This window comes from Aliarcobacter skirrowii CCUG 10374 (assembly GCF_003544835.1).
In the GTDB taxonomy this organism is placed as follows: Bacteria; Campylobacterota; Campylobacteria; order Campylobacterales; family Arcobacteraceae; genus Aliarcobacter; species Aliarcobacter skirrowii.
In genome coordinates this window covers 863,938-921,608 of record NZ_CP032099.1, presented here as the reverse complement: position 1 = coordinate 921,608, position 57,671 = coordinate 863,938, and the positions used below count along the sequence as shown (strand labels likewise).

Here is a 57,671-nt window from a genome sequence, read left to right as displayed (position 1 = left end):
ACTTTAATTAAACTATTTAAAGATTTAGCAGACAAAAATATTTTAATAAAAATTGCTCACAAAACTTATCAATTTGATGAAAAGAGTTTAAATGATTGACAAAGTAAAAGCTTTTTATAAAATATTTGGTCCAGGTATCTTAATGGCAACTGCTGCTATTGGAGGTTCTCATTTAGTCTCTTCAACTCAAGCTGGAGCACTGTTTGGTTGGAGTTTAGCTATATTTATACTTTTAATAAATTTTTTTAAATATCCATTCTTTTTAGCAAATGTGCAATATACAATGGCAACAAAAAAGAGCTTAATTGAGGGATATGCCTCTTTAGGAAATGGTTGGTTGTGGCTTTTTACAGTTTTAGCTGTAATTGCTGCTGTTGTAAATACTGCTGCTGTTTCAATGTTTGCAGCAAGTTTGTTGGGATATTTTATTCCTATAAAACTAACTATTTCTCTTCTTAGTTTTATAATTATTTTTGCTTGTCTACTTATTTTAATTGCTGGGAAATATAATCTTTTAAATAATGTTGCAAAAATAATCATGATAACTCTTAGTATTGCAACTGTAGTTGCTGTTGTGATGGCTGTAACAAAAGATGTTGATTCAGCTTTAGCTGATGATTTTATATCTCCATCTGCTTGGACAATTGCTAGTTTAGGATTTATTGTTATTCTAACAGGTTGGATGCCAGCACCTATTGAAATATCAAGCATTAGTTCTATTTGGTTAAAAAATCAAATAAAACAGACAAATATAAACGCAAAAAATGCTTTGATTGATTTTAATGTAGGATTTATAGTAACTGCTATTTTAGCTCTATTTTTTCTAGCTTTAGGAGCTTTAGTTTTACATGGAAGTGCTTATGAGTTTAAAGATGGAATAGCATTTTCTCATCAACTAGTATCTATGTACACATCTGTAATTGGTGATTGGTCAAGACTTCTAATAGCTTTTATAGCATTTGCTTGTATGTTTGGAACTTCTATTACTGTTATTGATGGTTATGGAAGAGCTGTTGCAGAAGCTTTTTCATTAATTAGAAAAAATAGATCTGCATCAAATAGAAGCGTTGCTGTTTGGACAATTTTTATATCTATTATTGGATTTTTAATTATAATTTATTTTGCAAGCTCTATGAGAACTATGCTTGATTTTGCAATGATATTATCATTTACAACAACACCAATATTTGCATTTTTAAACTATAAACTTGTAAGAAGTACAAAACTTCCTAAAGAGCTTCAAAATGGGATGTTTTTAAATATTTTGTCTATTTGTGGATTAATATTTCTTTTTGGATTTTTAATTTTATTTATAGTTTATAGATGGTTTCCATTTTTAATTGGTTTGTAAAATTTATCTATTTTTTTAGTCTTCATTCGATTTTGTAGATATTTCTACACCTTCGTATGAAGTTGTTTTTATAGCTTTTAAAATATCTTTTACTTTTACTTTTTCATTATAAACAACTGTTACCTCTTTGGTATTAAGTCTAGCACTAACTTTTTGCACTCCATCAAGCTCTTTTATAGCTTGTTTAACAGCTGTTGTACAAAGTGGACAATGCATCCCTTCAACTTTAAAAACTGATATTTGTGAAGATATAGCAAAGCTAAAAAACATAAAAAATAGAACTAAAACTCTCATAATCTACTCCATAAAAAGTGGTAAAATCTCTGGATAAAAAAGCAATAACAAAATTAATACAAAAAATATTAAAACAAAAATATAAGTTTTAAATCTAACTTTTTTATCACAACTACATGATATTTTTTTATTAAAATTATAAATTGATATTAAAAAAAATATAATTGCTAAAATAGCAAGTGGAACTCTAGTATATTCTAAAGTAGTAAAATAGCTTAAAACTCCACTTGATACTCCAAAAAATATAAACAATAGTGCTGGAAGACAACAAAGCGTCGATAAAAGTGCAGTAAAAACTGCACCAATTATCGCTAAGCTATTTTGTTTCATAAAATCTCTTGAGATGTGTAGCTATATGCAAAAGTTTTTGGTTTATAGTAATCTTTTGCATCCTCTCCAACCTCAGCATAAGGATAACCCAACATATTTAAAGGATATTGAGTTGGTTTTGGATTTAATATAAAATCTCTAGCGCTATTAAATGCTACCCAATTCATCTCCCAAGAACCAAAGAAATAATCTTTTACCTCTTTTAGTTTTTTACTATCGTTTGGTAATTTTTCAGCCAATTTCACCTTTGTAACATCTGCTGGATCAGCTGGAACCCAACCAAGTCCATCTATATAAAACTCAGCTCTACAGTGTTGAGCTCCTGTAATATTTGCAAATCCTTTATCATCTGCTTTTCCACAAGCATTTGAAATTTTTGATTGCCCTACTCTAATTCCAAAAGTCTCACGTGCTGGAATTTTTGCATTTCTTAGTAAACATACAAATACAGAGCTTATATCTGTACATTTTCCACCATAAATTTTCTCTTCAATTGATTTTTGTGCATCACCAATTCCACAACCAACAACACTCTCATCTCTATACATAGTTGAAACTGTCCAGTCATAAATAGCTTGAGCTTTTTGAAGTGGTGTTTTAGAACCTTTTGTAATATCATTTACATATGCTGTTAAACCTTTTGTTACTGGGATATGTTTTGTACCTTCAAGATATACTTTTACATCTTTTGGATAATTAGTTTTTGATGTAGCTTTTTCAAAATTTGTTGTTCGCTCTTGCATAATAACTGAAAAATTTAAATCAAGCTCTGGTTTTATATCTTTATTATCCCATTTAGCATATAAAACATCTGTATCATAAGGATTTTTTACAATTTTAGCATCTGTATAATTTCCTTTATAATCAATATCTAATACCTCATGATAACTCTCATTTTTTGGAAGTGGTATCCAAACTTGAGTTATCTCATTACTTTTTTCAAACTCATATTTATTTGTTACACTAAATTTTCTAGGAGTTTTTGTAATACCAAATGGATTTGTCTGCTCTTTTGCGAAAACTAAATTTGGAGTTATAGCCATTGCACCTGAAACTAATGCTGTTGTTTTTAAAAATGTTCTTCTTTGCATAATATTTTCTTTGTAGTGTTTGTTCTATTAAGAGATAAAAGAGAGGTAAAAGCTCTTTTTATGTCCAACCATAACCTATGGTCTATGAACTAATTAGATTTTTATAATATTAAATTATTTATAAACTTACTCTTAAAAAGTAAAATATTTTTTACTATTGTTTAACTAAAAATTTAAAATTGCTTATGTATAATGTATAGTTTTTTAAAAAATTTGAAAGATATTATATGAATAATGAATACAAATTAACAAAATTTGTTCAAGCTGCTGGTTGTGCTGCGAAGATGGGTCCGGGGGATCTAAAACAAACTCTTTGTAATCTCAACAACAAAAATGAACAAGTTTTAGTAGGTTTTGATACAAGTGATGATGCTGGAGTTTTTCAAATTGATGAAAATCTAGCTTTGGTTCAAACTGTTGATTTTATAACTCCAGTTGTTGATGATCCATATGTTTATGGACAAATTGCTGCTGCAAATTCACTTAGTGACATTTTTGCTATGGGAGCTGAAGTTAAAACAGCTTTAAATATAGTTGGTTTTGACAAAACAAATATTGCAAAAGATGCTTTAGCTTTAATCTTAAAAGGTGGAAATGATAAGATTAAAGAGTGTGGTGGAGTTCTTTTAGGAGGTCATACTATTGAAACTCCTGAGATGTACTATGGACTAAGTGTTACAGGAGTTATAAATCCAAAAGAGATTATTAGAAACAATAGTGCAAAAGCTGGTGATGTAATAGTGCTTACAAAACCTCTTGGTATGGGAATTTTAACAACAGCTATAAAAAGAGATTTAATAGATTTAAATCTAACAAAACATTGTGCACAGATTATGGCTAGTTTAAACTATATTGCTTCAAAAATTATGAGAAAATATAAAGTAAGCTCTTGTACAGATATAACAGGATTTGGACTTTTAGGTCACGCTTTTGAGTGCATAAATGAGAATATCTCTTTTTGTATATCTTCAAATGAAGTTCCTTTTGTAAAAGAGGCTTATGATTTAGCAAAAAATGGTGTTCTTCCAGGTGGTTCAAAAAGAAACTTAAAGTTTATGGAAGATAAAGTTTTATATAAAGATGGCTTAGATGATACTATTAAAGCAATTCTTTGTGATGCTCAAACATCAGGTGGTCTTTTAATAGCAATAAATAAAGATGATGCAAAAGAGTTTGTAAAAGAGCTAGAAGATTTTAGTTTTGGATATGCAAAAATTATTGGAGAGGTTGTTTCTAGAGGAAAAAAAGAGATTATTATTAGTTAATAACTCTCTTTTTTTCTTAACTTTTCATAAAGTTTAGTAGCTTTAGATATCTCTTCTTCTGAAGCTTTTCTTCTACAAGAGAGATAACCTTTTAAACCATCGCAACTCTCAAAAGGGTAAACAGTTGCAAAAACCCAATAGTATCCACCATCTTTTCTTGCATTTTTTACATATCCAGTCCAAATTTCCCCTCTTTTAACCGTATCCCACAAATCTTTAAAAGCAGCCTTTGGCATATCTTTATGTCTTACTATACTATGTGGTTTTCCTAACATCTCTTCAAGAGTAAATCCAGCAACATCACAAAAATCTTTATTTGCAAATCTTATTACTCCTTTAGAGTCTGTTTCGCTTACTAAAAAAGCATTTTTATCCAATATTGTCTCTTTTGACATTTAAACCTCTTTTCTAAACTTTTTACTTTTTGCATCACTTAATAGCTTTTGAGCAAGTTTGGATACAGTTTTTGAAATAGAGCTTACTTGCTCAGATTCAATAGCATTTTGTTTTGTAACACTATCTAATAAAACTACAGCTTGATTTATCTGTTCAATTCCAAAAATCTGCTCTTTTGAAGCTTTTGAAACATCTTCGATAATATCTATAGTTTGACCTATATTGTTATTTAACTCTTCATAACCTTTTATCATATTTGAAGATATAAGCTTTCCATCATCTGCTTTAAGTGTTGCCTCTTCAACCAAAGTTTTTATTTTTTTAGCAGCTTCTGCACTTCTATTTGCTAAGTTTCTAACCTCTCCAGCAACAACTGCAAAACCTTTTCCAGCCTCTCCTGCTGTTGCAGATTCAACTGCTGCGTTTAAACTTAAAATATTTGTTTGAAATGCTATTTGATCAATTACAGTAATTGATTCATTTATAGCTCTTATTTTAGTATTTATATCATCCATAGAGTTAGCAGTTTTTTTTGCCAAATCTTCTCCAACAAAAACTGATTTTTTAACAATTTGTCCCAAATTTGCCATTTTTGTAGCATTTTTTGTATTTTCTCTAGTTATATTTGTAATCTGTTCTAATGCTCTTGTAGTTTGCTCTAATGAACTTGCTTGTTCACCTGTTTTTAATGCTAAATTATTCATTGAAGATGACATAAGCAAAGAGTTCTCTTCTAAAATCTCTCCATTTTCAAAATTGTTTCTTGCACTATTTTCTAAAGTTTTACCAAGTAAATTGATACTTTCCATCAATAATCGCATCTGATCTTTATATTTATCTATAGAGTCTATACTATCTGTGAAATCATTTTTTGTATAACTATCTACAACTTTTAAAATATTTGAAGTAGCTTCATCTATACTAGCTAACATATTATTAATAGTATTTTTTAATGTAAAAATAGTTGGATTAGAGCTACTTGCTTTTATTCTACAGTTATAAATTCCTTGTTCTACTTTATCTGCTGTTAATACAAGTTCACCTAAAACTCTCATATCATCTTTTACACTTTTATCAACTCTTTTTATCTCTTTATTCCATGATTGAAACATTAAATCTAACTTTTTATTTCCAGTTGATTCAATATAATCAAACTGATTTTTTTCGTGAGATATAAATTTAATAAATTGATTAAAATAGTTATTTATCGTCTCTAAATCTCTATTTGAAACTGCACTAAACATAAAACTCCTTTATGGATCTATATTTTGAAATCTTATTGCAATAAAGATTTGTTTAGTAGCCTTATAATGTTATTTGATATTTAATTTGATATTTGAAATGTAGAAGTTTGTAGTGTAAAATAAGGAAGAGTTTTTACTCCTCCTTTTTAATATATTTTTTGAATTATGAAAGTATCTCTTCTAAAGTTATATAATCTCCAACTCTTCCTGTCATTTGTTCAACATCAGTGTTTACTGGAAGTGTTTTTTTACCTGGTCTCCATCCTGCTGGACAAACTTCACCTGTTTTACTTGCATGTTGCCAAGCTCTAACTTGTCTTAAAAACTCATTTACATTTCTTCCAACGCTATCTGCTTGAACCTCTTGAGCTACACAAATACCATCTGGATTAAATAAAAATCTTCCTCTTAACGCAACTCCCTCTTCTTCTAAAAGTACACCAAAATCAGAAGCTACACTTTTTGTAGTATCAGCACCAATTGTAAGTTTTAATCCTTTTAAAATTGGTTCAGTTTCAACAAATCTTTTGTGTGAAAATTTTGTATCTGTTGAAATAGGTAAAATTTCAACTCCAAGCTCTTGAAACTCATCATATTTTGCATTCATTGCTGCAATCTCTGTTGGACAAACAAATGTAAAATCTGCTGGATAAAAACAAATTACTGTCCATTTTCCTTTATAATCTTCACTTGATACAGTTGTATAGTGTCCTGTTTTTGCATCATATGCACTCATTTTAAATTCTGGCATTTGTCTTAAAACCATTGTTGAACTCATTTTTTTCTCCTTAATTATTTCTGTTGTATTCTCATTAATAGTAACTTTTTTTTCTTTTCTAGCTTTTATAGATGTATCACACGCCATAAAATCTCCTTAAATTTTACAAAGGATAATTTTTTTCCTTTGATTGAAGAAATTATATATGAATGAAAATTAAATTATACTTAAAATATTAATAATTCTTATCAAGATTTCATAATTTTATATTATAATTGAATGATAATTGACATTTATATATTAAAAAGATTATAATCCAAAAAATTGAATAATTTAGGAGTTTTTTATGGCAAGTAAAATATACATAGGTTTTATAGTGGCATTTATTTTATTTTTAACTTATGGAGTTTTAAATCAAAAAAAAGATGATCCAAAAGCAAAAAGAGTTGCTTGTCAAAAGAGTGTTACAACATTTGAAAAAATTTATAAGAAAGATATTCAAAAAGCAAAAGAGCTATTAAAAAGTTCAAATTATATTATAAATTCATATATAGAGTATTCTCAAAATATGAAAAGTAATTTAAAAAATAGCTTCTCAAATAAAGATAGTGATAAGATTTTAGTGGATGTTTTAAAGAGTTTTGAAACAGAAGAGAAACAACAAAATGAGAAACTACTTATCTCTTATTATATTTACGAAAATGATAAAAAAGATGAAGGAAAAAAGAATAAAGATGCCTTTTTATATGCTGGGTATTTAGTTTTTGAGTTTAAATTAAAAGATGAGTTGCTTTATAAAATACAAATTGATTATATGAATATTGATACAAGTGATATAAAAAGTAGAATGAGTTGTGTTATTGAATCATTTTTGACTATTTAATAGACTATATTAACTTATTCCAATATATAAAAGATATATCATCAAAAATATAGTCCAAGCCAAAATTCCAATTACTGCTATCCCTTTTACTTTGTTCATTTTATCTTCCCTGTGATAATTTAAAGATGATTGTACTAAAAATTTCTTAAATATCTATTTTTTATTCTTGTAAGTAAAAGGGAAAAATAGTTTATGTGGTTTTTTACAAATCTCAATGATTAAGTTTTTAATAAAAGAGAAAAAGTTACCAAACTTGGTATCTCTTGACAATAAAGATACTTTTAATGCTAAAGTAAAACTTACAATTAAATTTACAAAACCTATTAGTAAAACACAAACTAGATAGTATATAAAAAGAGTTACAGATATATCAAAATGCATTGATGTATATCCTAAATATGCGCTTGAAAATGCAACATGCGAAATATCAAGTGGAAGATTTAATAAATATCCAATAAAAGGTGTTATTCCCAAAAGAATACCAAAAAAGAAGTTCCCTAATATTGAACCATAATGCTCATGTAAATATGTTGCAAATTTTTCTCTATACTTATCGCTTATTAGTTTTTTTAGTAAAGGTTGATGATAGTATCTATCTTTTAACTCCAATAAATCAGCTCTATTGTCAAAATAACCTGAGATTAATCCAGATAAAAAGAGCCATACTCCAGCAATTGCTGCATAAAATAGTGCTATGTTTGGTTCAAGATTTTTTAAATAGTATTTTATGTCCTCATCATCTAAGATTATATAACCATTTTTTATAGCTAAATAAGATATCAAAAATGCTACACTTATTGCTAATATTACATTTCCAGCAATTGCTGAAAATTGAGAACGACTAACTTGAAATATTAAATCAATAATCTTTTTTTGATTTGCCTTATTGTTTTCATCTTGCTCTATCTCTTGTGCTAGTTTTGATGCTGTCATAGCTGGTTGTTTTGTAGCAACAGTAAAACCTAAAATATGTATAAATACAAATCCTAAACCATAATTTAAACTACTTAAAAATGTTTGAGTTCCTATTAAAAATCCAGCTTGAGTGATATTGATTTTTATAAGCGCCATAATAGCTATTATAATTCCAGCTCCAGCTGCACTAAGAAACATTTTAAAATAAGCTTTTAAATCAGTTGCTATATAATGTTCACCATGTTCACTTGTATAGTTTGTAACACTTCTTGCTACAATTTTTATTCCCTGTTTATATAAATCTATTAATGAATTTTTTTTACTATTTTGTGCAACTGATTCTTTAAAAAAATTTACAAAAATTTCATTTGAATCTTTTGTATCAAAATATTTTATTAATTCTAAGATATATTCAACTCTTTTTATCATCTGAGTTAATCTTTCAAGTTGATATGTTAAATCTATTGAAATACCATTATGAAGAGATTTTCTTTTTAAAGCACTCACTTGCTCATAAGATTGTTGTATTAAAACATCCAACTCCTCTAATTTTGATTTTGTAATTTCAATATTTACAAAATCTGATTGAATATTTTCTATATATGATGCTATATTTCTTTGTAATGCTATAAAAGCTGAATCTTTATTTAATAATTTTTTATCAAGCCTAATAAAATTTGAATCAAACTCTTCAGCTGCTATCCAAATAGATAAAATTTCAAGTGCATCTAAAAGTTCATTAAAAAGATGATTTTTTGTTTTTGTTATATTTTTTGAGTTATTAAATAGAGCTTTAAAAAACTCTACCCATATACTATTTTCAATAGAGCAAACCCACTTAAAATCATCTTTTTTATTAAATATAGTTCCAAAAATATAGTTTAAATCACCTTTTTTTGGTGGATTTGGTAGAAATTTATTATAAAACCTCTCTCTTGCCTCATAAGAGAAGTAGTTGTTTGATAAAATCCCAAAATGAACAATATTTGTAGATATTTTTGATTCTATAAAAATTTGATTTATAGAGCTAGATATGTTTTGTGCCAACTCATCTTGTGAGTTAAAAAAATCAATAATCTTATTTATTGAATTTACACTCAAATCAATATTATCTTTACTTTTTGGTCTAATAAAAGCAATAATATATTTTAACTTGTCAATAATATCAATATCTTCACTACAAATACTCTCTAATAACTTTTTAAAATTTTCATCTATATTCAAACTAAACCTTAATATTTTTATCTAAAACATTATAATTTAAAGTTTATTAGCTTTGGCTATAAATGAGTTTATATAATTTATTAAGTAAAATACGAAATTATAAAAAAAGGAAATAAGTGATTAATATAAAATTAGAGTTAAAAAATGTTGTTGAGCAAACAATGATTCCAGAATCTAAAGCTTTTTTAGATGAGTTAAATGAGCTAATATCAAGCAATAATGCTTGCAATGATGATATTGAAGCAAAAAAAGATATGGAGTCATTTTTACAAGAGTTGAATACTATTTTAAATGCTATTGAAAAAGATGAAATTACAGATGAACAAGCAGCTGATATTTATGAAAAAATCATTATTATGCTACAAGAGCATGAAGATGAGGAGTAAATACTTTTTATAAAGATTAATTTTATGATTTTTTATACTATATTAGACTTTATGGCGAGAGAGTAGAGGAATCGAACCTCTCACGGCGTTTACACAAAAACCGTCAATCAGGGTTGAAGCCTGTGGTGCTCACCAGATACACAAACTCTCCATAAGATTAAAATAGTATAATAATACTCTTTAAAATAGTATAAAAGGTCTATAATGTTACTAAAATCCATTCCAAAGGTTGATAAGTTTATCACAAACAAAGCTTTTGAAGGATTATCAAAAACTTTAATAACAAAAATCACAAAAGAAGTTTTAGAAAATCTGAGAGTTGAAATATTAAATAAAAAGATAGATAGTTTTGATGAACAAACTCTTATTTCAAATGTTTTAAGAAAGTACGAAAATCTTACACAATCTTCACTAAAACCAGTTATAAACGCAACTGGAATTATTGTACATACAAACTTAGGAAGAAGTTTGCTTGATGAGAGCCTATTTAAAAATGCAATAACAATAGCAACATCTTATAACAATCTTGAATATAGTTTAGAAGAGGGGAAAAGAGGAGAGAGATACGAACATATAACAAAATCTCTACAAGCACTCACTTCTTGTGAAGATGCTTTGGTTGTAAACAACAATGCAAGTGCTGTTTTTCTAATCCTTAACACATTTTGCAAAAATAAAGAGGCAGTTCTTAGCCGTGGAGAGCTTGTTGAAATTGGTGGAAGTTTTAGAGTTCCTGAAGTTATGACTCAAAGTGGAGCTATATTAAAAGAGATTGGAACGACAAATAAGACTCACCTAAGAGATTATGAAAATGCCATAAATGAAAATACAGCTATGCTTATGAAAGTTCATAAATCAAACTATAGTATTGAAGGGTTTTTTAGTGAAGTTAGCTTTGAAGATATATCAAAACTAGCACAAAAAAATGGCTTAATAGACTATTTTGATATGGGAAGTGGACATATTTTTGATTTACCTTTTAATTTAAGCAAAGATGAGCCTTCTATTCTTGAACTTATGAAATCAAATCCAAGTTTGCTTAGCTTCTCAGGAGATAAACTTTTAGGTAGTGTTCAAGCTGGAATTATAGTTGGGAAAAAAGAGTTAATAGCAAAATTGAAAAAAAATCAACTCTTAAGAATGCTAAGAGTTGATAAAATTACTTTGGCACTTTTAGAAGAGAGTTTAAATATCTATTTAAAAAATGAGTTAGATAAAATTCCAACTTTAAAAATGCTAAATACAAAGCTTGAAGTTTTAGAACAAAGAGCAAATATTTTAAAAAATAGTATAGATAACTTTATAAAATGTGAAGTAATCAAAAGCTCTACAATGGTTGGTGGTGGAACAACTCCAAATAAAAAAATCCCTACTATTGCTTTAAGCCTTGAGTATAAAAACCTAAAAGCAAATGAGATAGAAAAAATTTTAAGAAAAAATCTAATCATAAGTAGAATTGAAAATGACAAAGTACTACTTGATTTTAGAACAATATTAGAAAAAGATATAGCTAAAATTGAAGAGATACTAAAAAAAGAGTTTAAAAATGTCTAATATTATAATAGGAACGGCTGGTCATATTGACCATGGAAAAACTGCACTAATTCGTGCTTTAAATGGTTTTGAAGGTGATAGCACAAACGAAGAGAAACAAAGAGGAATAACAATAGATTTAAGCTTCTCAAATCTAAATAGAGCTGAGAGAAATATTGCATTTATTGATGTTCCAGGTCATGAAAAACTTATAAAAAATATGATTGCTGGAGCTTTTGGATTTGATTATGTAATGCTTGTTGTAAGTTCCAAAGAGGGACTTATGCCACAAACTATTGAGCATATTGAGATTTTATCACTTTTGGGAATAAAAAATCTTATTTTAGTAATTACAAAAAAAGATTTAGTAGATGAAAAAACATTAAAAGAGCAAGAAGATAAAATTGTAGAGTTTTTAAATGAGTTTGAATTTAATATCAAATTTATAAAAGCTGTATCTATTTATGATGAAAAATCTATTGAAGATTTAAAAAACACTCTATTTACAATATCAAATAGCACAAAAAATGAAGAGAACTTTTTTAGATTTTATGTTGATAGAGTTTTTAGTGTAAAAGGTAGTGGAACAGTTGTAACAGGAACTGTTTTAGGTAAAAAAATTGAGCTTGAAGAGAAGGTATTTATTCCTCATTTGCAAAAAGAGACAAAAATAAAAAATATTCAAGTACATAATCAAAACGCAATAGAAGCAAATATCTCTTCTAGAGCTGCACTAAATCTATCTTCAGTTGATATAAACTCACTTCAAAGAGGAGATATTATTACAAAAAAGGGGTTTTTAAGAGGTTTTGATACTATTGATATCTCTTTTAAGTGTTTAAAAAACAAAAAACTAAACCATAATCAAACATATACTTTGTTTATTGGAGCTAAAAAAATAGATGTAAAAGTTCTACTTTTTGACTCTTTAACATCACTTGAAGATGGTTTTGCAACACTAAAAATGGATGAAAAGATATTTACTGTTTTTGGAGAAAAAGTTATTTTAAGAAGTGCAAATGATACTATTTGTGGTGGGGTTATTTTAAATCCAATATATGACCCAATGAATAAAAATCAAAAAAGAGATCTTTTGAAAAATCTTTATAAAAGAGATTTTAAAAATGCTTTTAAAATACTTTTAGAAGCTCATAAAAGAGGTTTAGGAGTAGTATCTTCAACTCAAAGATTTGCTCTAAGCCATGATGAGTCTTTAGAGTTTGCAAACTCTTTAGAAGATGTTTTTGTAGATAAAAAAGAGTTAGTTATCTATCCAATTAAAACAAAAGATGAGATAGTTGAATTTATAAAAAATATCTATATAAAAAACTCTTATGCCCTACTTTCAAGCTCATCAATAAATTTAAGAGTTCCTTGGGCTAGTATTGAGTTTATAAATAGTGCTTTAGATGATTTGGTACAAAATGGCTTTTTAGTAAAAGAGGGACAACTTTATAAAAACGCAAATATAAAAGAGGATATTACAAAAGAGCTTGAAAATATATTTTTAGAACGATTAAAAAGTGAAGATATAACTCCAACAGCACCTTATAATATCTATGATGATTTAGATATTGATAGAAAACTTGGAGATGATATTTTAAAATCACTTACAGCAAAAAAAGATGTAATAAGGCTTCAACACAATCTTTTTATTCATAGCCAAAGTTTAAATAAGATTATAAAATCTATGAGAGAGATTATAAAAGAGGATGGTTTTATAGAGATTTTTAACTTTAAACAGAGATTTGATTTAAGTAGAAAATATCTTGTTTGTTATTTGGACTATTTAGATAATTTTAGTGATATCAAAAAAGTTGAAAATAGAAGAGTTTTTGCATAGGTATAAAATAAACTATTAACAATATTACTATATAATGTAAGCTTTAAATTTTAAAGGTAGATTATGAGTGATACAATAAAAATATTTAATGCAAAAGAGAATAATTTAAAAAATATAAACCTAGAGATACCAAAAAATAAGCTAATAGTATTTACAGGATTAAGTGGAAGTGGAAAATCAACTTTAGCTTTTGATACACTTTATGCTGAAGGTCAAAGAAGATATATAGAGTCTTTATCTTCTTATGCTAGACAATTTTTAGATAGAGTTGGAAAACCTGATGTTGAAAGAATTGAGGGTTTAACTCCAGCAATTGCAATAGATCAAAAAACTACTTCAAAAAACCCAAGATCTACTGTTGGTACTATCACAGAGGTTTATGATTATCTTAGACTTTTATATGCAAGAGTTGGAACACAACACTGTCATTTATGTGGAAAACCAATATCTCAAATGAGTGCAAGTGATATTATAGAACAAGTTCTATCTTTGCCAAATGATGCCAAGCTCATAATATTAGCACCTTTAATAAATAGAAAAAAAGGAAGCTTTGCAGATCTGTTTGAATCTCTTAGAACAAAAGGTTATGTAAGAGCAATGGTTGATGGTGTTATGGTTAGACTTGATGAAGATATTGAGTTAGAAAAAACAAAAATGCACACAATCAAAGTTGTAATAGATAGAGTTACAGCAAACCTTGAAAACAAAGAGAGAATCGCACAAGATGTTGAAAAAGGTCTAAAAGAGAGTTTTGGAGAGCTTGAAATTGAGATTATGAATCACGAAGAGTTAGGAGTTGAAAAAAGTATTCACTACTCTGAACATATGGCATGTTTTGATTGTAAAATCTCTTTTGAAGCGCTTGAGCCTTTAAGTTTCTCTTTTAACTCTCCAAAAGGGGCTTGTAGCTCTTGTGATGGTTTGGGAATAAGATATGCACTTGATATGAAAAAGATTATTGATGAGGATTTGGCAATTGAAGATGGGGCTATTAAAATAATCTATGGATTTAACAAAGGCTTCTATTTTAAAATGCTTATTGCTTATTGTGAGAGTCAAAATATAGATACAAAAAAACCTTTCTCATTGCTTGATGAACATCATAAAAAAGCAATTTTACACGGAACTGTAGATGAGTTTGAGTTTTTTTGGAAAAGACACAAACTAAAAAGAAAGTGGGATGGAATTGTAAAATTAGCCTACGATATGATAAAAGATGAAAAAGAGATCTCTGAGTATATGACAGAGAAAAAATGTGACTCTTGTGGTGGAAACAGATTAAAACCATCTAGTCAAGCTGTTTATGTGGCTAAAAAAAGAATACCAGATATTTTAAATGTTCCTATTGAAGAGGCTCATAATTTTTTCAAAGATGATAAAAATTTCAAATATTTTAGTGAGCAACAAAAGATGATTGCAGCTCCAATTTTAAAAGAGATAAAAGAGAGAATATTTTTCTTACATGATGTTGGTCTTGGATATATAACTTTAGGAAGAGATGCAAGAACAATTAGTGGTGGAGAGGCTCAAAGAATTAGAATTGCTTCACAAATTGGAAGTGGTTTAACAGGAGTTATGTATGTACTTGATGAGCCATCTATTGGACTTCATGAAAGAGATACAAGCAAACTTATAAAAACTCTAAGAGCTTTACAAGAAAAAGGAAATACTGTAATTGTTGTTGAGCATGATAAAGAGACAATTATGGCTAGTGATTTTATTGTTGATATTGGTCCAAATGCTGGAAAATTTGGTGGAGAGGTTGTATTTGCTGGAACACTAAAAGAGCTTTTAAAAGCAAAAACTCAAACAGCTCTTTATTTAAACAATAAAAAAAGAGTGGAATATCCACACAATCGACCTCAAGAAGAGTTTATAGAAATTAAAAATGTAAATATAAACAATATAAAAAATCTAAATGTAAAAATTCCACTTAGAAATCTAGTAAGTATTACAGGAGTAAGTGGAAGTGGTAAATCTTCACTTATTCTTCAAACTCTACTTCCAGTTGCACAAGAGCTTTTAAATCGTGCTAGAAAGGTTAAAAAAGTAGATGGTGTAGAAATAGATGGTTTAGAAAAACTTGATAAAGTAATCTATCTTGACCAAAGCCCAATAGGAAGAACTCCAAGATCTAATCCAGCAACATATACAGGACTTATGGATGATGTAAGAGACCTATTTTCTAAAACAAAAGAGTCAATGCTAAGAGGTTATAAAATAGGAAGATTCTCTTTTAATGTAAAAGGAGGAAGATGTGAGAAGTGTCAAGGAGAGGGTGAAATCAAAATCGAAATGCACTTCTTGCCAGATATTATGGTTAAATGTGACACTTGTCATGGTAAAAAATACAATGCCCAAACTTTAGAGATTTTGTATAGAGGAAAAAATATATCTGATGTTTTAAATATGAGTGTTGATGAAGCTTTAGAGTTTTTTGCAAAAGTGCCAAAGTTATATGCAAAACTAAAAACTCTAAGCGATGTTGGACTTGGATATATAACTTTGGGACAAAATGCAATTACACTTTCAGGTGGAGAGGCTCAAAGAATAAAACTAAGCAAAGAGCTAAGCAAAAAAGATACTGGAAATACTTTATATATTTTAGATGAACCTACAACTGGACTTCACTTTGCAGATGTTGATAGACTTACAAGTGTGCTTCACCATCTAGTAGAGCTTGGAAACTCTGTGCTTGTGATAGAGCATAATCTTGATGTTATTAAAAACTCTGATTTTATTATTGATATTGGTCCTGAAGGTGGAGATAAGGGTGGAAAAATTGTAGATATGGGAACAGTTGAACAAATTGCTAACAATCACGAAAAAAGCGGTTCTTATACTGGATACTATTTGCATAAAGAGTTACAACAAAAGTAGTTATAACTCACCTTTAACTTTTATTATTTATATGTAAAGATTCTGTAATTTTTACTCATAGATTTATATCTATGGGTAATTTTTATATCTTTTTACTCATAGATTAACAAATATGAGTAATTTTTGATTAATGTTACTTACATAGCTTTTATTAATAAATTAAATAATTCAATATTTATAAAAATTTACTATTTTTATTTGATAAAGCTTTATTTGCTGATATTGCTTTTTTTAAAACTTTTGGGGTTTCGATTTCTTTGTTTAAAGGTAGTTTATGTAATTGCTTACTTATTATGTCAATTATCTTTTCATTTGATTTGAAATATTTCATCACAAATTTGATTTATTATATCTGCATTATGATTAAGTAAATTTTTTGCGTTTATAGCTTGATTTTTACACTCATTATTTTTTGCATCTAATGTAATATCTTTTTCATTGATTTTTTTTGCTTCTTCTAAAATAAATATTTTAGTATTAATATTTTTTTGCTCTTCTTGATTTTTCCCCTGAATATTTGAAGTAGCTTGATTAATGAAATTATCAATTTTATTACTAATTTCAATATTGTTGTTAGTGATTTGATTCTTAGAATTATCAATATTGTAAATTATATTTCCATGATTCTCTTGAATAATTGGGCTTTGATTATTATTATTTACGCTTATATTATTAGATGCTGAACTTGTTGGCATAAAATATAATACTAAACCAACTATAGATGCAACAGAACCTATCGCTCCTATTTTTTCAAACATTGTTAATTCTCCCCATTTATTTTTAAGTTTTGTAAACTTTGAATCATTCATCAAATTATCCTTATCAAATATCTTTTTATAATAACTATTAGAATAGTTTCTATCTTTATTTTTATTATTATATGCTAATTGCAAATGATATTTAGAAATATCACCGAGCCTAGTATTGATACTTTTAGATAATTTTTCTAAAACTTCAATATGAGAACTTGTTGCACTTAAATAATTAAATATAGAATTAATATATTCATTCATAGCACTATAGATATTTGGTGAATATACTCCAGTTGGTCTTTCATATTCATAAAAAAACTCATAGTAATCACTTACAATAATAAAAATATATTTATCTTCTAAATCTTCATTTTTTACACTATTTTTTAAAGCCAAAATCAAATCTTTAAAAAGTTTGATTTTAGATTGATTTATATTTGGTTTATCATATTTATTTTTATCATAGTTATCTTTTACTTTAATGCCAAGCTTATTTTTTATATTCGCATATAATTTTTTTAGTTTACAAAATTTTATATATGTTGGTTCTTTTTGATACTCTATAAAATATTTATCTAAAGTTTTTTCAAAATCAATTTTAAATAAATATTCTAAATATAAAAATGCTCTATCTTTATCAATAATTCTAAGCTCATCAATAAAATCATAACATTGGTAATCTAATGAAATGATTTTTAATATTTGTTCTACTTTATGCTTTTCTTTAATAGATTTTAAAATATTTTTATCTAAATCTAAAAAATAGTCAATTATATTTAATAAGCTATTTTTATCAAACTTATCAATTTTTTGAATTATTTCAATAAACTGATACAAATTAACTAAATCTGTATTTTCATTCTGGGTAAATGATAACCTAATCAATTCATGTAAAGATTCAATAAAATAATCAAAATATTCTCTAGCCAATATAACAAAGTATTCTTCTTCTATTTTGTGAAATCTAAAAGTATGAAAAAATATTTTTTCAAAATCTTCTTTAGAATGTACCAAATTAGAAACTTCATTACTATCAATATTTTGAAATAGATAAATATATAATGCTGTTGGAAATACACTATAACTATTAGAAGTTATTCTTTTTCTTATTTCTTTGTATGTTTCATCTTTGATAAAATCATCTTTGATAAAATTAAGCAATTTGGCATGTTCTTCATCTGTTAATAATTCATGTAGTTTATTTTGATTTTTTTCATTATAAATTTTTTCACAACTAAAAACATTATAAAAATCTTGTTTTGTAGCTAATGATTTTAAACTTTCTTCACATATTTTTTTATTTTCTGCTTCGCTTTGAATTCTTTGTTGATATTCTTCATTCTCTAAAAGTTTTTTCTGTAATTTTTCTGCATTTATTTTTCGTTGTTCTTCCCAATATTTGTTAGATGATATAATATAGGTTTCAAATATATTATTCTGCATTAGATATTTATCTATATCTTCATTAAATTTCAATCTTTCATAATGTTTAACATAATTTTCAATCGGATATTTTAAAACTGCTTTTTTTATATCTTCAAGTGAAATTTTTAGGAATTTCAATAAACCATCTAAATAACAAAATATTTTTATCTCTGATGAAAAATAAACTTCCCAAAAATTATCTGCAATTCGTTGGAAATCTAAAGACATTTCATCAAATTCATGATTATACATATTGCAAAAATTTGTAATTAAAAATTCAAAAACTCTTTTAATAGAATCTTTAGAATTATTATGAATTAAGACTGCATAAATACACCAACAATAAATATCATAATTTTCTTCCTCTTGTTTTGATTGTATGTAATCAAGCCATTTTAAAGTATCTATAGATTTTAAATATGGAACAATATATTCTAATTGTCTAGCAGGTATGGAATCTAATAACTCCAACAGTTTATCAAATTCAAATCCTGTATCTACTAAATGAGCTTTTTTATCACTTCCATATCTATTTATGTATTTAATACCATATAGTGATTCAAAAAGTAATGTTTGAAAATCTTTTAAATAAATTATATCAGTGTTAGAATTAATTAGCTTTTTATCTTGTAAAAAGGAATAAAGTCTTTTGTTAAACTTAAACTCATCTATGAAGTTATCTTGAATTAATTCTATAAGATTTTTATTACCTAGATTATCATTAGAATAATTTTCAAGATATGTAAATATCAAATCTTCCATCTCTTTTGAATAATTATATTCTAGCAGTGCAATCAAATAGGCAAATACTAACTTATTAACATCTGATGGCTTTATAGTTTTTTGTATTAAAGTTGATAGTTTTAATTTATCAAATTTTACTAAAGTAGTACCTTCAAAATCACTCCATCTACCCCAAGCCATAGATTTCTCATTTTTAAGTTTAAATAACATTGAAATTAAAAGTTTTTCTTGTTGTTTTTCATTTAAGAGAGGATGTCTTTTAAAAATAAATGGGTCAAACTGTACAAAATCATCAAATAAATCACTATTTAGATTTGTTAAATAAATAATAACTTCTTCAAACTCTTCATAAAATCTTAATTCATGTGAAAAAAGTTCTTTTATAGTTTTTATATCGAGTTCTTTCTCATTGATAAAATAAGCCATTAAAAATTCTTTTATGGTAGTATGAGAAAAATCAAATTCATTACCATTTTTTTTAAATAATGCTGTACTTAAAACAAGATTTAATTCATCGAAACTAATACTCTTATTATCAATTTTGTACAATTCATCTACAAGTATGCTAAGATTATCTAGCAAAATAGTGGCTTTTCTATTTAAAATCATGTAAGTAGCTAAAGAAGAAGATATATTTATATCTTTTGCTAAGTCCTTACTCAAAATATCCTCTCTATCTTTACCTTTTATAGAAAGTTGTTTTTTAATAATATCCTTATAAATATCAATATAAGTTATTATTTTGCTTTTATATTCATTATAATTCTTAATAATAGACTGAACAATAAGAATATTTTTCAATAAAGAATCTAAAAAATTGTCTAATATATACTTCCAAAATTCATCTTGATTAATTTTATTTTGCTTTAAAAGTTCATTAATATCATCTTTTTCTAAATCTAAAATTTGATAAATAATAAATTCTTTATCTAACTTTTTCAATTCGTTATTAAAATATTCTTTCCATTCAAATTGCCTACATGTAATTACAAATTTTATTTCTGGATTAATTTTTTGACATTTTTGAATATAACTAGTCAGTTTGTTTTGTAATTCTTTAGAATTTATATTTTTTACTCTCAAAGCTTCATCTATAGAATCAAGTAAAATATACTTTTTATTTTGTACTAACTCTAAATTACTCTCTGTTTCAATGTTTACAAGTTCTACAAAATGAACATCGTCACTATTTTCTTTTTCAAATTGCTTTAATTGTTTAGTTTTTCCAGAAGCTGGTTCACCGAGTATTACAGATATATTATTTACTAATATATTTTCAAATTCAACAGTTTGTTTTTCTTGAATATTTTGAGTTTCAAATTTTCTTTTTATAAAATATTGTTTTTCTTCAAATTGAGATTGTTCTAGTTTTGGATCTATTAAATTTGCACGAGTATCAGATTCACTATAAGCCATATTTTCCCTATGTTTAAAAAATGCTAGATTATATCTAATAATAAGTTAAATCATTTTTGCTAGATTGAAACTATTTTTTAGTTTCAATCTTCGATTAAATGCTCATATCTTTTATCTGTAAGTAATTTCATAAATGCAACCAAAGCATCTACTTTTCTATCATTTTGAGCTATTGCTCTAAGCTCTGTAATAGAGATATTATCAGGATGCTCTGGTTCATCCCAAGGAAGATTTGTCTCAGGGTTTATAATATTTTTTTTATTGTTGTATTTATCATAAAATAAAACTACCGTTCTTAAATCTTTAAATACACCATTGTGCATATATGGAGCTGTCACGGCCACATTTCTTAGAGTTGGAGTCTTATATTTTCCAATTTGATTTTTATCTTTTACATTTGGATTTGCTAAAAGTCCTAAATCTTTCTCTTTAACACCATTTTTGGCTCTTAACTCTTTGTTTTTGGGAACTCCAATATTATGAAACTCATAGTTTGAAAAAGTCTCGCCCTCTTTTCCTTCGCCTTTTAAAATATGACAAGTTGCACAAGAGTTATTTTGATTTGAAAAAAATATTGACATTCCCAAATCTTCTAAAGCACTTAGTTCATACTCTCCTCTTAAATATCTATCATATTTTGAATCAAAAGGAGAGAACTCATCTGTTCTTTCAAAAGATGCAATTGCTTCACTCATAGCTTCATAGGCTTTTTTATCATCTTTAAAAATATCTTTACCAAATAGATTTTCAAAACTATTTACATAAAAACTATTCTCTTTTAATCTATCAACCACCTCTTTTTCATCTCTCATTCCCATCTCTATTGGATTTAAAGGCGGACCTCCTGCTTGCTCTTCTAAAGTAGAAGCTCTTCCATCCCAAAACTGTCCACCTACATAAAATCCTTTTTTATCATTAAAGTGAAACTTTGGTGAAAATTTTGCATAAGATGCTGTTGGTGCTTGTCTATCTCCAAGTGATTTTAAATCATCTCCTAGTGATGCCATTTTTGAAACACCATTATCTCTACTATCTATAAAACCAGCTTCTGGATTGTGACATGTTGCACAACTTTGAGTTCTGTTTTTTGATAAATTAACATCAAAAAACAGAGCTCTTCCTAAATCCTCTTTTGTAATATCATTTGCTAATAGATTTACTAGTAGAAATGTTGTTACTAAAACTAATTTTTTCATAAAATTTTCCCTTTTTAATTAAATTTATAAATGGTCTAAAATATAGATTTTTTATAGAATTATAATCTTGCATCTGATTTTTTCTAAGTCCAAATTTTAAAACTTTTACATCTTTTGAGAGTTTTAATGTACCAAAAACTCTATCCCAAATTGCAATATATCCTCCATAATTTTTATTAAAATTTTTTCTATCATGATGAATTTGATGCTGTTTTGGAGATAAAAACCACTTTTCAATAAATGAAAAATATGCAAAAGGTACATGAGAGTGTCTTAGGTTTGAACCAAAAATTGAAGTTATAAATACCAAAATATTAACTCCTAAAACCATATAAATATTTATCTTTGCACCAAAAAAATATATAAAAATACCAGTAACAAATCCAACACTAAATGCATATCTTAAAGCAAATAAAAAGTTTTCAACTGGATGAACTCTATAAAATGTTATTGGAGTTAAAACTTTTGCACTATGATGAACCTTGTGAAACTCCCATAAAAATGGAATTGTATGCAAAAATCTATGTAACCAATATCTTGTAAAATCACTAAAAACAAATATTGCTATTGTATAAAGAACTGTTATTTGAGTAAAAGATAAATTTATAGATTCAAAAAATCCAAAATTTTCATATAAAAATTTATTTGTAAACAAAGCAACACTCTTTGCACTTAAAACCAAAGGAATAATTAAAACTATATTTACAATATTTGCTAAAAAAAAGTATATATAATCAAGCTTTGCACTAGGATGCAACCAAAGCTTACTTGAAAGAATAGCTTTTGAACTCTTTTTTGTAATATAAAAATATAATATTGCCAAAATAAAAGAGCTTATTATATATAACCAATATACTCTTTTACTTGGATTTGCAAAGAAATCAAAAGCTAAATACTCCAAAATCAATCCCCATCGGCATCTAAAATTTCAGGTTTAAGACCAAGTTTCTCAATAATTGTTACATAGTATAAATCATGAATCTTTGATACAGTTTCAAAAAGATAAGAAGCATTTGTAAAATCATCTTTTGGAAGGAAGTTTAACTCATCAAGTGCAATTTTTATACTATTTGAAACCTCATTTAACTCTTTTTGGTTTCCACTATTTTTTGCATATGTGTATAAATTTTTAAAATCTTTACTATTTACAATATCACTTTGAGCCTCAAGTATTGATTTAATAGCTTCAAAAGAGTTTTGAGTCAAAAAGTATTCAGCTCTTTCATTTTTTATATCACCCTTAAATTTAGCAGATAATCCAGCAGGATTTCCAACTCTCCACTCTTTTAGCCTATATGAAGTTGCAACTAAAACATTTACAAGTATAGCAATCTCCTCTTTCTCTTTAAACTTTGGATTTTTTAAATAGTTTGTATAAACCCCTTTTATATCTTGTAAATTTGTGATTATTGAGTTTAAAATCTCTTTTATAATCTCTTTTGATCTATCATCTAAACTCTCTTGAGCTATTACAAACTCTAAGGCATTGATTGTTTTAAATGAGTTTTTAAATAGTGTTGTTTTAACATCATTTGTTCCATTTACAACTCTTCTCATTTGAGAGTTTAAATCCTCTTTTAGATTATTAAAAACATCAATAAATCTTGGTGTATCGATATAATCATAATTTATCTCACCAGCTAAATATAAAGCCTCAACTCTTTTCCAATCTTTTAAAAAGATTTTAAAATTCTCTTGTGTGATATTTTGTTGTAATTTTTTAGCACTACTTATCGCATTTTGTGTATCTTTTAACAATACATTTTTTATAACACTTTGAAAAACTGTCTCATTTGCAAACAAATTTGCAAGAAAAAATATCATAATAAAAAATATTTTTTTCAAACTATAACTCCTCTATAAATTTAATTAATTTTTGCCTATTCTCTTTTGAAAGATTCATATAAGCCTCTTTACTTCTTTTTGCCTCTCCACCATGCCACAAAATTGCCTCTTGAACACTTCTAGCTCTTCCATCATGCAAAAAATTTGGATTTTTATTTATTAGTTTGTTTATAGCTATTCCCCAAAGAGGTGCAGTTCTCCACTCACTCTTTTCTGCCATAAACTCAACTCTTCCATCAGCTAAATCTTCTCCCATATCGTGAAGTAAAAAATCTGAAAATGGTCTTACTTCAAAACCTAATTTTGTATTAAAACTACTTATATGACACTTTGAACACTCAAGTCGTTCAAATATTTTATATCCTTCTTTATATTTTTGACTATTTTTATTTGCACTATAACTTTTTAAACTTTTAATATAAAAAGTAACTGCATCAAGCCTATCATTTGGTAAATCAATAGCATCTTTAGCTTTTGGTGCATTTAAGCACTCTTTTTGGAAGTCTGTACATTTTTCATATGGAATTAATGTTGTTGTAACTCCAATATCATTTGAAAAAGCATTTGCAACTTGCTCTTTTAGTTTTGAAACGCTAGCCTTATGAGTATATCTTCCAAGCTCATATTGTTTTGAAATTGGTGAATAAACAAAATTTGCTTTTCCACTTATTCCATCACTATTCTTATCATCTATATCTTGATTTTTTAGAATCTCTTCATCTGGTATTAAATCAATTAATCCCATGCCATTCAAAGATTGTGCAACTCTATATGAAACTACACTATCTTTATGAAGCTCTCCATAATTTAAATTTTTCAAACTATATTTTGGTCTTCTTAAATTTACAATCTCACCATCAGATAATTTTATATCAAAGTATTCAAAATCAACTTCTATATTTCCTTCAAAAGGAACATTAAAAACTCCATTGATTGCTAATTGTTCACCATAAGTTGGCTCTTGAATAAATCCTTTTTTCTTTAAAATAGAAGCATATTTAGAATCATTTGAATCTATTGATAATCTAGCAATTAACCCTCTTGAAGCAAAACCATTACTATTTAAAATTTCAGATCTTCCATTTTTTGGATGACACGAGATGCAACTATTTGCATTAAATAGTGGTCCTAATCCATCTCTTGCTGTTGTAGCACTTGGAGCTTCAACCCAAGGAATTGTAAAAAAACTCCTTCCAAGCATAAATATATCTTGCTCTTCATTAGTTAAACCATCAATTTGCTTTTGAAATATCTTACTACTCTTACTATTTGATATATAATTTTTAGATATATCAAATGAAAAAAGCTCTGTACAAATTGATATTGTAAGAGCTTTTAAAAGTAAGATTTTTTTTAAGCTTTTCAATTTAGATTTTTGTCTCTTCTGGATCAGTTACATCATCTGTTGAAAGATTAATACTGTTTGCTCTTGCAACAGTTATCATCTCATCACCTAGTTTTCTTAACTCATTTTTTAAAGATACTAAAACTCTTGACATCTTATGATCAGGTCTTATTTGATAATCAAAGTGAGCTTCAGTTTTTGCAACTTTATCAACTTGCTCAATTTTTGCTTCAATACTCTTCATAAGCTTTAATATTCTATCTTTATCCTCTTTTTCTAAAGCATCAAATAAAGACTCTCCATATTTTTTACCATTGTATGTTGAAGTTAAAATATTTTTAAAACCTTCATAATTTTTTACTAAATCTCTATGTGTATTATCAGAAAAACAAGAGTGCTCATCCTCTTCACTTGGAGTTAAAACAGCAACTGCTAATCTCTCATTTGCAAGTTCTGATTTTATAAATACTCCCATACCAGAAATAATCTGTTTTAAAGACTCACTCTTGTCTAAGTTTTTATCACTATTTTTAAGTTTTCCTAAAAACGCAGCTCTATAAAGCCCAGAATCACCTTTTATATCTCTATTCCAAGCACTTTTAACAACTTCTAAATCCTCAACTAACTTTTGAGTTACAGCTTTTAGATATTGTAATCTTCTATCTTTATGCTTATCAGTTGTAAAATCACTTAAAGGTCTTTGTCCAGCTTTCATTGCACCTTTTGTTATATTATCCTCTAAGAAATTATTATAATCTTGATCTTGCCCCCAAAGTAAAAACTCAATTGCATGATAACCAGTTGAAACATTTGCCTCTCCACCATTCTCATTTAACTCAGTTAAAGCTTCAACTGTAATTTTTGTAACATCAACTTCACTTGAATCTTCACCACCTGGATTAAATTTTCCAATAGTATCAATAATATTTCCAGATGTTCTATTTCCATCTGCATCAATTGTATAATCTATCATATTCTCATCAAGTGGCCAAGCGTTGATTTGTCCCTCTAAAGCACCATAAGTATCTGCAATCCATCCATCTTCAGCATCAATTGGACCATTTGATAACCTAAAAATCTCAGTGCTTCCATAAGATTCTCTTGATTGCAACCACGCTTTTTTTGCATTATCTAAATTTTTTTGTGTAGGTTTTGCAACAAATTTATCTATTGCATCTTGTAAAAGTTTTGCATCATTTAAAGCTTGTGTATAATTGTCTAAAGCTATATTTGCATATGCTTCTAAAATTGAAACTTGTTTTGTAATTTCTGATTTAGTTGTATCTTTAGCCAAAGAAGAAGCGTTTGCTCCTAAAGCTAAAGAAGCAGCTAATGATAAAGAAAAAAGAACTCTCTTTGTATATTTCATGATAATAATCCTCATTTTGTTTTGTGTATTTAAACAAAAAAAAGCTTTATCATTTCTTAAAATGATAATAATTTTCATATTTTTTAAAAGAGTGATTTTATTGTATTTTTTAACTCTTTTGAATTTTCAATTCCATTTTTATTTAAAAGTTCTTCTATTTTTCTCTCTATTTTATCACTCTCTTTACTTTTTTTGATACTTTCAATTAAAAGATTTTTTATATCTATTTTTATACTTGGATTATTTATATCATCTTCCAAAAATATTACAAATTTATTACCATTTAGATTAATATCAAATTTTGAATCTATCCTTTTATTTTTAAAATCTAAAATAGAACTCTTTGACTCTATTATACTTTTTGAGCTTTTTAAATAGATATTACTAATTACTTTATCAATTAATATTTCACCCTTTACAGTTCCTATTTCATAAAGCTCTTTCGTAATATCAATATTTGCAAATTTTTCAATATTTTTTGAGAAATTATTTTTTACTAAATGTCCATTATTTAAATTTGAAGCAAAATTTCCATTTCCACTTAAAATATTATATTTTAAATCTAAATTTATATTTGAATCAAAAAACTCATTTTGATTTAACATATATAAAAGTTTTTTACTATTTGCATTTTCTAAATTTATTGATACATCATTATTTATTAAATTTAATTTTAAAATACCATCTAAAATTTTAGAATCTCCATCTACTTTTAAATCTTTTAAATCTTTATATATATTGCCATTTAAAGATATATTTTTACCTCTTAAAGGTATAACTGTAAAATCTTTAAGTTTTGATAAGTCTGAAATTAAAATATTATAATCACTCTTTAAAATAGACTCTTTTATATTAAAATTTAAGTTTTTAATATTTATCTTAGCAAGGTTTGATAAAAGATCAATAGTGCTGTTTAGTTCATCTTTTAAAAGATTGCTTTGGCTATTTAAAGTATATAAAACATCTTGCTTTAGAGAAGTTTTAAACTCTTTTTCAATAATATCATTATTTAATTTTCCATTTTTTATATCTACTTTAATAACTCCATCAAAAAAATCACTACTATTTGATTTTAGTTCAGAAGTTACATTTAATATACCAGTTGTGTATATTGGCTGATTAACAATAGCCAACAACTCATCAATTTTTGCATTTTTTGTATCAATATATATATCATTTATTTTAAAATTCTTTAAAACAACTTCATAATTTGTATCACTTTTAGCAACATTTGAAATACCTTTTATAGTTGTAGTATCATTTTTATGAGCAATATTTCCAACTATTTTTAAATCACCTTTTAGTTTCATTTTTGCTAAATCATTAAATATTGATAAATCTTCTATATCTATAAAATATTCTGCCATCAACTCTTTATTAAAAATAGAGTACATAGCATTTAATTCTATTTTAGAGTGATCATTTAATGTAGCTTTTAAAACTAATAAATCATAATCTATAACAAGATTATCTATTTTTAAAGTAAAATCTTTTTGCTTTTTATTAAAGCTTTTTTCAATGTAATTTGCAACAAGATAATTACCACTTTTTGTAAAAAGTATAATGTACAAAGTTGATGTTATAAATAGAACAATTATAAGTAGTGTAATTATAAACTTTTTCATATATCTCCCCATTAAAAATAAAAAAATATTTTATCCAATTTATCTTATATTTAGATTTATTTTTGTAAAATAGCAACCGTCAAAGTGATAAGTAGGGATACGCAAGCCGAACAGACTTTGAGATATTTAATTTTTTAAGGATATAGAATGAAAAAAATCGTTCTTTTAATGCTAGCATTCGCTGGTATGGCATTCGCTGCTGATGCATCTGTTGCAAATGAAACACTAAAAGCATACTCTGTAGTTGCTGCTGGTATTGGTTTAGGTTTAGCTGCTCTTGGTGGAGCTGTTGGTATGGGTAATACTGCTGCTGCTACAATTGCTGGAACTGCTAGAAACCCAGGTTTAGGTGGAAAATTAATGACAACTATGTTTATTGCTTTAGCTATGATTGAAGCTCAAGTAATTTACGCACTTGTTATTGCTATGATTGCATTATATGCAAACCCATTCCTATAAGAAGCAATTTTAGAGTTTTTATAAAACTTAAAAAGGTTCGAAGAGTTTTCTCTTCGAACCTTTTTTTTATGCCTAAAATAAATAGGAAATTTAATTTTTGATGTAGATATTTATAATGATAAAATTTGTAAAGGTGTTTTTAAATGTCAAGATTTAAAAACATTTAATAAAGAGAATTTAAATGAAGAGTATGAAAATAGTTTTTTAAAAAAATTACTAGATGAGAATAAAAGAATAAGCTACTTTAAAGATGATAAGAATCAAATAACAACAAGAGTAATAAGAGATTAAATAGAATAATGAATAAATACATAAATTAATAAAAAATCAATAAAGATACACAAATAGCAGACATAAAAAAAGCCTTCACCTAAACACTTGAGATAAGTGAATAGATAAAGGCTTGAATAAATACTCAAGAGCTGGCAGCGACCTACGTTTCCACCGGGGGACCCAGCAGTATTATCGGCGATGAAGTGCTTGACTACCAGGTTCGGAATGGGGACTGGGTATTTCCACTTCTCTTTAGCCACCAACAAGTTGAGTGAAAAAAGTAAATAATAAATACTCTTTGCACTCAACTCAATTAGAGTTAAGAAAAAATAATGCTAAAGTCTTGGCTCTTAAAAAAATTTGCATTTTTTCAAGTAAACGCCTTTTTTTCTTTCTAAAAAAATAAACACAATTGTCTATTAAACATAAAAAGATATGCTTAATAAGATAGTAAACCAAAGAAAATTGTTAAAAATAAGCCAAACGTTCTATTAGTACTGGTCAGCTAAAGGGCTTACACCCATTACACATCCAGCCTATCAACCAGCTAGTCTTGCTGGGAACTTCAGGGAAAGTTCATCTTAGAGTTGGCTTCGAGCTTAGATGCTTTCAGCTCTTATCACATCCCAACGTGGCTACCCAACGATGCTCTTGGCAGAACAATTGGTACACCAGTGGTTGGTTCATCCCGGTCCTCTCGTACTAGGGACAAATCTCTTCAACTTTCCTACGCCCACGGAAGATAGGGACCGAACTGTCTCACGACGTTCTGAACCCAGCTCGCGTACCGCTTTAAATGGCGAACAGCCATACCCTTGGGACCGACTACAGCCCCAGGATGCGATGAGCCGACATCGAGGTGCCAAACCTCCCCGTCGATGTGAGCTCTTGGGGGAGATCAGCCTGTTATCCCCGGCGTACCTTTTATCCTTTGAGCGATGGCCCTTCCACGCAGAACCACCGGATCACTATGACCGACTTTCGTCTCTGTTCGACTTGTAGGTCTCACAGTCAAGCTAGTTTATGCCATTATACTCAACAAGCGATTTCCATCCGCTTTGAACTAACCTTTGTAAGCCTCCGTTACTATTTAGGAGGCGACCGCCCCAGTCAAACTACCCACCAGACATTGTCCTGAATGAGGATAACTCATCGCAGTTAGTAACTCAAATATTCAAGGGTGGTATCTCAAGGATGGCTCCGACTCTACTTGCGTCTAGTCATCATAGCCTCCCACCTATCCTGCACATGAATATCCAAGCTACAGTGTCAAGCTGTAGTAAAGGTGCACGGGGTCTTTCCGTCTTTCCGCGGGTAGGAGGAATTTTCACCTCCACTACAATTTCACTGGATCCCTCTTTGAGACAGCTCCCATCTCGTTACGCCATTCATGCAGGTCAGTATTTAACTGACAAGGAATTTCGCTACCTTAGGACCGTTATAGTTACGGCCGCCGTTTACTCGGGCTTCGATCAAATGCTTCGCTTGCGCTGACATCATCAATTAACCTTCGAGCACCGGGCAGGCGTCACACCTTATACATCCACTTACGTGTTAGCAAAGTGCTGTGTTTTTGGTAAACAGTCGGGAGGGACTCTTTGTTGCAACCTCTTTAGCTTTTTGAAGCAAGTTCATATACCAAAGTAGGCACACCTTATACCGAAGATACGGTGCTATTTTGCAGAGTTCCTTAAAGAGGGTTCTTCCACGCGCCTTAGAATACTCATCCCACCCACCTGTGTCGGTTTACGGTACGGGCAACATATAATAAACTTAGTGGCTTTTCTTGGCACGACAGTATCATCGATTCTCCATCTCCTCCGAAGAGTGTCAAGAGCCTGTAAGATCTCGGTCTAGTGTTAAGCGGATTTGCCTACTTAACAACCTACATCCTTCGAGCCACACTTCCATCCGTGACCTCGATTAACTCTATGCGTCCCCACATCGCGCTTATATGTTGGTATTGGAATATTAACCAATTTGCCATCGTCTACACTTTTCAGTCTCGACTTAGGACCCGACTAACCCTACGATGACGAGCATCGCGTAGGAAACCTTGGGTTTTCGGCGTTAAGGATTCTCACCTTAATTATCGCTACTCATGCCTGCATGCTCACTTCTATCCGCTCCAGCACTCCTTACCGGTATACCTTCAACGCTGAATAGAACGCTCTCCTACCACTCAATTAAAAATTGAATCTAAAGCTTCGGTGTACATCTTAGCCCCGTTATATTTTCCGCGCAGAATCACTAGACCAGTGAGCTGTTACGCTTTCTTTAAAGGATGGCTGCTTCTAAGCCAACCTCCTGGTTGTCACAGTAACTCCACATCGTTTTCCACTTAGATGTAACTTAGGGACCTTAGCTGTTAGTCTGGGTTGTTCCCCTCTCGACGACGGATTTTATCACCCACCGCCTGACTCCTGTGATTCCACATATAGTATTCATAGTTTGATAGGGTTTGGTACCGCGGTAAGCAGCCCTAGCCCATTCAGTGCTCTACCCCTATATGCTACAACACAAGGCTATACCTAAATATATTTCGGAGAGAACCAGCTATCACGAAGTTTGATTGGCCTTTCACCCCTATCCACAAGTCATCCCAAGACTTTTCAACGTCAGCGGGTTCGGTCCTCCACTGGCTCTTACACCAGCTTCAACCTGCTCATGGATAGATCACTTCGTTTCGGGTCTGCAGCATCTGACTATTTCGCCCTATTAAGACTCGCTTTCGCTACGGCTTCGCACTTGGCTTAACCTTGCCAGACACCACAACTCGCAGGCTCATTATGCAAAAGGCAGTCCATCACCCTGATAAATCATAGGGCTCTGAATGATTGTAAGCTAATGGTTTCAGGTTCTATTTCACTCTGCTCGCTGCAGTTCTTTTCACCTTTCCCTCACGGTACTTGTTCACTATCGATCTGTAAGTAGTATTTAGGATTGGAGGGTGGTCCCCCCAGCTTCAGTCAAAATATCACGTGTTCCGACCTACTCAGGATACCATTAAAGTTATTGATGATTTTAATTACAGGAGTATCACCTTCTATGCTTTAGCTTTCCAACTAATTCATCTATCATCTTTAATCTTATATTATGGTCCTACAACCCCCAATGCAAGCATTGGGTTTGTCCTAATCCCAGTTCGCTCGCCGCTACTATGGGAATCTCATTTGATTTCTCTTCCTCTGGCTACTGAGATGTTTCACTTCACCAGGTTCGCTCCCCGCAGGGTAACATATATCTCTATATGCTGGGTTGCCCCATTCGGAAATCCTCGGATCAAAGCTCTTTGGCAGCTCCCCGAGGCTTATCGCAGCCTAATACGTCCTTCTTCGCCTCTTACAGTCAAGGCATCCACCATTAGCCCTTAATAGCTTATAATCGGAACCTAAAAAAATCTTACGATTTTATTTAGGGTCCTCTTTTCTTGCCTAAAAGTTTTAGTTTAACTAGAACTTTTAAATTTGATAATATTCTTTGGCTACTATCTTATTAAACATATATACAAGTACATACTATAATAAGTTAGTTGTGTTATCTATAGTTTTATAATTATCTTTTCAAATAATTATCTTTTTTAGATATGAAATTTTTTTATTTAAAATTAAACATTACTATTTAATTTTACGAAAAAATTTTAAAGACTTTAACATTATATTTTTAAATATCATTTAGTAACTTCTTTTACAAAGCTCTAATATAAATCTTATAATCTCTTATAAAACTTATATTAAAACTTAAGTATGGTGGAGAATAGCGGGATCGAACCGCTGACCTCCTGCGTGCAAAGCAGGCGCTCTCCCAGCTGAGCTAATTCCCCAAACCAACAATCTTTAAAGATTATTTAATGGTGGGCCTATCAGGACTTGAACCTGAGACCTCACGATTATCAGTCGAGCGCTCTAGCCAGCTGAGCTATAGGCCCATTCACCTATACTTTTCGGTTAAATAATCTTTATAAACCAAATATGAGTTGTTAAAAAATATTGTTTTTCTTTATTTATATATTAAGAACCAAATCTTAATAATATTTCTTTGAAAGGAGGTGATCCAACCGCAGGTTCTCCTACGGTTACCTTGTTACGACTTCACCCCAGTCGCCAAATCCACTGTGGAAGGTAGCTACTTTAGCATCCCCGCTTCGAATGAGTTCGACTCCCATGGTGTGACGGGCGGTGAGTACAAGACCCGGGAACGTATTCACCGTAGCATAGCTGATCTACGATTACTAGCGATTCCAACTTCATGTAGTCGAGTTGCAGACTACAATCCGAACTGGGAGATATTTTATAAGATTTGCTCCACGTCACCGTATTGCCGCTCTTTGTATATCCCATTGTAGCACGTGTGTAGCCCTGGACGTAAGGGCCATGATGACTTGACGTCGTCCTCACCTTCCTCCTACTTGCGTAGGCAGTCTGTTTAGAGTTCTCAGCCGAACTGTTAGCAACTAAACACGAGGGTTGCGCTCGTTGCGGGACTTAACCCAACATCTCACGACACGAGCTGACGACAGCCGTGCAGCACCTGTATATAAGTTTCTGCAAGCAGACACCAATCTATCTCTAGAAAGTTCTTACTATGTCAAGTCCAGGTAAGGTTCTTCGTGTATCGTCGAATTAAACCACATGCTCCACCGCTTGTGCGGGTCCCCGTCTATTCCTTTGAGTTTTAATCTTGCGACCGTACTCCCCAGGCGGTACACTTAATGTGTTAACTGCATTACTGCAAGATCTAGTCTCACAACAACTAGTGTACATCGTTTAGGGCGTGGACTACCAGGGTATCTAATCCTGTTTGCTCCCCACGCTTTCGCATCTCAGCGTCAATTGTGTTCCAGTAAATCGCCTTCGCAATCGGTATTCCTTCTGATCTCTACGGATTTTACCCCTACACCAGAAATTCCATCTACCTCTCCCACATTCTAGATCAACAGTTTTCAAAGCAGTTCTATAGTTAAGCTATAGGATTTCACTTCAAACTTATTAATCCGCCTACATGCTCTTTACGCCCAGTGATTCCGAGTAACGCTTGCACCCCCCGTATTACCGCGGCTGCTGGCACGGAGTTAGCCGGTGCTTATTCATATAATACCGTCATTATCTTCTTATATAAAAGGAGTTTACGCACCGAAATGTGTCATCCTCCACGCGGCGTTGCTGCATCAGACTTTCGTCCATTGTGCAATATTCCCCACTGCTGCCTCCCGTAGGAGTCTGGACCGTGTCTCAGTTCCAGTGTGACTGATCATCCTCTCAAACCAGTTATGTGTCATAGTCTTGGTAAGCCATTACCCCACCAACTAACTGATACAATACAGGCTAATCTCTTACCAATAAATCTTTCCCTTTTAAACTTTTGTTTAAAAGGAGTATAAGGTATTAGCAAACGTTTCCATTTGTTATCCCTTAGTAAGAGGCATATTACCTATACATTACTCACCCGTGCGCCACTTAGCTGACAACTATAGCAAGCTATAGCCCGTTCTCGTTCGACTTGCATGTGTTAAGCACGCCGCCAGCGTTCACTCTGAGCCAGGATCAAACTCTCCATAATTTTTTTTATATCTATTTTCATAAATATATATTTGTTATAGTTTATTTGAATCTGACTTTTTTGTTTTTAATTACTTAATTACAAAATTATCACTCAAGTTATAGACAAGTTATAATTTTACTTATACTTGTTTCTTCATAATATTTTTTTAACATTTCTCATATTCAGTTTATAAAGATTACATCTTCTTAAACCGTCTAATCATAATTTTAAAGATCTTAATTTTAAACCGTACTGGTCAAATTGGACGGGAATTATAATAGGAAAATCTTACTTTGTCAAGAGGTTTGCGCTTAACTTTGGCTTAAATTTTGGAAATTGTGTAAAATCACCAAAATCTACTATTTTTCAACTATGTTTGTTAATTTTAATTAATGCTATTTTTGATACAATCTTAACTTTATATAAATTAATAATGGGGAGCCGTATATACATAATGAGTAAGTCTATATTTAGAGAGTATGATATTAGAGGAATATTTGAAAAAGAGTTAAATGAAGATATTGTAAAAAAAATTGGATTTTATTTAGCAAAAGCTTTAATAAAAAGAGTTCCAACTGCAGTTTATATTGCTGTTGGTTATGATGCAAGACTTCACTCACCAATTTTAAAAAATTGGCTAAGCTCAGGTATTAATAAAGCTGGATTAAAAGTTTTAGATATGGGATTAGTTCCAACTCCTGCAAACTACTTTGCTAATTTTAATAAAATTGATGGGTATAGTTGTGATGGATCTATTATGATTACGGGTTCACATAATCCTCCTGAATACAATGGTTTTAAAATTACTTTAAATAAAGAGCCATTTTTTGGTGATGATATTTATGCTTTAGGAGAAGATATTTTAAAAGATAAGTCAATTATTCCTAATAATGAAGTTACTATTAAAATAGATTGTAAAAATAGATATATTGATTATATAGTAAATCACTTCTCTCATTTGAAACTTAATAATAAAAAGTTTGTTTTTGATTGTGGAAATGGTGTTGCTGGTGTTGTATTAAGAGAGATTTTAGATAGATTAAATATCAAGTATAAAATCTTATTTGAAGAACCCGATGGAAATTTTCCAAATCATCATCCAGATCCAAGTGATGAGCACACACTTGAAGATATTAAAAAAGAGCTAGAAACTGGTAAATTTAATTTTGGATTTGCTTATGATGGAGATGCAGATAGAATTGCTCTATTATCATCTAAATATAACTTTAAAGGAGATATATTAGCAATATTTTTCTCTAAACATATTAATAATCCAACGGTTATTGGTGAAGTAAAATGTTCACAAGTTATGTATGATACTATCAACTCTTATGGTAAAGCTATTATGTATAAAACAGGTCACTCAAACCTAAAAGTTAAAATAAAAGAGACAAATGCATCTTTTGCGGCTGAAGTATCAGGGCATCTATTCTTCAATGATAGATATTTTGGATACGATGATGCAATTTATGCAACTTTTAGAGCTTTAGAGTTGATAGATGCTGGTTTTGATTTTGATTTAGAGTTTGAAGCATTACCAAAAGTTTACTCAACTCCTGAAGTAAATATAACGGTAACTGAAGATACAAAGTTTAAAATCATTGAAGATTTAAAAAAAGCTTTACAAAATCCACCTTCAGATTTTCCAAAAATAAAAGATATTATAACTGTTGATGGTGTAAGAGTTATTTTTGAAAAAGGTTGGGGATTAGTTAGAGCTAGTAACACAACTCCAAAATTAGTAACAAGATTTGAAGCCAATATAAAAGAGAATGCAAAAGTATATGAAGATGCATTAATAAAACTATTTAATCAAATAAAAGGAAACTAAATATGAACACTAATAATAATCCAATAAAAAAATGTCTATTCCCAGCAGCTGGTTATGGTACAAGATTTTTACCAGCAACTAAAGCAACGCCAAAAGAGATGTTACCAATTTTAACTAAACCATTAATTCAATATGGAGTTGAAGAGGCACTTGCAGCTGGAATTGAGAATATGGCAATAGTTACAGGCCGTGGGAAAAGAGCTATTGAAGATCACTTTGATATTTCATATGAACTTGAGCATCAAATAAAAGGAACTAGCAAAGAGCACTATTTAACAGAGATTAGAGATGTAATTACAAAATGTACTTTTTCTTACACAAGACAAATAGAGATGAAGGGATTAGGTCATGCTATTTTATCTGGTGAGAACCTAATTGGAAATCAACCTTTTGCTGTTTTATTAGCTGATGACTTATGTGATTCATCAGACAATGGAGTATTATCACAAATGGTTGAACTATATAAAAAATATACATGCTCAATTGTTGCAATTGAAGAGATTCCAAAAGAGGATACAAATAAATATGGAGTAATTGCTGGAAATGAGATAGAATCTGGAATTTTTATGGTTAAAGATATGGTTGAAAAGCCTGAACCTGAAGTTGCACCTTCAAATTTAGCAATAATAGGAAGATATATTCTAACTCCAGATATTTTCGATATCATAAAAGAGACAAAACCAGGTAAAGGTGGAGAGATTCAAATTACTGATGCACTTTTAACTCAAGCTAAAAAAGGGATGGTTTTAGCATATAAATTTAAAGGTCAAAGATTTGATTGTGGAAGTATTGATGGATTTGTAAAAGCTACAAACTATTTTTATGATAAATCTAATAAAGAAGATAAAAAGAGTAAAAAAGATGAAAAATAGCCTCTATTATCCAAAAGTTTCACTAAGCGATGAAGATATCTTTGCAGAGATAAAAAAAGAGAGAGAGACAATTGGTTACTACTCTTTACCTTATACAGATACTTCAAGTTTAAAATCAAGACTAAATAATCTTAACTTTAAACAAAAAAATATTGCAATAATTGGAATTGGTGGAAGTACATTAGGAACATATGCAATATATAACTTCTTAAAATATAATAAACAAAAAAACCAAACTTTAAAAAAAGATATCTATTTTTTTGAAAGTACTGATCCTGTTAATCTTAATGGAACTATTTGTGAATTTGATTTAAATGATACACTTTTTATTGTTATCTCAAAATCTGGAACTACAATTGAAACAGTATCAATTTTTAAATATTTAAGTTCACTTGTTAAAATGGATAAATCAAATCTATTAGTAATTACTGAAAATGATAGCAAGTTAAATAGTTTTGCACAACACAACAGTCTTGAAACTTTTGAAATTCCAAAAAATGTTGGTGGAAGATTCTCTGTTTTATCAAATGTTGGTTTAGTGCCTTTATATTTAGCTGGTTTTGATATTGATGAGATTTTAAATGGAGCAAAAAAAATATCTACATCTTTTTTTGAACAAAATGAACTTTATAATCACCTAATAAAAAAAGCAAGAACATATTATGAGTATAAAGATGTATATAATATAAATGCAGTTTTTTCATACTCGCAACTTCTTGAAGGTTTTAATAAGTGGTATATTCAACTTTGGGGAGAGAGCCTTGGAAAAATTGATGCAAACAATACAAATCAAGGATTAACACCAATTGGTCTTTTAGGACCTGTTGATCAACACTCATTTTTACAGCTTATTGTTGAGGGAAAAAGAGATAAAACTGTAACATTTATCAAAATAAAAGATTTTAAAGATGATACAAAAATTTCTCCTACAAATTTAAAAGCTCTTGAAGAGTTAGATTATATAAATAATATTGATTTTAAAGAGCTAATAAATCTTCAAGCTGATGCAACAATTGCTTCTGTTAAAGAGTATCAAAAAGATATTCCTATTGATTTAATTGAGATTGAAGAGATAAGTGAGTTTGAAATAGGAAAACTACTATTTTACTATGAACTTTTAACTTCACTTGTAGGAAAATTTTTAAGAATAGATACTTATGACCAACCAGGAGTTGAAGGTGGTAAGATTATTTTAAAAGAGATGTTAAAAAGTAAAAAATAGATGGAACAGATATTTTCAAGTTTAATACCAATATTCTCTTTAATAGTAATTGGTTACCTATTTAAAAAGATAAGTTTTCCATCAAATGAGTTTTGGCCAATGGCTGATAAATTAACATATTATGTTTTGATGCCAGCTCTTTTGATAATTACCCTATCAAAAGCAAAACTTGATTCAAATGATATAAATCTTATTTTTGTATCTATTCTTGCAATATTTTTAACAATGATTTTATTAATGATATTTAATAAAATAAATCCTACTCAAAATAGCTCTTTTACATCAATTGTTCAAGGTGGAATTAGATTTAATACATATGTTTTTTTAGCTTTAAGTGCCTCTATTTTTGGTGATAGTGGATTAGCTATGGCTGCTGTTATTATAACTTTTGCTATTCCTATTTTAAATATATTTTGTATAACTATTTTTGCTTTATATTCACAAAATAGTAAAATTAATTTTTTATATCTTTTAAACTCTATTTTAAGAAATCCATTAATTATAGCTTGTCTTATGGGTTCTTTGATAAATTTTTCAAATATAAATATACCAATAAGTATAGAAAAATTACTTCAAATTTTAAGCAATGCTGCACTTCCATTGGGACTATTATCAATTGGTTATACTCTAGTTTTAAAAGAGATAAAAAGTTCAAAAAAAGATTTAACTATTAGTACAATTGCTAAATTTTTGATTCTTCCTATAACTATATATTTATTTGCAAAACTTTTTGAACTTGATAATAGTATGATCTCTATTTTAGTTCTTTTTGCAATTATGCCAACAGCTCCAAGCTCTTTTATTCTTACTAGGCAATTAAATGGAAATTTGCCTTTAATGACCTCAATAATAACTGTACAAACACTACTATCTGTTCTGTTTTTAGCTATTTTTGTAAACTATTTTATATATTTTTAATCTCATAATAGTATCCAACTCCTTGAATATTTTTTAGAAAATCAGATGGGAGTTTTTTTCGTAAATTTTTTATAAAAAGTCTCATTGCATTTTGTGACATAATAGAGTCTTCATCACAAATATTATCATGTAACTCTTCATAACTAATTACCCTATTTTGAGATAACAAAAACTTTAAAAAATTTGACTCTTTTTTTGTTAGTATAAACTCTTCATTCTCATTTGAAATTGTTGATTTACTACTATTAAAAATCCAATTTTTATTTAAATAGTATAAACTCTCATTTTTATAAGAGTTTAAAAATAGCTCTAAAGCCTCTTCTAGTTTATCTATTGTAATTGGTTTTACAATATATTTTACTAAAAATAGCTCAGTTGCCTTTAATAAGTAGTTAATATTTGTGTATGCAGATGTTATTATAACTCTCGTTTTTGTATCATTTTCTCTAATTTTTTTTATAAAATCTATTCCTGTTTCACTCTGCATTCTAATATCTGTAATTATTAAATCTGGTTTTTTTTCAAGATATATCTCATAAGCATCTTTTGTATTATCTGAAGTAAAAACTTCTTTAAAATAGTGTTTTAATATCTCTTTAATATTGTTTTGAATACCTAAATCATCTTCAACATACAAAACATTATACGAGCTTAGTCTATTTAAATTGCTATTCATATTTTCAAAATCCATATTAGTAAAGATATGCTATTATAACAAAGCATTCATAAATGAGGAACTTTTTTGAACAATAATATTGAGAAAAATCTATTAAAAACAATAATTTTAAGTTTTATTGCAACAATTTCGGCTTTGGTTTTTGCTATTTCAGCATTTTATGTAAAAAATACTCAAGATAATTTTGAACTTGATATGCAAAAATATGTAAATGTTTATTATAACGATGTTAAAGATATTTTAAAAAATAAAATTAATATAGTTATTGATATTTTAGAACACAATGAAAAAGTATTAAATTTAAGTAAAGATGAGCTTAAAAAATTTAATGCAAATTTTTTAAATAACATAACTTTTGAAAAAAATAAAAGTAACTATATATTTGTTTATGAAGTTGTTAATTTTGATGGTGGTGATGATTTTGCAATAATGCTTGTAAATCCAAATAGACCAGATTTAGCAGGAAATTTAATATCTACAAATGAAATCGATACACATGGTAAAAAGTTTCGTGAGGAGTTTTTAGAGAATATAAAAAAATATGGAGAATCATTTACAAAGTATTCATATAAAAAACCAGATTCAAATGAGGCACAATATAAACTCTCTTACTTTAAATATTATGAGAAATTAAACTGGATAATTGCTGTTGGAGTATATATTGATGATATTGAAAAAGAGCTAGTAAAACAGAGAAATGAGTTAGAAAATAAGATAGAAAAACAGATATTTCAAAATGTTTTACTATTTATTATGTTTCTTATGATTGCAATTTTATTTTCAATAACAATTTCAAATAAGATTTATAATATTTTAAAAATATATAAAGAAAAAGTTATTGAAAATGAAAAAGAGTTAAAACTTCTAAACAAATCTCTTGAAGAGATGATGTCAAATATAGCTCATCAATGGAGGCAACCTCTTTCAGAACTATCTTCAATTTTAATGCTTATAAAATTAAAATATGACAAAAATAGTTTAGATAAAGAGACTATGCAAAAAAAATCAAAAGAAGCAAATATGGTTTTAGAGTATATGTCTAATACAATTGATGATTTTAGAGGCTTTTTTTCAACAACAAAAGAAAAAGAGGAGTTTTTTCTAAATGAGTTGTTAAACAATGTAATATCAATTAATTCAAATGTTTTAAAAATGAATAATATAGATATAAAAATAGATATTAATAAAAATATTAAATTAAATAGTTTTTTAAATGAGTATCAACAGGTAATTTTAAATATATTAAAAAATTCAAAAGACGCATTAATAGAGAGAGATATAAAAAATCCTACTATAAAAATAGAAGCTTTTGAAGATGAAAAAAGTGTTACTTTAACTATTGAAGATAATGGTGGAGGTATTAATATTGAACCTCTAAATAAAATATTTGAAGCATACTTTTCTACAAAAAATCAAAACAAAGGAACTGGAATTGGTCTTTATATGTCTAAAATGATTGTAGAGAAGAGTTTAAAAGGTGAAATAAGAGTGGAAAATATATATAAAGGTGCAAGATTTTATATAACTATTGCTAAAAATATTTAAAAAGTAAGAGTAAAAACTCTTACTTTAAAATATTTTAATATCCATACATTAAGTTTGGAAGCCAAAGAGATATTGCTGGAATATATGTTATTAACATTAATCCAAAAAGTAAAACTAAAGTCATAGGTAAAGAAGCTTTAATAACTTGTCCCATACTAAGTCCAGTAATTCCACTTGCAACAAATAGGTTTAATCCAACAGGAGGAGTTAGCATTCCTATTTCCATATTTACAACCATAATAACTCCAAGATGAATTGGATCAACTCCAAGAGCAATACCAATTGGAAGTAAAAGTGGAACTGTAATCATAACAACAGAACTAGGCTCCATAAATTGTCCCATTATTAAAAGTAAAATATTTACAATTAATAAGAACATTAAAGGAGTAACATTTGCTTCTAAAATCCATTGAGTAATTTGTTGTGGAATTTGCTCATCAGTTAAGAAGTGTGCAAAAATCATAGCATTTGCAATAATAAAGAAAATCATTGCTGTTGTTTGTGCTGAATCTAATAAAATTTTATATAGATCTTTAATTTTTAAATCTTTATATATAAAATAAGATACAAAAAATGCATACATAACACTAACAGCACCAGCTTCAGTAGGAGTAAATATTCCTCCATAAATTCCACCAATTACAACTACAATAATTAAAAGTGCCCAGAATGCATCTTTAAAAGCAATTAATTGCTCTTTAAAACTTGCCATTTTACCAGATTTAAATCCACTTCTTCTCGCTAGAATATATGTTGCTAGCATCATCATCCCACCAATCATAAGACCAGGAATAACTCCAGCCATAAACAGTTTTCCAATTGACTCATCAGCACTAACACCGTAAACAATAAATACAACTGAAGGTGGAATTAAAATTCCTAATGTTCCAGAAGTTGTAATAGTACCAATTGCAAATTGCTCATTATAACCAGCTTGTTTAATAGCTCCATACATAACAGAACCAATAGCAGCAACTGTTGCTGGAGAGCTTCCACTAATAGCAGCAAAAATAACAGATGCCAAAATAGCAGCAATTGGAAGTCCTCCTGGAAGATGTCCAACTAAACTTTTAGCAAAATCAATAATTCTTCTAGCAGCACTTCCTCTTGCAAGTAGTGAACCAGCTAAAATAAACATAGGAATTGCCATAAGAGTATATTTATTTAATCCATCAAATACTTTTGATGTAATTCCCATTAAATCCATATCTGTAAAGAAGAAAGTAGATGCTAATGTACTAGCTCCTAATGCAACAGCAACAGGAACTCCAACTAACATTAAACCAAATAGTAAAATAAAAAGAGTTGCTATAACCATTATTTCTTTTCTCCTTTAATCTCTTCTAAAATAGCTTCATGTTCACTAAATAGTTTAATCTTATTTGCATCTGTTCTAAATAACTCAACCAATTTCTCAGCAACTCTATAAGCAGCAAGAATAAAAGCTATTGGAAGAACTAAATGTGGAATCCACATTGGAATATTTAAATCAACACTCATTTCACCAAAATCCATAAGCATTAATACTAATTCATATCCAAAATAAGATAATAAACCTAAATATAAAATTGATAAAATATTTGCAAATATTAAAAATGCTTTCATAAGCATTGCAGGCATTCTCTCAATCAAAAGAGTTATAGAGATATGTGCTCCGTGCTTAAATCCATAAGCTGCTCCAAAAAGAGCAGACCAAATAAATAGATAGTTTGTAAGCTCACCTGCCCAAGGAAGGCTCATATCAAAGGCGTATCTAAGTACTACATTAATAAAAGCCACAATCACACCTAATAGCAGTCCGTAGACTGCCATAGTTTGATTTATTGTGCCTACAACTACATCAATAACATCAAAGAATTTTTTCATATAAAAATCTACCTACTTTGTTTCTATAGTTTGTTTGATTAGATCTTCCCCAATCACTTTATAAAATTGTGGATATACAGTTGACATAACTCTTCTCCAGTTAGCAACTTGCTCATCATTTAACTCATAAATTTCAAGTCTTCCAGAATCTTTAGCATATTTTCTTAATGCATCAATAATTTTTGCATCTTCTATAGCTGTCTCTCTTCTTTCTAACTCAGTTGCTTCTTTCATAGCAGTTTTTACATGCTCTTGTAAATCTTTTGGTAATTTATTAAAGAATTGTTGATTCATAACAACTAAATATCCTAAATAACCGTGACTACTTAAAGTTACACTTGATTGAACTTCATGGAATTTTTTTGTATATAGGTTTGATAGTGGATTTTCTGTTGCATCAACAACACCTTGTTGAAGTGCTGAATAAACCTCAGAGAATGGTAAAATTTGTGGATTTCCACCAACTGCTTTAAATTGTGCTTCTAAAACTTTTGAACTTTGAATTCTAAATTTTAAACCTTTTGCATCTTCTGGATTAACAATTGGTTGTTTGCTACTTGAGAAGTGTTTAAATCCAGCATCCCAGTAATCAAATGCAAGCATCTGTTTTTTTGCATCAATAAATGATTTTAACTTAGCACCAACTTCTCCATCCATAACTGCATAAAGGTGTGCTTTATCCCTAAAAATAAATGGTAAATCAAATAGTTGCATTTGTGGTGCAATACTTGTAAACTTTGAAAGACTTGGCATAATTACTTGAACATTATTCATAACTAATGCTTTCATCTCTTCACCATCACCATAAAGTTGAGAGTTAGGGAAAACTTGAACGTCAATTCTTCCATTTGTTAACTCTTCAATTCTTTTTTCTAAATAGTCAGATGCTATACCTTTTGGTGTACTTGAACTAACAACGTGACTAATTTTCATAACATACTCTGCAGCCATTGCAGATGTCGCTAATAATGAAGCAGTAACTACTCCTAAAATAGCTCTTTTCATGAGTTTCTCCTTAAAATTTGTTTTTAGGAAAAGATTATAACAGAAAATTATGTAGCTATTATGTAAAAAAGTCACATTTAAAAGAAACTATTAAAAATTATTAAAATTAGCTTAAACCAAGATTAATAAAAAAAATTAACTCTTTAAATTAACCTAATCTTGATTACTTTTCACTCTCTTTATTTAAAAAAAGTAAAGATTTATATATATTAAAAGTTCCATATAAAATAAATAGATAAGCCAAAAGCTCTGTACCCTCTTCTATCATTGATTTTACCATATACATATAATTATCAATCATTACCATTTTCCAAAAACTACCCATTCCAAATAGTCTTGAAAATACTAATAAAAATGCTATTGAAAAGATTATAAGTTTCATTTCTGGCATTTTAAAATAGATTGCTAGTTGTTTAAAACCTTTTTTAAAATCAAAAGCAAAATAGATTATTGCAATAAATGTAACTGTAAGTGCAACTGGAAACCAAAATCCATGATAAATAGTATCAAGTAAAGCATCATTTTCTCTTATAAAAAGTACTAGAAAGAATGAAGCTATTAAAACTGAAGCTCTTCTTAAATTGGCTATTTTTTTTGCTATATAAAAAAATATACCATAAGTTAAAGCTAGAACAAACATAAGAAAAAGTTATATAAATACAAAAATAATTAATTTTATTGCTAAAATAGTCAAAAGTGTCTTTAAGACTATTGTAAATCTTTTTCCATCAATTTTATCTCTAAGTTTTGTTCCAACATAACTTCCAAGTATAGCCCCTATAATCATAGAGACAATAATAGTTATATAATCAAAAAATACAAATCCAAAATATGCAAAAACAACAATTTTTAAAAAATGAGTAATACTCATTAAAAGTGCACCAGTTGCTACAACTTTATCTTTTTCTTTGAAATCTTTTAGTAAAAGTGTCATTGTAAGAGGTCCTGTTGCTCCAACTACCATAGAGAGTCCTGTTTGAAAAAAACCTGCAATATAGTAATTTTCATACTTTTTAATCTTTTCATTAAATTTTTGACTCCAAAGTGAAAGTAAAATATAAATTCCAATAAAAAGTGGCACATAATCAAGACTAATAATGCTTAATATACCAGCAAAAAGAGCTATTCCTAAAATTGAACCAATTAAAAATTTTGGAACAACACTAAACTCTATATCTTTATATCCAAAATAAGCACGGCTTAAATTACTTGAAACTTGAGTAAGACCATGAACAGGAATAAGTGCATTTATAGGCAAAAAAGATGGCAAAATTGCTATTAACATCATTCCTCCACCAATTCCTACAATTGCAGCAACAACAGATGTAAAAAAAGTAACAAATCCTAAAAATATCTCTATCATATTTATCCTATTTAAAAAATAGTGTAAATTAGCAAATAATGCCTTTATTATTGAAATCTAGTTATAATTTTTTCTTCAAAAAAAGGATTTTTATATGAAAAGATTACTAATAGTTACTACAATATTTGCAAATTTCTTATTTGCAAATTATGATTATAGAGGTAAAAATAGTGGAAAAATAGATATGCACGGTGGTAAAGGTGAAAATCTTATAAATGAACAAAATAGTCTTCAAAACAAAGATTTAAATAAAATAGGAATTATAAAACCAAAGCTACCAAATGCGCCACAAAAATTGATAAATGAAGATAAAAAAGAGAAAAAGGATGGACTTAAATAGTGAAAAAAAGATATAAATTTATTTCATGGAATGTAAATGGGGTAAGAGCTGTTGATAAAAAAGAGGCTCTAAAATGGGTTGATGAGCATGATATTCATATTCTTGGACTTCAAGAGACAAAATCAATGAAAAATCAAATTCCAAAAACAATATTTAATAAAGAGTTTAAATTTTTAACAGCTAGTGAATCTGCAATTAAAGGAAGAAGTGGAACTGCCCTATTTTCAGATATTGATATATCTTTTGAGTGTAATTGTCCAACAGTAGATGTTTTAAATGAAGGAAGAATAAATGAGGTTCACTTTAAACTAAAAGATAAAGATATAGCTTTTTTTAATGTATATTTTCCAAATGGACAAAGCTCTCAAGAGAGACTTGATTATAAAATGGAGTTTTATGATAGATTTTTAACTCATTGTGAAAATTTAAAAAAAGATGGGAAATCAATAATTGTTTGTGGTGATGTAAACACAGCACATACTGAAATTGATATTGCAAGACCAAAAGCAAACGAAAATACAAGTGGTTTTTTAAAGATGGAGAGAGATTGGATTAGTAAATTTTTAAAGCATGGTTATTTAGATACTTTTAGATTAGTAAATGGTGATTTAAAAGATAAATACTCTTGGTGGAGTTATAGAGCAAATGCTAGAGAGAATAATGTTGGATGGAGAATTGACTACTTTTATGTAAGTTCTGATTTAAAAGATTTTGTAAAAGATGCCTATATTTTAGATAATATTTTTGGAAGTGATCACTGTCCTATTGGGCTTGAAATAGAGTTTTAAAGATAGAAGTTAAACTTTTTGTATCTAAATTTTAAAAAAATTGTATAAATATTTTCAATTATTTAAAAAATATCAAATATTTTAGATACAATAAAATTTAATTTTAACACGGAGAGTATAAATGAACAAAACAGAATTTATTGATGCAGTTGCAGCAAAAGCTGGATTATCTAAAAAAGATTCAAAAAGTGCAGTTGATGCAGTTTTAGAGACTATTACTGAAGCTTTAGTAAAAAAAGATTCAGTTGCATTTGTTGGATTTGGAACATTCTCAACAGCTGCAAGAGCTGCTAGAGTTGCAAAAGTTCCAGGAACAGATAAAACTGTAAATGTACCTGCAACAACTGTTGCTAAATTTAAAGTTGGAAAAGCTTTAAAAGAAGCTGTTGCAAAATAATTTTATCTATTTATAAAAGAAAAGGGGTCATCAAATGATGACCCCTTTTTTTATGCTTTTAATCTTGTCTTGGATCCATTTGTGCAACAACAGGACCTGAAGTAACAGGGAAGTTTACAAAAACACTCATATCATCATCAGCAACTCTTTTTCTAGATAAAGAGTATAATCCTAAAAAAAATCCAATTGTTAGATATATAAAAAATATAGCTTCATAGTTTAAAAATGTAAATATAATACCTAAAATAATTGGAGCTATAAAACTTCCAGCACCATAAGCAAAAAGTAAAGCTCGACTAATCTCAACCATATCTTTATTTTCATCTAAAACATCATTTGCTCTTGCAAGACTAAGTGGATAAATAGCAAATATAGTCACTCCTAAAAGTAGCGCCAAAATATAGTAGTAACTATTTAATTCAGGAACTATTATAAAAAGAAGAGAGACAAAAGCTGTAAAAAATCCACAAAAAGCAATCAACTTTCTTCTTCCATATTTATCTGATAATTTTCCAATAGGCCACTGAGAAACTAATCCACCAATCAAAGTTAAAGACATAAATATTGATAAAATAGTTGTTGAATCAAATTTATGCAGTATAGTCAAAGGTAGCATTGTAAAAAAACTTCCAACAAAAAATCCACCTATAAAACTTCCTGTAAGTGCCAAAGGAACTATAGAGTATAGTTTTGGAAAACTATACTGTTCAAAAGGTTTTAAAATTGGCTCTTTTATCTTCGTCATAGCAATAGTAATTAAAGAAAAAAGTACCAACACAGAACCAACTGTAAATACAAAAAATTCAGAATCTTTTGGAATAGTTAAAAATAGTTGCCCTAAAGCAGTTGAAAGATAAAAAATTATTGTATAAATAGCCAAAATCTGACCTCTTTGAGAGTTTGAACTCTTTTCATTTAACCAACTTTCAACAATTATTAAAAGAGCATAAAATGAGAAACCAGAAATAAGCCTTAGAAATCCCCAAAAAAATTCATTTAAATATACAGAGTGAAGTAAAAAAGCAATTACCATTAAAGCAGCAAAAGATGCAAAACTTCTAATATGTCCAATAGTTGATATTATTTTTTGGCTAAAAATTGATGATGCGATTGCTCCTAAAAAAAATGCTGAATTTATTAAACCTATTGAAAAACTAGATGCTCCAGCTTGTTTTAAATAAACACCTATATAAGTTATCATAATTCCATAACCTATTGCTAAAAATGTGATACTTAAAAAAAGTGATGATATTGGCAAGATATAAGTTTTTAAGTTTTTCATATAAATCCTTCATTTTTATTTGTTTGTTCTTGAATCATTTAATAACTCATCATGTTCACTCATATCCCAAGGTAAAGTTCCAGGTGATGTGTGAACAAATCTTAAGTATTTTTCAAATTGAGTTATTATGTCATTTATTATTGTATTCTCATCATAACCATATAAATCATAGTATAAACCACCTCTTTTTAGAAAAACCTCTGCATTGTAATAATATTTTTGTTTTTTTTGATCTATATTTTGTTCTACAAAATCAGGAAGCTCATACTCTCTTAATCTAACCTCATATGTAAACTTAATATCATCATTTTTAAATATCACAATGATAGCTCTTATATACTCCTCATCATATTCAATTTTACAATTCCAATCTTTGTTTTCAAGCTCTTTTTCAACTTTTTTCATACTTTTATAAACATCATTTTTTATAAAATCAACAACTAAATCTTTTGTTGGAAAATTTATGAGTGTATTTAGTTTTTCTCTCCAATTGCTTTGTTTCTCATCTGAATACATACTTAAACTTATGCTATGATTTAAACTTGCTACTCTGTGACTCTCTATTACCAAAGCTCTCCAAACTCCAATAGCTGCTATTAACATAATAATTGCAAAAGGCAAAGCACTTGTAATTGATGCAGTTTGTAAAGCACCCAATCCCCCAGCTAAAAGTAGAACAGATGCTATAACTCCTTGAATTACAACCCAAAAAACTCTTTGCCAAATTGGAGTATATGTTGCCCCTCCAGATGCAAGTGAATCAACAACTAAAGATCCTGAATCAGCTGAAGTTACAAAAAAAGTGATGATTAAAATTACAGTTATAAAAGATACTATTTGAGTAAATGGTAATCTTTCATAAAGTTTAAAAAGTGCTATTGCTTTATCAGTTTGAACCTCTTTTATAAGCTCTTCATATCCTTGAACCATAACCATATGTAAAGCTGTATCTCCAAATACACTAAACCATAAAAATGTAAACAAAGTTGGAACTAACATAACTCCAACTACAAACTGTCTAATAGTTCTACCACGACTAATTTTGGCAATAAACAATCCAACAAATGGAGCCCAAGCAATTGTCCAACCAAAGATAAATAAAGTCCAATTACCCATCCAATCACTTGAAGTATAAGCTTGAAGACTAAAAGTTCTCTCCACAATATTACTTAAATAACTTCCAGTATTTTCTAAAAAAGTCTCAAGAATAAATATTGTAGGACCTGCAATAAATACAAATGTCATTAAAACTACAGCAATAAAAATATTTATTATTGATAATCTTTTAATCCCTTTATCCATTCCAGCAACTACAGAGATTAATGCAATTGATGTAATAAGTGCAATAATAGTGATTTGAACAGAAATACTAACATCTATTGAGGGCCATAAATAGTTAATCCCAGCATTTATTTGCGCAACTGAAAGACCCAATGTTGTTGCAATTCCAAAAACTGTTCCTAAAATTGCAAAAGTATCAACAATATGCCCAGGTGCTCCATAGATTTTATCACCTATTAAAGGATAAAGAGTAGATCTCATAGATAAAGGTAAACCGTGTCTAAAAGCAAAATATGCTAAAGCCAAACCTGTAAGTCCATATATTCCCCAAATATGAAAACCCCAGTGAAAATAAGATATTTGCATAGCTTGTTTTGCTGCATCAACTGTTAAAGCCGCACCTTGAGGTGGTGTTGAGTAGTGAAGAATTGGTTCAGCAACACCAAAAAAAAGTAAAGCTATTCCATAACCAGCAGAAAAAAGCATAGCAAACCAAGAGCTAAAACTATATTCAGGCTCTGAATGATCTGGTCCTAATTTAATTTTACCCCAAGGAGATATAGCAACTCCAACAACAAAGATTAAAAATAGTGTAACACAAAGCATATAAAACCAACCAAAATCTTCTGTAATATATGCTAATACATCTGCAAAAATATCTCCTGCTAATTTTGGATTACTAATTGTTCCTATAACCATAAGTGATATTACAATAACTGCTGGAATAAAAACAGGAATTAGTATAGTTGAATTTGATTTTTTGAGCTTTTCAAATGACATATTAAAATCCTTTTCTTTTTAATATAGTCAAAAGTAGCTTAAATAAAAAAAATGTTTATTAGATTTTAAATAATTTAAATGGTGCGGATGGCGAGATTTGAACTCGCACACACGTAATGCACTACCACCTCAAGGTAGCGTGTCTACCGTTCCACCACATCCGCATAGAAAAAACAGACCGAAATTATATCTATTTTTTCTTAAGCTTATCTATATTCGTTTTTATACTCTACATAATGTTTTGCATGGTCAATTAAACCTTGAACTTCTTCATCGCTTAACTCTCTTACAACTTTTGCAGGACTTCCCATAATTAAGCTTTTTGGTGGGAAAACCTTGCCATATGTTACCAAAGAATTTGCTCCTACGATACTTCCTTCACCAATTACTGCATTATCTAAAATTGTAGCACTCATTCCTATTAGACAGTTGTTTTCAATAGTACATCCATGAAGCATAACTTTATGACCAACAGTTACATTATCACCAATAATTGTTTTTGTATTTGTATCTGTATGAATACAAGATAGATCTTGAATATTTGTATTTTTACCAATTCTAACCTCATTTACATCAGACCTAATAACACAACCAAACCAAACAGAACTATCTTCTGCTATTTCTATATTTCCAATTAAATCTGCACTTGGTGCAATCCAAGCAGTTGGATGAATATTTGGGTAAAACTCTTTAAATTTTAATATCATAAGTATAAATCTCCTTTAAATAATAAGGCAAGATTTTAGTATAAAAAAGTAGCAATGAAGTTGCAAATTAGAAGTTTTGAAGAAGCTAAGGATGTTTTCCTTAACTTCTACTATTTATTTTTGTTTTTTACCTGCAATTACAAGTCTTAAAGCATTTAATCTAATAAATCCTTCTGCATCTTTTTGATTATAAACTTCATCTTTTTCAAATGTTGAGTATGCATCATCATATAAAGATTTACTTGACTCTCTACCAACAACCATAACATTACCTTTGTAAAGTTTAAGTCTTACTTTTCCTTCTACATTCTTCTGAGTTGCATCAATTGCAGCTTGAAGCATCTCTCGCTCAGGTGAGAACCAATATCCTTGATAGATTAGTTTTGCATATCTTGGCATTAACTCATCTTTTAAGTGAGTAGCTTCTCTATCCAAAGTTAAAGATTCAATAGCTCTATGAGCTTTTAACATAATAGTTCCACCTGGAGTCTCATAACAACCACGAGCTTTCATACCAACATATCTATTTTCAACAATATCAACTCTTCCAATACCGTGCTTATTTCCAAGTTTATTTAAAGCTTCAAGTAAAGAAGCAGGAGTTAATTTCTCACCATTTAGTGCAATTGGGTCTCCATTTTTATACTCAATTTCAATATACTCTGGCTTATCTGGAGCTTTTTCAGGAGATGTTGTCCATAACCACATAGACTCTTCAGGCTCAGCAGCTGGGTTCTCTAAATGAAGCCCTTCATAAGATATATGTAAAAGGTTTGCATCCATTGAGTATGGGCTTATTTTTGGGTTTCCATTTTCATCAACATGTTTTTGAGAAATTTCAATTCCATGTTTTTTTGCATATTCAAGTAAAGATTCTCTTGAATTTAACTCCCACTCTCTCCAAGGAGCAATTACTTTTAAATCTGGATTTAAAGCTAATGCTCCAAGTTCAAATCTAACTTGGTCATTTCCTTTTCCAGTTGCTCCGTGACTTACAGCTTGTGCACCTTTTTCATTTGCAATTTCAACAAGTTTTTTTGCAATCAGTGGTCTTGCTATTGAAGTTCCTAAAAGATACTCACCTTCGTAAATAGCATTTGCTCTAAACATAGGGAAAACATAATCTTTAACAAACTCCTCTTTTAAATCTAAAATATAAACATTTTCAGGTTTAATTCCACAAGCAATTGCTTTTTTTCTTGCAGGTTCTACCTCTTCACCTTGTCCTAAATCAGCTGTAAAAGTAATAACTTCAGCACTATACTCCTCTTGAAGCCACTTTAAAATAATAGAAGTATCTAAGCCTCCACTATATGCAAGTACAACTTTTTTTATATCTTTTTTACTCATTATTTTTCCTAGTTTTGGTAATTTATAGGCGGGATAATACCAAAATTTTACTATAAAACCATTTAAGCACTTTTAATTTTTATTTCAATATAATCAAACTTATGAGAATAGATAAATTTTTAAACAGTGTAAATATCACAAAAAGAAGAGCAATAGCAGAAGATATGCTAGAACATAAAGTTGTATTTTTAAATGGAAATGCCGTTAAAAAAGCAAAAGAGGTAAAGGTTGGAGATATTATAGAGATAAAATATCTTGAAAATAGTGAAAAATTTAAAATTCTTCAAATTCCAACAACAAAATCAACGCCAAAATCAAAAATAGATGAATATGTACAAAGGATAATTTAAATATGTTTTTAGAGACAAAAGCAAAGTTTGATGATATTTTTGAAAATAGATTATCACCAGATGATATAAGAGAGTATTTTTTAGCACTATATGAAAGAGGTGAAACAGCTTCAGAGTTTGCTGGAGCTGCAAGTTCTATGAGAGATCATATGATTGCTCTTCCTATTAGTGAAGAGTTAAAGAACAAAGCAATTGATATTGTAGGAACTGGTGGAGATAAAAGTTATAGTTTTAATATTTCAAGTACAGTCTCTATTTTACTAGCAAGCGTTGGATCATTTGTAGCAAAACATGGAAATAGAAGTGTTACAAGCAAAAGTGGAAGTGCTGATATGCTTGAAGCTTTGGGAATAAATTTAAATCTAAGTCTTGAAGATACATCAAAAATGCTTGAAGATACTGGTTTTGGATTTATGTTTGCAGCAAATCATCATCCAGCTATGAAATATATTACTCCTGTTAGAAAAACTATTGACCATAGAACTATTATGAATATAATTGGACCACTTTGTAGCCCTGCTATGGTTAAAAAACAGGTAATTGGTGTATTTCATAAAGATTTTATAAATAAAATTGCAACAGCTTTAGATATGCTAGATTGCAACAAAGCAATTGTTTTATCAAGTGAAGATGGAATGGATGAGATATCAATCTCAAGTGTTACTTATGCAACACTACTTGATAATGGAAAACTTACAGATTTTATTATAAATCCAGAAGATTATGGATTAAAAATTGCATCTAAAGATGATATAGTTGGAGCTGGTCCAAAAGAGAATGCTCAAATTACAAGAGATATTTTAAGCGGAAAAACAACTGGAGCAAAACTTGATATTGTTCTATTAAATGCAGCTGCTGCATTAGTAGTTGATGAAAAAGCAAGAGATATAAAAGAGGGAATAGAAATAGCAAGAGAGGCTATAAAAAGTCAAAAAGCATATAAAAAATTAGAAGAGATTGTAAACTATTCAAAAAGGCTTAGTTTAAAATGAAAAAAGAGTTTTTAACATCTTTAGAGAATATATCATTAGTTGTTAATGAGCTTAAAAAAAGAGTTCAAAATAGAGATTGTATTGTTTTATTAAAAGGTGATTTAGCAAGTGGAAAAACTACTTTAGTGCAAGAGTATGTAAAATCTATTGGATTAAAAGATCTTGTAAACTCTCCTACATTTTCAATTCAAGTTCAATATGGTGAAAATATTTTTCACTATGATTTATATAATAAGAGTTTAGAGGATTTTATAGCTTTAGGTATGCTTGAAGAGTTTGAAAAGAGTGGAATACATTTTGTTGAGTGGGGAAATAGTGCTTTAGAAAATATTCTAAGCGATTATGGGTTTGATTTTTTAATAATAAATATAGATAAAAAAGATGATAAAAGGTTGTACATTATAAATGAGTAAGTTAAAAATAGTTGATATCAAAAAAAATATTAAAAAAACACAAATATTGCATGGTATTAGCCTTGAAGTTAATACAGGCGAAATTGTAGGACTTTTAGGACCAAATGGTGCTGGAAAAACTACAACATTTTATACAGTTTGTGGACTTGTAAAACCAAGTAGCGGGAGTGTATATTTTGACGCTGAAGATATTACAGCTCTTCCTCTTCACAAACGCGCATTAAGAGGAATTGGATATTTGCCTCAAGAGTCATCTATTTTTAAAGATTTAAGTGTTGAAGACAATCTACTTTTAGCAGCTGAAATTGCATTTAAAGATAAAGAGATTCAACAACAAAGAGTTGAAGAGCTTTTGCAACTTTTAAATATTGAACCAATAAGACAAAGAAAAGGTGTATCTTTATCAGGAGGAGAGAGAAGAAGAACAGAGATTGCAAGAGCACTTGTTTCAAATCCAAAATTCTTACTTCTTGATGAACCTTTTGCAGGAGTTGATCCAATTGCTGTTAAGGATATTCAAAATTTAGTTAAAGATTTAACAAAGTTAAATATTGGTGTTTTAATAACAGACCATAATGTAAGAGAGACTTTGGAAATTTGTGATAGAGCTTATGTTATGAAAGCTGGAGCACTATTAGCAAGTGGAACTGCAAATGAGATAAAAAATGACCAAAGAGTAAAAGAGCACTATTTAGGTGAGGATTTTAAATTTAGTTAAACTTACACAAAGGAGTTTTTATGGGATATTTTCTAGGTACTATTGTTGCAGTTAGTGTTGCAATCATCATATTTTTTTCTAGATATGAGGCAGATGATAGCTCTTTTTTAAGCTCTTTAAATAGTGCTGAGAAGAGTTTTTTGGTTTTAAATGAGAACTATATAAATTTATATAGTGACTTAAGCACAATTAATTTTGCGAAAATCTATTCAAGCGATATATTTCCATCTTATATTAGTGCTGTTAGTGGAGAAAATTTAAAATATAAAGATAATAGCTCTTTGGGAAGTGTTGAAAATACAATAAAAAATGAGATAAATCTTGCTTTTGAAAATGAAGTAGAGGCTGATATTAAAAAGTATTCAACAACAAAACTAATATTTCCAAATAGCAAGATTGAGTATATTTTAGTTCCAATAGTTACAAGCGATAATCCAACACAAGATAGTGGAAGTACAATAGATTTAAGCAAAGATGCTGGAAATGGTTATAAGCTATTTGTTGATTTTAGTAATGAAACAGCTTTAATAAACAAACCTGCATTTACAGAGAATAGATACAAAGATTTATGTCAAAAAGAGTTATTTGGAATATTCTTTACAAAAGCTAACAATATTAATGAAAATTTAAACTTAACTACAAGCGGAGATAAAAATGATGGAAAATTTGCTTGTATAATTTTTAAATAATATTTTTTTAATACTTATTTAATAATAGTTAAGCTAAAATTTTTTCCTAATAGTTTTTTAACTATAAAATTTAAATTTAAGGGGTACAAATGCCACAGTTGATAGCGATGATTATCATTGTAGTTGGGGCTATGATTTATATGTTCCAAACTTTTGGGGGAACTGGTGATAAAATAACTGGTGTAGCACAAAAAACAAGTGTTATTACAGAGATTAATAATATTAAAAGTGGTCTAAAATTTGCTGCTAGAGATGGAAAGATTGCAAATGATTACAGTACAGCAAATCCAGTTGAATATTATAACACTTTAGTTGGTCTAGCAAGAGATGGTTATTTTGCAGAGCAAATAAATGAACAAATTGCACGAGATAAAGATGGAAATGCAAGAACTGGTAATACGTTTAATCAATACTCAGCTATATCTTTTGGTGGAAATGCTACTAACAATACAGATGGTTCAGGTTCTATGTTAATATCTTTGATAGCAAATACTCCTGGTACAATACCTGGAATTTTTGTTGACTTAAGTAGAGGTACTTTAGAAGATAATGCAGGTTTCCTAGAATCTCAAATAGAAACAGATTTAAAAGGTATCGCATATGTAGATAGAAAAGCTAGTGTTGCTACAGCTGGTGCTACATTTGAAGCTGGAGCAAAAAGAACAACGGGTACTGCTGCAGAACAAAGATTACCAATAGAAGCGACAACAGGAACAAATGATGATGGTATGTTTGCAATCTACTTTTATGACTTTGGTCCAAGCGAATTAGTTCTATCTAAATAAATATTTAAAGGGGTTTTCCCTTTAAATATAAGATAAATTAGAGTTTTAAGTTTAAAATTCTAGTTTGTTTTAACAAAAATTTAGGGGGAGTTTTGGTATCAAATATCTTCATAAAATCTGCCTTTGTAGTTGTATCTATTTTTGTTATTGCAGGAGCTATTCACTCACTAAATACCAAAAGAGAGATTAGACATATTCAAGAAAACTATGAAATCATTAGTAAACTTAAAGAGGATTATGCAAAAAAGTATAATATTAAAGATACAAGCACAATCACAAGAGATGATTTAATTGCATCTTTACCAAATGGAAGTTGGGAAAAGGCATTTTTATTAGATAGAGATAATTCAAGTAATCTTTCAAATAAAAACTTTATAGATGAGAATGCAAATATAAAGATAGATCAAAGTGAAAGATTAAAAATAATGGCTTTAAGAGCAAAAATAAGTAAAGAGCAGTTTATTTTAGAAAATGGAGAATATAAGATACAAATAGCTCCTCACTCAAAAAATTTCTATAATGAACAAAAAGAGTGGAAAGATAGTGTAAATAGTGCTACAAACTATCTTTTTGCAATTTTACTACCAAATATTTTAGATACTAACAAAAAAATTGATGACGTTTCAAATATTAATATAATTAAAGATTTTAAAGAATCAAAAGTTGAAAGTTTTATTCCAGATTATAACAATGTAATCGAAGATGAGAAAAAAGATTTGAAAGATAGATTTCTCTACTCTATAAAAGAGAGTTTAAATAGCTCTACAATTGGATATGAAGCAAGAGTTCATCAAGTTTTAAAGGATAACTTATGAAAAAACTTATTTTATTACTTGTTCTATTTTTATCTATAAATGCAAACTCTAATTTTGATAATACTCAAAATATAGCAAAAAAAGTAAAAGAGATTATAGAGATGGAAGAGAGATTTATAAACTCTTTTGAGAACCATATAATTCAAGATTTCAGATTTGTAACACCTTCTTATATAGCAGATAATGAGCTAATAATTAATAATAGTATAAAAAATTTTGATAAAAATCAAAATATATTAAGTTTTAGTTCAAATTTACCTGAAGAGCTACAAAATGATAGTTTTGCAAAAAATTTATATGAGAGTTCTACATATAGAGATAGAAGTTATTTTATAGAGAATAA

General features: G+C 28.7%; 49 protein-coding genes, 3 tRNA genes and 3 rRNA genes (2 of these 55 only partly in view). 25 read left to right on the top strand and 30 right to left on the bottom strand.

Annotated elements, in window-relative coordinates; translation table 11 throughout:
* Positions 1-99, top strand: the end of a protein-coding gene (locus tag ASKIR_RS04850; protein WP_066350663.1) for a response regulator transcription factor. It extends 558 nt beyond the left edge of the window; 99 of the gene's 657 nt are visible here — the last part of the coding sequence; its start codon lies beyond the left edge, outside the window; it ends in the stop codon at positions 97-99.
* Positions 92-1,351, top strand: coding sequence for an NRAMP family divalent metal transporter (locus ASKIR_RS04845; RefSeq protein WP_066350662.1), 1,260 nt, complete (start codon positions 92-94; stop codon positions 1,349-1,351). The genes ASKIR_RS04850 and ASKIR_RS04845 overlap by 8 nt, the downstream gene beginning before the upstream one ends.
* A gap of 15 nt (positions 1,352-1,366) precedes the next feature.
* On the opposite strand, the gene ASKIR_RS04840 is transcribed toward ASKIR_RS04845, so the two are convergent.
* The 3 genes from ASKIR_RS04840 to ASKIR_RS04830 are packed head-to-tail and all read right to left on the bottom strand — an operon-like array spanning position 1,367 to position 3,066.
* Positions 1,367-1,645, bottom strand: coding sequence for a heavy-metal-associated domain-containing protein (locus tag ASKIR_RS04840; protein WP_066350661.1), 279 nt, complete (start codon positions 1,643-1,645; stop codon positions 1,367-1,369).
* Positions 1,646-1,648: 3 nt separating this feature from the next.
* Positions 1,649-1,975, bottom strand: coding sequence for a transporter (locus ASKIR_RS04835; RefSeq protein ID WP_066350660.1), 327 nt, complete (start codon positions 1,973-1,975; stop codon positions 1,649-1,651).
* Positions 1,972-3,066, bottom strand: coding sequence for a transglutaminase-like domain-containing protein (locus ASKIR_RS04830; protein WP_115588621.1), 1,095 nt, complete (start codon positions 3,064-3,066; stop codon positions 1,972-1,974). Before ASKIR_RS04830 ends, ASKIR_RS04835 begins: the two co-directional genes overlap by 4 nt.
* Before the next feature lie 227 nt (positions 3,067-3,293).
* On the opposite strand from ASKIR_RS04830, the gene selD reads away from it, so the two are divergent.
* A complete protein-coding gene (gene selD / locus ASKIR_RS04825) occupies positions 3,294-4,331 on the top strand; it encodes a selenide, water dikinase SelD (RefSeq protein WP_115588620.1) in 1,038 nt (345 codons plus the stop codon).
* Here the strand turns inward: selD and ASKIR_RS04820 are convergent.
* The 3 genes from ASKIR_RS04820 to ASKIR_RS04810 all read right to left on the bottom strand — a co-directional run bounded on the left by ASKIR_RS04820 (position 4,328) and on the right by ASKIR_RS04810 (position 6,836).
* Positions 4,328-4,726: a PAS domain-containing protein gene (locus ASKIR_RS04820; protein WP_109158592.1), complete on the bottom strand. Its 399-nt coding sequence runs from the start codon at positions 4,724-4,726 to the stop codon at positions 4,328-4,330. The genes selD and ASKIR_RS04820 overlap by 4 nt on opposite strands.
* Positions 4,727-5,971: a methyl-accepting chemotaxis protein gene (locus tag ASKIR_RS04815; RefSeq protein WP_228254665.1), complete on the bottom strand. Its 1,245-nt coding sequence runs from the start codon at positions 5,969-5,971 to the stop codon at positions 4,727-4,729.
* Positions 5,972-6,134: 163 nt separating this feature from the next.
* Positions 6,135-6,836, bottom strand: coding sequence for a peroxiredoxin (locus ASKIR_RS04810; RefSeq protein ID WP_066387221.1), 702 nt, complete (start codon positions 6,834-6,836; stop codon positions 6,135-6,137).
* 199 nt (positions 6,837-7,035) lie between these two features.
* On the opposite strand from ASKIR_RS04810, the gene ASKIR_RS04805 reads away from it, so the two are divergent.
* Positions 7,036-7,572: a hypothetical protein gene (locus ASKIR_RS04805; RefSeq protein ID WP_066350654.1), complete on the top strand. Its 537-nt coding sequence runs from the start codon at positions 7,036-7,038 to the stop codon at positions 7,570-7,572.
* 153 nt (positions 7,573-7,725) lie between these two features.
* Here the strand turns inward: ASKIR_RS04805 and ASKIR_RS04800 are convergent, their stop codons facing one another.
* The gene (locus tag ASKIR_RS04800; RefSeq protein WP_164966872.1) at positions 7,726-9,711 is read right to left on the bottom strand and encodes a site-specific recombinase; all 1,986 of its coding nucleotides are present in this window, start codon (positions 9,709-9,711) and stop codon (positions 7,726-7,728) included.
* A gap of 116 nt (positions 9,712-9,827) precedes the next feature.
* On the opposite strand from ASKIR_RS04800, the gene ASKIR_RS04795 reads away from it, so the two are divergent.
* From ASKIR_RS04795 to uvrA, 4 genes are all read left to right on the top strand, one after another.
* Positions 9,828-10,097: a DNA repair protein Rad50 gene (locus ASKIR_RS04795; protein ID WP_066350649.1), complete on the top strand. Its 270-nt coding sequence runs from the start codon at positions 9,828-9,830 to the stop codon at positions 10,095-10,097.
* A gap of 201 nt (positions 10,098-10,298) precedes the next feature.
* A complete protein-coding gene (selA, locus tag ASKIR_RS04785; protein WP_115588618.1) occupies positions 10,299-11,651 on the top strand; it encodes an L-seryl-tRNA(Sec) selenium transferase in 1,353 nt (450 codons plus the stop codon).
* On the top strand, positions 11,644-13,473 hold the full coding sequence (gene selB, locus ASKIR_RS04780) for a selenocysteine-specific translation elongation factor (protein WP_115588617.1): 1,830 nt from the start codon (positions 11,644-11,646) through the stop codon (positions 13,471-13,473). Before selA ends, selB begins: the two co-directional genes overlap by 8 nt.
* 63 nt (positions 13,474-13,536) lie before the next feature.
* Entirely contained in the window at positions 13,537-16,353 is a 2,817-nt protein-coding gene (gene uvrA / locus ASKIR_RS04775) for an excinuclease ABC subunit UvrA (protein ID WP_115588616.1), read from the top strand.
* Positions 16,354-16,661: 308 nt separating this feature from the next.
* On the opposite strand, the gene ASKIR_RS04770 is transcribed toward uvrA, so the two are convergent.
* From ASKIR_RS04770 to ASKIR_RS04740, 7 genes are all read right to left on the bottom strand, one after another.
* Positions 16,662-20,690 carry an NACHT domain-containing protein gene (locus ASKIR_RS04770; RefSeq protein WP_115588615.1) on the bottom strand — a complete coding sequence of 1,343 codons (4,029 nt, stop codon included), beginning with the start codon at positions 20,688-20,690 and terminating at the stop codon, positions 16,662-16,664.
* A gap of 83 nt (positions 20,691-20,773) precedes the next feature.
* Entirely contained in the window at positions 20,774-21,886 is a 1,113-nt protein-coding gene (locus ASKIR_RS04765; RefSeq protein WP_066161201.1) for a cytochrome-c peroxidase, read from the bottom strand.
* Complete coding sequence (locus ASKIR_RS04760; protein ID WP_228198798.1) at positions 21,831-22,787, bottom strand: sterol desaturase family protein; 957 nt, start codon at positions 22,785-22,787, stop codon at positions 21,831-21,833. Before ASKIR_RS04760 ends, ASKIR_RS04765 begins: the two co-directional genes overlap by 56 nt.
* Before the next feature lie 2 nt (positions 22,788-22,789).
* Positions 22,790-23,731: an imelysin family protein gene (locus ASKIR_RS04755; protein ID WP_115588614.1), complete on the bottom strand. Its 942-nt coding sequence runs from the start codon at positions 23,729-23,731 to the stop codon at positions 22,790-22,792.
* 1 nt (position 23,732) lies between these two features.
* The gene (locus ASKIR_RS04750) at positions 23,733-25,097 is read right to left on the bottom strand and encodes a di-heme oxidoreductase family protein (RefSeq protein ID WP_115588613.1); all 1,365 of its coding nucleotides are present in this window, start codon (positions 25,095-25,097) and stop codon (positions 23,733-23,735) included.
* A gap of 1 nt (position 25,098) precedes the next feature.
* A complete protein-coding gene (locus ASKIR_RS04745; protein ID WP_174694327.1) occupies positions 25,099-26,445 on the bottom strand; it encodes an imelysin family protein in 1,347 nt (448 codons plus the stop codon).
* A gap of 83 nt (positions 26,446-26,528) precedes the next feature.
* On the bottom strand, positions 26,529-28,070 hold the full coding sequence (locus ASKIR_RS04740; protein ID WP_115588612.1) for a hypothetical protein: 1,542 nt from the start codon (positions 28,068-28,070) through the stop codon (positions 26,529-26,531).
* 147 nt (positions 28,071-28,217) lie between these two features.
* On the opposite strand from ASKIR_RS04740, the gene ASKIR_RS04735 reads away from it, so the two are divergent.
* Positions 28,218-28,529 (top strand): F0F1 ATP synthase subunit C, encoded by a 312-nt coding sequence (locus tag ASKIR_RS04735; RefSeq protein ID WP_066161204.1) that lies wholly within the window; start codon positions 28,218-28,220, stop codon positions 28,527-28,529.
* Between the two features lie 420 nt (positions 28,530-28,949).
* On the opposite strand, the gene rrf is transcribed toward ASKIR_RS04735, so the two are convergent.
* From rrf to ASKIR_RS04710, 5 genes are all read right to left on the bottom strand, one after another.
* A 5S ribosomal RNA gene (rrf, locus tag ASKIR_RS04730) occupies positions 28,950-29,066 on the bottom strand.
* Between the two features lie 206 nt (positions 29,067-29,272).
* A 23S ribosomal RNA gene (locus tag ASKIR_RS04725) occupies positions 29,273-32,186 on the bottom strand.
* 363 nt (positions 32,187-32,549) lie between these two features.
* Positions 32,550-32,625, bottom strand: a tRNA-Ala gene (locus ASKIR_RS04720).
* Positions 32,626-32,653: 28 nt separating this feature from the next.
* Positions 32,654-32,730, bottom strand: a tRNA-Ile gene (locus tag ASKIR_RS04715).
* Between the two features lie 113 nt (positions 32,731-32,843).
* Positions 32,844-34,361: ribosomal RNA gene (locus ASKIR_RS04710) — 16S ribosomal RNA — on the bottom strand.
* The 16S, 23S and 5S rRNA genes sit together here with 2 tRNA genes alongside, the layout of an rRNA operon.
* A gap of 436 nt (positions 34,362-34,797) precedes the next feature.
* On the opposite strand from ASKIR_RS04710, the gene ASKIR_RS04705 reads away from it, so the two are divergent.
* Genes ASKIR_RS04705 through ASKIR_RS04690 form a run of 4 tightly spaced genes read left to right on the top strand, consistent with a single transcriptional unit; the run spans position 34,798 to position 39,186 of the window.
* Positions 34,798-36,174: a phosphomannomutase/phosphoglucomutase gene (locus tag ASKIR_RS04705; protein WP_115588611.1), complete on the top strand. Its 1,377-nt coding sequence runs from the start codon at positions 34,798-34,800 to the stop codon at positions 36,172-36,174.
* Positions 36,175-36,176: 2 nt separating this feature from the next.
* Positions 36,177-37,046 carry a UTP--glucose-1-phosphate uridylyltransferase GalU gene (gene galU, locus ASKIR_RS04700; RefSeq protein ID WP_066349892.1) on the top strand — a complete coding sequence of 290 codons (870 nt, stop codon included), beginning with the start codon at positions 36,177-36,179 and terminating at the stop codon, positions 37,044-37,046.
* Entirely contained in the window at positions 37,036-38,268 is a 1,233-nt protein-coding gene (locus tag ASKIR_RS04695; RefSeq protein ID WP_066349908.1) for a glucose-6-phosphate isomerase, read from the top strand. The genes galU and ASKIR_RS04695 overlap by 11 nt, the downstream gene beginning before the upstream one ends.
* Positions 38,269-39,186 (top strand): AEC family transporter, encoded by a 918-nt coding sequence (locus tag ASKIR_RS04690; RefSeq protein ID WP_066349893.1) that lies wholly within the window; start codon positions 38,269-38,271, stop codon positions 39,184-39,186.
* Here ASKIR_RS04690 and ASKIR_RS04685 read toward each other — a convergent pair.
* Entirely contained in the window at positions 39,173-39,862 is a 690-nt protein-coding gene (locus tag ASKIR_RS04685) for a response regulator transcription factor (protein ID WP_066349894.1), read from the bottom strand. The two genes, ASKIR_RS04690 and ASKIR_RS04685, sit on opposite strands and share 14 nt — an antisense overlap.
* 66 nt (positions 39,863-39,928) lie before the next feature.
* Between ASKIR_RS04685 and ASKIR_RS04680 the strand changes: the two genes are divergently transcribed.
* A complete protein-coding gene (locus ASKIR_RS04680; RefSeq protein WP_066349895.1) occupies positions 39,929-41,407 on the top strand; it encodes a cache domain-containing protein in 1,479 nt (492 codons plus the stop codon).
* Between the two features lie 34 nt (positions 41,408-41,441).
* Here ASKIR_RS04680 and ASKIR_RS04675 read toward each other — a convergent pair whose 3' ends face one another.
* The 5 genes from ASKIR_RS04675 to ASKIR_RS04655 all read right to left on the bottom strand — a co-directional run bounded on the left by ASKIR_RS04675 (position 41,442) and on the right by ASKIR_RS04655 (position 45,641).
* Positions 41,442-42,725 carry a TRAP transporter large permease gene (locus ASKIR_RS04675; RefSeq protein WP_066349899.1) on the bottom strand — a complete coding sequence of 428 codons (1,284 nt, stop codon included), beginning with the start codon at positions 42,723-42,725 and terminating at the stop codon, positions 41,442-41,444.
* Positions 42,725-43,273: a TRAP transporter small permease gene (locus ASKIR_RS04670; protein ID WP_066349901.1), complete on the bottom strand. Its 549-nt coding sequence runs from the start codon at positions 43,271-43,273 to the stop codon at positions 42,725-42,727. Before ASKIR_RS04670 ends, ASKIR_RS04675 begins: the two co-directional genes overlap by 1 nt.
* 12 nt (positions 43,274-43,285) lie before the next feature.
* Positions 43,286-44,278, bottom strand: a complete 993-nt coding sequence (locus ASKIR_RS04665) for a DctP family TRAP transporter solute-binding subunit (RefSeq protein WP_066349902.1) — start codon at positions 44,276-44,278, stop codon at positions 43,286-43,288.
* 163 nt (positions 44,279-44,441) lie between these two features.
* The gene (locus tag ASKIR_RS04660; RefSeq protein ID WP_115588610.1) at positions 44,442-44,918 is read right to left on the bottom strand and encodes a beta-carotene 15,15'-monooxygenase; all 477 of its coding nucleotides are present in this window, start codon (positions 44,916-44,918) and stop codon (positions 44,442-44,444) included.
* A gap of 9 nt (positions 44,919-44,927) precedes the next feature.
* The gene (locus tag ASKIR_RS04655; protein WP_066354216.1) at positions 44,928-45,641 is read right to left on the bottom strand and encodes a sulfite exporter TauE/SafE family protein; all 714 of its coding nucleotides are present in this window, start codon (positions 45,639-45,641) and stop codon (positions 44,928-44,930) included.
* Between the two features lie 94 nt (positions 45,642-45,735).
* On the opposite strand from ASKIR_RS04655, the gene ASKIR_RS04650 reads away from it, so the two are divergent.
* The 3 genes from ASKIR_RS04650 to ASKIR_RS04640 all read left to right on the top strand — a co-directional run bounded on the left by ASKIR_RS04650 (position 45,736) and on the right by ASKIR_RS04640 (position 47,166).
* Positions 45,736-45,981 (top strand): hypothetical protein, encoded by a 246-nt coding sequence (locus ASKIR_RS04650; protein ID WP_066158793.1) that lies wholly within the window; start codon positions 45,736-45,738, stop codon positions 45,979-45,981.
* Positions 45,981-46,769 (top strand): exodeoxyribonuclease III, encoded by a 789-nt coding sequence (locus tag ASKIR_RS04645; protein ID WP_115588609.1) that lies wholly within the window; start codon positions 45,981-45,983, stop codon positions 46,767-46,769. The genes ASKIR_RS04650 and ASKIR_RS04645 overlap by 1 nt, the downstream gene beginning before the upstream one ends.
* A 121-nt stretch (positions 46,770-46,890) precedes the next feature.
* On the top strand, positions 46,891-47,166 hold the full coding sequence (locus tag ASKIR_RS04640; protein WP_109076641.1) for an HU family DNA-binding protein: 276 nt from the start codon (positions 46,891-46,893) through the stop codon (positions 47,164-47,166).
* A 58-nt stretch (positions 47,167-47,224) separates the two neighbouring features.
* Here the strand turns inward: ASKIR_RS04640 and ASKIR_RS04635 are convergent, their stop codons facing one another.
* From ASKIR_RS04635 to ASKIR_RS04615, 5 genes are all read right to left on the bottom strand, one after another.
* A complete protein-coding gene (locus ASKIR_RS04635; RefSeq protein ID WP_115588608.1) occupies positions 47,225-48,448 on the bottom strand; it encodes an MFS transporter in 1,224 nt (407 codons plus the stop codon).
* Between the two features lie 15 nt (positions 48,449-48,463).
* On the bottom strand, positions 48,464-50,509 hold the full coding sequence (locus tag ASKIR_RS04630) for a BCCT family transporter (protein ID WP_115588607.1): 2,046 nt from the start codon (positions 50,507-50,509) through the stop codon (positions 48,464-48,466).
* Positions 50,510-50,588: 79 nt separating this feature from the next.
* Positions 50,589-50,673: transfer RNA gene (locus ASKIR_RS04625), tRNA-Leu, on the bottom strand.
* Between the two features lie 42 nt (positions 50,674-50,715).
* Entirely contained in the window at positions 50,716-51,216 is a 501-nt protein-coding gene (locus tag ASKIR_RS04620) for a gamma carbonic anhydrase family protein (protein WP_066161005.1), read from the bottom strand.
* Between the two features lie 114 nt (positions 51,217-51,330).
* Positions 51,331-52,566 (bottom strand): argininosuccinate synthase, encoded by a 1,236-nt coding sequence (locus ASKIR_RS04615; RefSeq protein WP_115588606.1) that lies wholly within the window; start codon positions 52,564-52,566, stop codon positions 51,331-51,333.
* Between the two features lie 101 nt (positions 52,567-52,667).
* On the opposite strand from ASKIR_RS04615, the gene ASKIR_RS04610 reads away from it, so the two are divergent.
* The 8 genes from ASKIR_RS04610 to ASKIR_RS04575 all read left to right on the top strand — a co-directional run.
* Positions 52,668-52,916 (top strand): S4 domain-containing protein, encoded by a 249-nt coding sequence (locus tag ASKIR_RS04610; protein ID WP_066160999.1) that lies wholly within the window; start codon positions 52,668-52,670, stop codon positions 52,914-52,916.
* A 2-nt stretch (positions 52,917-52,918) separates the two neighbouring features.
* The gene (gene trpD, locus ASKIR_RS04605; protein ID WP_115588605.1) at positions 52,919-53,908 is read left to right on the top strand and encodes an anthranilate phosphoribosyltransferase; all 990 of its coding nucleotides are present in this window, start codon (positions 52,919-52,921) and stop codon (positions 53,906-53,908) included.
* On the top strand, positions 53,905-54,321 hold the full coding sequence (tsaE, locus tag ASKIR_RS04600; protein WP_115588604.1) for a tRNA (adenosine(37)-N6)-threonylcarbamoyltransferase complex ATPase subunit type 1 TsaE: 417 nt from the start codon (positions 53,905-53,907) through the stop codon (positions 54,319-54,321). The genes trpD and tsaE overlap by 4 nt, the downstream gene beginning before the upstream one ends.
* On the top strand, positions 54,314-55,039 hold the full coding sequence (gene lptB, locus ASKIR_RS04595; RefSeq protein ID WP_066160991.1) for an LPS export ABC transporter ATP-binding protein: 726 nt from the start codon (positions 54,314-54,316) through the stop codon (positions 55,037-55,039). The genes tsaE and lptB overlap by 8 nt, the downstream gene beginning before the upstream one ends.
* Before the next feature lie 20 nt (positions 55,040-55,059).
* A complete protein-coding gene (locus tag ASKIR_RS04590) occupies positions 55,060-55,728 on the top strand; it encodes a hypothetical protein (RefSeq protein WP_115588603.1) in 669 nt (222 codons plus the stop codon).
* Between the two features lie 89 nt (positions 55,729-55,817).
* Positions 55,818-56,513, top strand: coding sequence for a hypothetical protein (locus tag ASKIR_RS04585; RefSeq protein WP_115588602.1), 696 nt, complete (start codon positions 55,818-55,820; stop codon positions 56,511-56,513).
* A 92-nt stretch (positions 56,514-56,605) separates the two neighbouring features.
* Positions 56,606-57,328: a hypothetical protein gene (locus tag ASKIR_RS04580; protein WP_115588601.1), complete on the top strand. Its 723-nt coding sequence runs from the start codon at positions 56,606-56,608 to the stop codon at positions 57,326-57,328.
* Positions 57,325-57,671, top strand: the start of a protein-coding gene (locus tag ASKIR_RS04575; RefSeq protein ID WP_115588600.1) for a hypothetical protein. It continues 397 nt past the right edge of the window; only the first 347 of its 744 coding nucleotides appear in the window; its start codon is at positions 57,325-57,327; its stop codon lies off the right edge, out of view. Before ASKIR_RS04580 ends, ASKIR_RS04575 begins: the two co-directional genes overlap by 4 nt.

Bases quoted from the DNA above. Each gene is read 5' to 3' on its own strand.
- ASKIR_RS04845 (WP_066350662.1), top strand. From the start codon at position 92: ATGATTGACAAAGTAAAAGCTTTTTATAAAATATTTGGTCCAGGTATC.
- ASKIR_RS04840 (WP_066350661.1), bottom strand. From the start codon at position 1,645: ATGAGAGTTTTAGTTCTATTTTTTATGTTTTTTAGCTTTGCTATATCT.
- ASKIR_RS04835 (WP_066350660.1), bottom strand. From the start codon at position 1,975: ATGAAACAAAATAGCTTAGCGATAATTGGTGCAGTTTTTACTGCACTT.
- ASKIR_RS04830 (WP_115588621.1), bottom strand. From the start codon at position 3,066: ATGCAAAGAAGAACATTTTTAAAAACAACAGCATTAGTTTCAGGTGCA.
- selD (WP_115588620.1), top strand. From the start codon at position 3,294: ATGAATAATGAATACAAATTAACAAAATTTGTTCAAGCTGCTGGTTGT.
- ASKIR_RS04820 (WP_109158592.1), bottom strand. From the start codon at position 4,726: ATGTCAAAAGAGACAATATTGGATAAAAATGCTTTTTTAGTAAGCGAA.
- ASKIR_RS04815 (WP_228254665.1), bottom strand. From the start codon at position 5,971: ATGTTTAGTGCAGTTTCAAATAGAGATTTAGAGACGATAAATAACTAT.
- ASKIR_RS04810 (WP_066387221.1), bottom strand. From the start codon at position 6,836: ATGGCGTGTGATACATCTATAAAAGCTAGAAAAGAAAAAAAAGTTACT.
- ASKIR_RS04805 (WP_066350654.1), top strand. From the start codon at position 7,036: ATGGCAAGTAAAATATACATAGGTTTTATAGTGGCATTTATTTTATTT.
- selB (WP_115588617.1), top strand. From the start codon at position 11,644: ATGTCTAATATTATAATAGGAACGGCTGGTCATATTGACCATGGAAAA.
- uvrA (WP_115588616.1), top strand. From the start codon at position 13,537: ATGAGTGATACAATAAAAATATTTAATGCAAAAGAGAATAATTTAAAA.
- ASKIR_RS04770 (WP_115588615.1), bottom strand. From the start codon at position 20,690: ATGGCTTATAGTGAATCTGATACTCGTGCAAATTTAATAGATCCAAAA.
- ASKIR_RS04765 (WP_066161201.1), bottom strand. From the start codon at position 21,886: ATGAAAAAATTAGTTTTAGTAACAACATTTCTACTAGTAAATCTATTA.
- ASKIR_RS04745 (WP_174694327.1), bottom strand. From the start codon at position 26,445: ATGAAATATACAAAGAGAGTTCTTTTTTCTTTATCATTAGCTGCTTCT.
- ASKIR_RS04740 (WP_115588612.1), bottom strand. From the start codon at position 28,070: ATGAAAAAGTTTATAATTACACTACTTATAATTGTTCTATTTATAACA.
- ASKIR_RS04735 (WP_066161204.1), top strand. From the start codon at position 28,218: ATGAAAAAAATCGTTCTTTTAATGCTAGCATTCGCTGGTATGGCATTC.
- ASKIR_RS04705 (WP_115588611.1), top strand. From the start codon at position 34,798: ATGAGTAAGTCTATATTTAGAGAGTATGATATTAGAGGAATATTTGAA.
- galU (WP_066349892.1), top strand. From the start codon at position 36,177: ATGAACACTAATAATAATCCAATAAAAAAATGTCTATTCCCAGCAGCT.
- ASKIR_RS04695 (WP_066349908.1), top strand. From the start codon at position 37,036: ATGAAAAATAGCCTCTATTATCCAAAAGTTTCACTAAGCGATGAAGAT.
- ASKIR_RS04690 (WP_066349893.1), top strand. From the start codon at position 38,269: ATGGAACAGATATTTTCAAGTTTAATACCAATATTCTCTTTAATAGTA.
- ASKIR_RS04685 (WP_066349894.1), bottom strand. From the start codon at position 39,862: ATGAATAGCAATTTAAATAGACTAAGCTCGTATAATGTTTTGTATGTT.
- ASKIR_RS04675 (WP_066349899.1), bottom strand. From the start codon at position 42,725: ATGGTTATAGCAACTCTTTTTATTTTACTATTTGGTTTAATGTTAGTT.
- ASKIR_RS04670 (WP_066349901.1), bottom strand. From the start codon at position 43,273: ATGAAAAAATTCTTTGATGTTATTGATGTAGTTGTAGGCACAATAAAT.
- ASKIR_RS04665 (WP_066349902.1), bottom strand. From the start codon at position 44,278: ATGAAAAGAGCTATTTTAGGAGTAGTTACTGCTTCATTATTAGCGACA.
- ASKIR_RS04660 (WP_115588610.1), bottom strand. From the start codon at position 44,918: ATGTTTGTTCTAGCTTTAACTTATGGTATATTTTTTTATATAGCAAAA.
- ASKIR_RS04655 (WP_066354216.1), bottom strand. From the start codon at position 45,641: ATGATAGAGATATTTTTAGGATTTGTTACTTTTTTTACATCTGTTGTT.
- ASKIR_RS04650 (WP_066158793.1), top strand. From the start codon at position 45,736: ATGAAAAGATTACTAATAGTTACTACAATATTTGCAAATTTCTTATTT.
- ASKIR_RS04640 (WP_109076641.1), top strand. From the start codon at position 46,891: ATGAACAAAACAGAATTTATTGATGCAGTTGCAGCAAAAGCTGGATTA.
- ASKIR_RS04635 (WP_115588608.1), bottom strand. From the start codon at position 48,448: ATGAAAAACTTAAAAACTTATATCTTGCCAATATCATCACTTTTTTTA.
- ASKIR_RS04630 (WP_115588607.1), bottom strand. From the start codon at position 50,509: ATGTCATTTGAAAAGCTCAAAAAATCAAATTCAACTATACTAATTCCT.
- ASKIR_RS04620 (WP_066161005.1), bottom strand. From the start codon at position 51,216: ATGATATTAAAATTTAAAGAGTTTTACCCAAATATTCATCCAACTGCT.
- ASKIR_RS04615 (WP_115588606.1), bottom strand. From the start codon at position 52,566: ATGAGTAAAAAAGATATAAAAAAAGTTGTACTTGCATATAGTGGAGGC.
- ASKIR_RS04610 (WP_066160999.1), top strand. From the start codon at position 52,668: ATGAGAATAGATAAATTTTTAAACAGTGTAAATATCACAAAAAGAAGA.
- trpD (WP_115588605.1), top strand. From the start codon at position 52,919: ATGTTTTTAGAGACAAAAGCAAAGTTTGATGATATTTTTGAAAATAGA.
- tsaE (WP_115588604.1), top strand. From the start codon at position 53,905: ATGAAAAAAGAGTTTTTAACATCTTTAGAGAATATATCATTAGTTGTT.
- lptB (WP_066160991.1), top strand. From the start codon at position 54,314: ATGAGTAAGTTAAAAATAGTTGATATCAAAAAAAATATTAAAAAAACA.
- ASKIR_RS04590 (WP_115588603.1), top strand. From the start codon at position 55,060: ATGGGATATTTTCTAGGTACTATTGTTGCAGTTAGTGTTGCAATCATC.
- ASKIR_RS04585 (WP_115588602.1), top strand. From the start codon at position 55,818: ATGCCACAGTTGATAGCGATGATTATCATTGTAGTTGGGGCTATGATT.